Here is a 57,671-nt window from a genome sequence, read left to right as displayed (position 1 = left end):
TATTTAAAAGCCTCGCAGGTCAAGCCGCGTGCTGATGTGGTGAGCAAGCCGCGGCAGCGTCCTGCGGCCAAACGTCCGGCCATGCAAATCCTGTGTGTGGCCTATATTCTCGTGCTGGCGGTACTGACCCTGACCGGTTTATTGCACGGCCTGCTGCTGTTATTGATCAGCCTGATGAATGCACTCAGCTATTGGCTGTATGCACAAGACAAGGAAGCGGCCCAACTCGGTCACCGCCGGATTCCGGAACAGAGCCTGCATCTGGTTTCGGCTCTGGGGGGCTGGCCGGCGGCCTGGCTGGCACAGGAAAAAATGCGACATAAAACACAAAAACAACCTTTTCGTAAAATTTATTTTTGTACAATCGGTTTAAACATTCTTTTGATTTTATGGTTTATTTCTCCTTTTAATCTGTTGACGCTCTGAGCATAGCGGGGCGGGGAGTGCAGGACAACAATATGAATACTTCCATTGACCGTGACCCGAATCGTAGTCTGACTTTTATTCTGTATCTTCTGTATATCGTGGCGATTTTTAGTGCCGGCTTGCTAGCAATCGTCGCGCTAATCATCAATTATGTAAAACGCGGCGCGGTACGCGGTTCGATTTTTGAAAGCCACTTTACTTGGCAAATTCGCAGCTTCTGGTGGTATCTGTTCTGGAATATTGTGGCCTTTGTACCGTTCTTTTTTATTTTCTTTATTGATGAAGATCCGACCCGCTTTGCCCAGGTGATTTTTGGTGCTTCGGCCTTCTGTCTGGCGGTGATTGGCCTGTCCTGGCTGTGGATTGTCTATCGGGCTATTCGCGGTATTATGCGCCTGAATGACAATGAGCCGATGTATTCTTAAATATCTGAATCATCAGACCGATCTTCCCGAAATTTAGTCCGGAAGATCGCTCGCTGATGGGGTGTGCTGCTGTTTCTGACGCAGAAATTTTGGTTTCCATTCACTGATAATCACGCCCAGCACCACCAGAAAACCACCGACCAAAGCCATAAACGGTAAACGCTCGCCGGCCAGACGGCCAAACAGCGACGCCCATACCGGTTCGCCAGCATAAATAATTGCCGCCTGTGCCGGGCTGACTGCACGCTGCGCCCAGTTCATCACCAGCTGAACCAGTGCACTGGCCAGACCTAAACCGCCCGCCAAGAGCAGCAGCATCCAGGAAAATTGTGGCAGTTGCTGCTCACCGACCAGTGGCATGGCAAGAAAGGCAAACAGGGAGGCGAACAGCAGTTGAATCACCGTGACCCGTTGCAGATTGACCCGTCCGGCAAAATGGCTGATCAGGATAATTTCCAGTGCAATCGCAATGGCGCCGAGCAGGGTAATCAGCTGACCAAAACTCAGCTGTAGCTGCCCCAAACCATTGCCGGTCAGTAAAACCAGCCCGATAAAGGCACAGCTAGCGCCCAGCCAGATCATGATATGCAGCCGTTTCCGGAACAGCAGCCACAGTAAGATCGGCACCAGCGGCACATATAATGCGGTTAAAAATGCCGATTCACTACTGCTAATGGTTTGCAGCCCCACGGTTTGCGTACCATAACCAACGGTCAGGCTGGCCCCAATCAATGCACCGGCCCAGAGTTCTTTGGCTTGCACAGCGCGTAAATGCGGCAGTGAAATCAGCGCGACCGCCAGTGCAGCGGCGGCAAAACGGCAGCCGACAAAAAACATCGGGCTGGCATAATTCAGCGCCAGCTTGACTGCCACAAAGGTACCGCCCCACAGCATGGTAATCATGATCAGAGCCAGTTGCGGCGCTTTGCTGTTAAGTGTAGTTTTAAGGTTCACAGGGGCATCAGACATGGCAGATCAGCGAGTATTCAAAAAAAGACATCAACCCGGTGAGGGCATAAAAAAAGAGGCCCGAAGACCTCTTTCTGACAGCAGCACTTAGAGGGCTTGCTCATCCAGCAGCAATTGCGCTTCACGCAAATTCAGGCTGCCTTCATAAATGGCACGACCGGTAATCGCCCCTAAAATGCCCGGTTGGCCTTTTAAGTTACGGACATCATCCAGATTGGTCACGCCGCCTGAAGCAATCACTGGTAAACCTGAATATTGCGCCAGATTGACAGTCTGCTCGACGTTTACGCCTTGCATCATGCCGTCACGGGCAATATCGGTATACACAATGCTGGAGACACCGGCATCGGCAAAACGTTTGGCCAGATCGGTGGCTTTCACTTCAGTCACGTTGGCCCAGCCATCGGTCGCGACCATGCCATTCATGGCATCAATGCCGACAATGATATGCCCGGCGAATTTTTTGCAGGCTTGTTCGACAAATTCTGGCTCTTGAACGGCTTTGGTGCCAATAATCACAAAAGATACGCCTGCATCGAGGTAGTGTTCAATGGTTTCAAATGAGCGAATACCGCCACCAATCTGAATTGGCAGGTCTGGCTGTGCCTTGGCAATGGCCTCGACCACCGGTTTATGGATTGGGGTACCTGCAAAAGCGCCATTTAAGTCGACCAGATGCAAGCGACGCGCACCTTCATTGACCCAATGCTGTGCAGTGGCCACCGGATCATCAGAAAATACGGTATCGTCTTCCATACGACCTTGTTTTAAACGGACACATTTTCCATCTTTCAGGTCAATTGCAGGGATGATCAGCATGCTTTCGCTCCTTGCTTCATCGGTTAAATTTCTTGCCGCCCATCTTAGCAATAAACGAAAATTTTCTAAATGCTATATTTGCATGCAAAAATAAAAACAGCCTGTGCTGTGTCAGGCGGTCAACAAAGGTTCGATGAAGAAAATCCGGCTGTCTGTGCAGCTTGATCTTCAAAGCGGTTTAGGGCGGGGTTTTAGATGGCCGGATTCTGAGTTTGAGCGAGGTATTGGGAATCTGTTTCGGCAACAGGCCCAAACGCAACAATTCTTCAAAAACCAGTACCGGGGCATAAGCATCGGCGGCGGCATATTCTATTTGTGCTGTGCTTAATACCGGATTGGCCCAGTTCGAGGTGCTGAGCCGTTTGCTTTTGGGAAAATAGACCTGAAACAGCAGCGCCATGGCATGTTTTAATCCGACCGGGTTTTTAAAGCCAAAGCTGTGAAAGCATTTGGACAGTTCCAGCACACTGTTCAGTTCTACGCCTTTTTTGCGAAACAGATGGGCATCATTTTTCAGGCCAAAGCCGACTTTAATCTGGTCACGGTTGGCGAAGATTGGCTTAAGAAAGTTCCAGATTTCCTCATTCATCTGAAACAGATAGGCCCGATCTAGTGTGGCCAGCTGAATCAGGTGCGGGCCATCCGACACTTCGCCACTTTTAAAAATCGGTTTGGATTCCGAATCAAAGCCGAGTACCGCTGCAATATTCAGTTCATGCGCATAGTGCTGACATTCGGCCAGCGTTTGAATCAGATGAATTTTAGAGGGTGGCAGACTTTGAAAGCGCGGCAGCTGTTCCAGCTGGCTGGAAGAGGGCATATGGGGTGATGTTGAAGATAAGCTCATGCCATCTTTTCCTTGGGCTGGCGATAAAAATAAGGCCTGAATTGTCAGGCCTTATTTTAAGCAAGCGGGACCTTTTAGGCCAGCACTGCGCCAAAGATGGCAAACGCAAATAGCAACACCAGTAGAATAATATAAATCCAGGCCAGCGCCGCTTCCCAGCCAGCCGTGGCACGTGGCGGGCCATAGCTGTTAACACGTTGATCACCCGGGGCGAAAAACAGATACAGCATCAGCAACAGGTTGGCCACTGGAACCAGCATCAGTAACGATAGCCAGCCGGTATGGTTACGGTCATGCAGACGGCGGATGGTGAAAATAAACATCAGATATAACACCCCCAGATAAATCAGTGCGCCCAGCACCAGTGGGGTGAGCGGAATGCCGCCAGCAGGGTCAATATTCATCAGCCCGGGAAAGAGCAGGGCCAAAACCAGAAAAACCGGAATCATTAACAGTGCAATCAGGCAGTTCCAGGCCAGATAGGAGAAACGTCCAAAACGCCCCGCCGCGCTGAGTGCCGAATCTTGTGTCGTGATGTGTTGGGTATGAGTGGTGCTATGCATTTTTGAATTACCTGTTTTATTTTTATTGAGTTGTATAAAAAGCAGTCAAATATTACTAAAAATTGCTTAAAAAAGAAAGAAATAAAAAATAGGTGAAAACAAAGCCGGGACGAACCCGGCTTTATACATCTTGCGCAACAGAGGAAGGGTGTTAAATCTTCCAGTCGACAAAGTTCTTTAACAGTTGCAGACCAGCAGTATGGCTTTTTTCCGGGTGGAACTGGGTCGCGAACAGGTTGTCTTTGTGCAGGGCGGTACAGAATTGCAGCCCATAGTCACAGGTCGCTGCCACAATTGTGCTGTCTTTCGGCTCGACATAGAAGCTGTGCACGAAATAGAAACGTGCATCCTGTTCAATGTTGTTCCACATTGGATGGCTCGGGTCAACCTGATGCACCTGGTTCCAGCCCATGTGTGGCACTTTTAGACCTTCAACCTCCGGGAAGCGTTTTACCACCCCTTCAAAAATACCCAGTGCATCGGCACCGCCATTTTCTTCGGAATGTTGCATCAGCGCCTGCATACCCACACAAATGGCCAGTACTGGTTTATTAAAAACCGCCTGACGTACCACGTCATCAATCCCGGCTTCATGCATGCCTTGCATACAGTCACGCATGGCACCGACACCCGGAAACACGATTTTATCGGCCTGGGCAATCAGTTTCGGGTCATTGGTGACATCCACCGTAGCACCGACGTGTTCCAAGGCTTTGGCGGCAGAGTGCAAATTCCCCATGCCATAATCAAGAAGGGCAATACGGGTCATTACAGGGTACCTTTGGTCGATGCCACAGTATTGGCAGCACGTGGATCAATTTCACAGGCCATACGCAGTGCGCGCGCAAATGCTTTAAACACACTTTCAATCTGGTGGTGGCTGTTTTTGCCTTTCAGGTTGTCGATGTGTACGGTCATTAGCGAGTGGTTCACAAAGCCCTGGAAGAATTCAGAGAATAAATCGACATCAAAACGGCCAATGGTGGCGCGGGTAAATGGTACATCCATAAATAGGCCCGGACGACCAGATAAATCCACCACGGCACGGCTTAAAGATTCATCGAGTGGGGCATAGAAGTGACCATAACGCTTTAAGCCTTTTTTATCGCCCAGTGCCTGTGCAAAGGCCTGACCCAGGGTAATACCACAGTCTTCTACGGTATGGTGGTCATCAATTTCCAGATCGCCATCACAATGAATATCAATATCAAACAAACCGTGTCGCTTGATTTGATCAATCATATGGTCTAAAAATGGAATACCAGTGTTGAGTGTGCCTTGACCGGTACCGTCGAGGTTTAAACGAACTCGAATTTTGGTTTCGTTAGTGTTTCTTACCACTTCACTGATACGCTCTGTCATGGACACGTTCCTCAAAAAACGTTAAAAATGATGGATGTAAAAATGTTTCGCTGCGACGAAGTCCCAGCATATTAGATTGCTCAGGAGGGTTAATCAATGCCTATTACCGTACATGCTTATACTTCACTGGAAAATGATGAAGTGCGCAGCCAGCTTGAGCGACTGTATGACACCAGTCCAGAGTTTGGTGATGGCCAGGATGCGGTAGAGCAACTCGAGCAACATCTGAACCAGTATACCCTACTTTATACCGCAGAATTTAATACAAAATTAATTGGTGCAATTTGGTGTACCGGGCAGGGCGAAAGCAGGACCCTGGAATATATTGTGGTGCATCCGGCCAATCGTGGTCGCGGTGTGGCCGAGCGTCTGGTCAGTGAAGTCTGCCGCATGGAAGAAGCCAAAGGCGTGAATCAGTTTGAACCGGGCTGTGGCGCAATTCACCGCTGTCTGGCACATCTGGACAAGCTCTAAGCGAGTTAAAATGAAATTCAAGAGAGGCTAATCGCCTCTCTTTTTTTATCTGCTGGCCTGCAAATGACTGGAATCATGGGCGTTTCACTTAAAAAATAAGCAGACAGCGTACAAAATGCTGTAAAAGTAAACAAATACTTGAATTTATGCAAAAGCTGCTTGACGGCACCGGGCGGAGATTGTTTAATACGCGTCATCGGCGTGATAGCTCAGTTGGTAGAGCAACGGATTGAAAATCCGTGTGTCCCCAGTTCGATCCTGGGTCTCGCCACCATATTCAAACGTTTAAACGTTTTCAATCCCTGATCCCATCAGGGATTTTTTTTGGGTAAAAAATACTCGATTAAATAAAAATGTCATGATTTATATTGACTAATTTCCCCAGATGCGGCTTAATACACGGCATCGGCGTGATAGCTCAGTTGGTAGAGCAACGGATTGAAAATCCGTGTGTCCCCAGTTCGATCCTGGGTCTCGCCACCATATTCAAAAAGCCCCTGCATTGCAGGGGCTTTTTTTATGGCATTTAAAAATGGCAGCATGATCTTTCATCTTTCATCTTTCATCTTTCATCTTTCATCTTTCATCTTTCATCTTTCATCTTTCATCTTTCATCTTTCATCTTTCATCTTTCATCTTTCATCTTTCATCTTCAAGATTCACTGGGTCTGATCAGATCGGGAACACAGTTACGCTAATAACAGCTCAATAACACGAATCCTGCTGAATAAGATTGCATTCTGGCGCTTAATAGAGAGACATGTTTCATTACTGTTCAGGAGGCCGTGTATGACGCGCTTTCAGATGTTCTCCTCGACTGTAATGATTATGCTGGGAATCGGCTCAACGTCGGTCTGGGCGCAACCCGAGCGTCTAGCAACGCTTCAGGTCATGGCAGAACCTGAACTACGTCAGGAAGTGGGCTTTATTCCGTATCAGGAAGATCGTGCAAAGCGTAAGGCATTACAGCACCGGATCATGCAAATTCAGCAGGACACTCAAAACCGGGTCATTGACCCGGACCCGCCTGTTCTCATTACCATGCCGGCCAAAGAACCGGTCAATATGGATCACCTTTCTCCCGCGTTGCAGCAGCATATTCTGGCGATTGCCGCCGGTCTGCAGTCGGATAACCCGCTACGTGGCCTGGAAACCCTGCTGGCGCCATTTCGTGGCCCGGATGGGCAGATTCAGCTTGATTTACCCAATGTTTCGTTAGGCGTGGTCGATTATGAGATGAATCTGGGCAATAGCTTGTTCCCCGATATTAGCTCACAGTTACGCAACCCGACCCGATAATAGATGACGTGACAGGGGAAACTGTCCAGCCATAAAAAAACGCTCCAGAGGAGCGTTTTTTTAGATCTGATTCAGGCCGAGATTAAGCCGTTTTTACCGCTGCTTCTTGGGCCAGCATGTGACCATTTTCTTCGAAGTTGCTGTGCCAAGCCAACGCTTCACGTAACAGGTGAGGAGTGTGGCCGCCTTTTGCACATGCGCGGTCGAAGTAGTCGTTTAATGCATCACGGTACATTGGGTGTGCACAGTTGTCGATAATCGCACGAGCGCGCTCACGCGGTGCCAGACCACGAAGATCGGCAAGACCCTGTTCAGTCACCAGAATGTCAACGTCGTGTTCTGCATGGTCAATGTGTGATGCAAATGGAACAACAGATGAAATGTCGCCACCTTTGGCAATAGACTTGGTCACGAAGATGGCCAGGTGTGCGTTACGCGCGAAGTCACCTGAACCACCAATACCGTTCATCATTTTGGTGCCGCATACGTGAGTGGAGTTCACGTTACCGTAGATATCGAATTCAAGCGCAGTGTTGATGCCGATAATACCTAAACGACGTACCAGTTCAGGGTGGTTTGAAATTTCCTGTGGACGCAGAACCAGTTTATCTTTGTACTGTTCTAGGTTGTTAAATACTTTCTCGCCGTATTTCGCAGACAGGGTAATAGATGAACCTGAAGCGAACTTCATTTTACCGGCATCAATCAGTTCGAAAGTACAGTCTTGCAGTACTTCTGAGTACATGATCAGGTCTTCGAAGTTTGATTCTTTCAAGCCGGTCAATACTGCGTTAGCGATTGAACCAATACCTGCTTGTAAAGGACCGAGGTTTTTCGGTAAACGGTCTTCAGCTACTTCTTTTTCAAAGAATGCGATCAAGTGGTTGGCAATTGATTGAGTCTCGTCATCTGGTGCAGTGACAGTTGATGGAGAGTCATGTAATTCGCTGTTAAATACGATACCAACGATTTTTGCAGGATCGATGTTAATTGCTTGAGTACCGATACGCTCGTCAACTTTGGTCAATGGAATTGGTTGACGGGTTGGACGATAGGTCGGGATATAAATGTCGTGTAAGCCTTCAAATGCCGGGCTTAAGTTGGTGTTAATTTCAACAATGACTTTTTCAGCAAAAATTGCAAAGCTTGCAGAGTTACCTACAGAAGTGGTTGGCACGATGCCGCCATCTTCAGTAATTGCAACGGCTTCAATTACCGCTACATCTGGCTTTTTCAGCTGCTGGTTACGCATTTGCTCAACTGTTTCAGACAAGTGCTGATCGATGAACATGACTTCGCCTTTGTTGATGGCTTTACGTAAAGTGTTATCCACTTGGAAAGGCAGACGACGTGCCAGTACACCGGCTTCAGTCAGTTGTTTGTCGAGATCGTTCCCTAAGCTCGCACCAGTAATTAATGTAATTTTTAGAGGATTCGCTTGTGCTTGTTTCACTAAAGCCAAAGGAACAGCTTTCGCTTCACCGGCACGTGTAAAGCCACTCATACCAACAGTCATACCGTCTTGGATGAATTGAGCAGCTTGCTCCGCACTCATAACCTTGTCATGTAGGGAAGCTAAACGGATGCGATCTAGGGACATGGTTTACTCTCGTTTGAAAAATCAGAACTGATGGCGATTGTACCCATCAAAAAAGCCATTTTGCATACCTGTTAGGCTAAGGTCTAATTTTTTCAAAAAATGCAGGTATAAATATATTTGATGCTTTTTATCTTGTTGAAAATTCAATAATAAAAATTAAAAGCCAAATCTTCACCAAGAACTAATTGATCAATGTTTAATCATGATTTAGAAATGTTCTGTAATACTTTGCTTAATTTTTTCTAGGGTGCTGCTGTTGTTTTTTTCATCATCTGGCTGTTCGGGCAGCGGTAAAGAGATGATGACTTCCAGTCCACCGTGCTCGCGATTGCGAATAATCAGCTCGCCTTGGTGAATATCGACAATCCGTTTCACAATGGCCAGACCTAAACCGCTACCTTGGACGGTACGTGCGGCATTCCCACGCACAAAAGGCTGCATTAAAGATTCAATCTGATCTTCAGGAATGCCTTCACCATGATCGGCCACACTAATGCAGATAAACTGTTCCTGCACCTTGGCAGACAGCTCAATCGGTTCAGTGCCATAACGCTTGGCATTGTTAATCAGGTTGCCAATCAAGCGTTTCAGCGACAGGCTGCGTGCCTGCAAAATCGGTAATTCTTCCGGGCTAAAGCGAATGTCCAGCGGTTTAAACTGGATCACCAGTTCCTGTAACAAGGCATTTAAATCGGTATCTTGCAGTTCTTCATCCGAGCCATCACGCATATAGGAAATGAACTGGTCCAAAATGGCGTCCATATCTTCGACATCGTAAATCAGGCCTTCTTTTAAAAAGTCTTCATCCGGCATCATTTCTGCACTCAGGCGAATCCGGGTCAGAGGCGTGCGCAGGTCATGCGAAATTCCGGCCAGCATAATCCGGCGGTCACGCTCGGTCTGTTCCAGGGTAAAAATCATCTGGTTAAAAGCCTGATTCACCTGACGGATTTCCAGTGGGCCGTGGTTGGTTTCTAAATAAGGCGCTTTGCCGGTTTGACTATAGGTGTTGGCCGCTTCCTGCAAACGGCGTAATGGCCGGTTCAGCTGACGCACCAAGGTCAGAATAATAATCGCAGACAGCAGTGGAATGCCGAGCAGCCAGCCAAACACCAGTTCCGGGCTGTAGTTGGCATAGGTTTTTAATGGTTCACGAACCCAGTGGCCGTTCATTTCCGGCGTTTGAATCCAGATGCGTGGGCTGGGCTTGAACTGGAAATACACGGTTACATCATCGGCTTTGAGTTCATTGGCCAGTTTTTTCTCGATTTGTCGGGTAAAGAATTCGGCAATAACCTTGTCACGGACATTCGGATATTCCTTGGGATCGGTAATGTATTCAATCCCGACCCGGTTTTTTAGCCAGGCATCCACATCGACTTCGGCATCATTATGGAAAATCCGTAATTCCGGATTGTTTAGAATTTCCAGTTCAACTGCCAGATAACGGGCATGTTGCTGGATTTCCGGCAGATACAGGGTACGCCAAAAGAACCATAGTGACATAAACAGACTGAAAATCACCACAAACAGCACCAGCACGGTGGTCCGCATGGCAGCCGAGCGCGGTTTGATTTTATCCAGAAAGCGTTCCCACGGTGTGCGTTTGCGTTCTGAATAGGTTTCAAAGTCGGTAAAGTCTTGTGGATCGATGGGGTCGAGTTTCACAATGAGTCCTTTTTAAAAAGGGAAAGTTCTCCCCCAAAATTGGATACGCGTTAGGTCATCCGCAACTGTTTGAGGCAGGACTCAAGTAAATTACTTATGTTTCTGCGAAATATTGGTTGAAATGACGGAATTTGCCGAGTTTTGCGGATGACAATGGTTTTGCTTACTTTTGCCGAAACAAAAGTAAGGCGAACCGCAGGTTGTATCCCATCAGTGGGGAATAGACCGTAAGACTCCGTCATAGATTCGATGAGTGAGCTTTATTCCGCACCATCTGGAACAAAGACATAACCCACACCCCACACCGTTTGAATATAACGCGCACGTGCCGGGTTTTCTTCAATCAGGCGGCGTAAGCGAGACACTTGCACATCAATCGAACGTTCCATTGCGCCCCATTCACGGCCACGCGCCAGATTCATCAGCTTGTCGCGGGTCAGCGGTTCACGAGGATGTTGTACCAGCGCTTTTAACACTGCGAACTCGCCTGTAGTTAAAGTCACGACTTGACCTTCACGGGTCAGGGTACGGGTCGAAAGATCTAGCGCCCACGGTCCAAAGCTGACCACTTCCATCTGCTGGCTTGGTGCGCCTGGGACTTCACGTACCTGACGGCGTAATACGGCACGAATACGCGCTAACAGTTCGTTCGGGTTAAACGGTTTTGGCAGATAGTCATCGGCACCTGCTTCAAGGCCGGCAATACGGTCTGAGTCGCTGCCGCGTGCGGTCAGCATGATAATTGGCGTATCAATACTGGACTGGCGTAAACGGCGGCAAATGCTCAGGCCATCTTCAACCGGCAGCATGAAATCGAGCACGATCAGGGAAAACAGCTCGCGTTGTAACAGGCGATCCATTTGCGTAGCATCATGGGCAGTTTTGACCACGAAACCTTTATCTTCCAGAAAACGCTGTAACAGCGTACGCAAACGCACATCATCATCGACAACGAGAATGCGTTCAACGCGGTCAGTTTCGGTATGTACGGCATCTGTATTTTCAGCAGGTACAACTAAACTCATGATGTGCTCCTTTATTCTTTATTGTGGTCGTATGCAAAGCTTTCACTGACTTTGAGTATACGATTCATCTGTATGCCTTGACTATGCTCTAAAGCAACAAATATTGCAGTTAAAATCAAGACATAGATACCAAATATATACATCTATGATAGAAGATAAATCCCACAATTTGGGGAAGAAAAGGCCCTGAAATGATGAATTTACCGCAAAAATGTGAAATATCTGCGAATTGGCAAGAATCGCCATCTGTAAATTTCATAAAACAATTGTGGATTTTATGGGCCTGGTCTTTATAATCATGCCATTTAGTACTTATCCTTGTGGGATCAAACACGATGACTGACTTAGTTCAGCAGTTGGCAAAAGAACTTGCCGTACGTCCAAATCAGGTAGAAGCTGCCATCAAACTCATTGATGAAGGTGCCAGTGTTCCTTTTATTGCACGTTACCGTAAAGAAGTAACGCAGGGCTTAGACGATACGCAACTTCGCCAGCTCGATACACGTTTAGCGTATTTGCGTGATTTGTTTGAACGCCGTGAAAAAGTGATTGAATCACTAAAAGAACAAAATAAATTATCTGATGATTTATTGGCACGTGTGAATGCGGCTGAAACTAAAAATGCCTTAGAAGAAATTTACGCGCCGTACCGTCCAAAACGTACCAGCAAATCTTTTAAAGCCAAAGAAGCCGGCTTGGGTCCAATCGCAGAGAAAATCTTTGCAGAAGCGATTGATCCAGTAGAAGCGCTTGCCGGCTTTAGCCATGAAGATTATCCAGACCTGGAAAGCCAGCTCGATGCGATTCAGCATATTTTAATTGATGACTGGGCGCAAAATATTGCACTCACCACTGAACTGAAAGCAACCTTTGCCAAAACCGCTGTGCTGAAAAGTCTGGTGGCCAGTGATGAGAAAAAAGAAGTCGGTAAAAAATTCCGTGATTACTTCGATTTCTCTGAAAGCCTAAACAAAGTGCCATCACACCGTTTGCTGGCCATGCTGCGCGGCCGTCAGGAAAACGTGCTGGGCTTAAAAGTTGATGGTGAAGATGAAGCACCACTGGCACGTATTGAAACCGAATACAATTTAGATGCCGTGCAGCCACAAGCGCGTCAGGACTATTTAAAGCAGACCGCAAAACTGTTCTGGCTGGGTAAAGTTCGCCCGACCATTGAGCATTCCTTACTGACTGAAAAACGTCTGGCGGCTGAAGCAGAAGCAATGCAGGTGTTTGCTGAAAATCTCCGTCATCTGCTGCTGTCTGCACCTGCTGGCGCACGTACGACGCTGGGCGTTGACCCGGGCATCCGTACCGGTGTGAAACTGGCGGTAGTGAATGAATCAGGCGATGTATTGGCGCACAGCACTATTTATCCATTTGCACCAAAAGATGATAAGGCAGGTTCATTAACGGAACTGGCGCGTCTTTGCCGTGAATTTAACGTCGATTTAATCGCGATTGGTAACGGTACCGCAAGCCGTGAAACTGAAGCGCTAGTGGCTGAAATGATGGCCGCGAATTCTGACCTGAAACTGACCCGTGTTTCGGTGTCTGAAGCAGGTGCTTCGGTTTATTCAGCTTCTGAACTGGCTTCACAAGAACTTCCAGAACTGGATGTGTCGATTCGTGGTGCAGTATCCATTGCCCGTCGTTTACAAGATCCATTGGCAGAGCTGGTGAAAATTGATCCGAAATCAATTGGTGTGGGTCAGTACCAGCACGATGTGAACCAGACCGGTTTGGCCAAAACCCTGGAAGCAGTGGTGGAAGACTGTGTGAACTCGGTAGGTGTGGATGTGAATACGGCATCTGCAGCAATTCTGGGTTATATCGCCGGTCTGAACAAATCTATTGCTCAGCAAATCGTGGACTTCCGTAAGGAAAATGGCCGTTTTGACAATCGTCAGGCTCTGAAAAAAGTGCCACGTTTAGGTGAGCGTACTTTTGAGCAGGCGGCTGGCTTCTTGCGTATTCAAAATGGTTCTGAGCCACTTGATGCCTCTGCGGTGCACCCGGAATCGTATGCGCTGGTGTCTAAAATTGTGGAAGCCAAAGCGACTACAGTCAAAGATATTATTGGCAATACTGAAATTATCCGTCAGGTCAATGCAGAAGAATTTGTAGATGACCAGTTTGGTTTGCCAACCATTCAGGACGTGCTGAGCGAACTTGAAAAGCCGGGCCGTGACCCGCGTCCGGAATTCCGTACTGCCAAATTCCGTGATGATATTACCGAAGTATCGCAATTGTCTGAAGGCATGCAGCTAGAAGGTGTGGTCACCAATGTCACCAACTTCGGTGCCTTTGTGGATGTCGGTGTGCATCAGGACGGTTTAGTCCATATTTCTGAACTGGCCAATGAATTCGTGTCTGATCCGCATAAAGTGGTGAAACCGGGTCAAATTGTTCAGGTGCGTGTTTTAACGGTAGATGTTGAGCGTAACCGTGTGAACCTGTCGATGCGTCCGGAAGGTGCTGCTGCAGCGAAAGCGCCACGTCAGCCACGCCGTGACCAAAATGAACAGCGTACTGAACGTAAGCCGCAGGGTAAACGTCCGCAACAGGCGCGTCCGCAGGGTGATCGTCCTCAGGGCAAAAAGCCGCAAGCGGCAAAACCACAAGACAATAAGATTGGTGGTTTAGGTGCATTGTTATTGCAAGCCGGGATTAAAGGTTCGAAGTAATCTTTAGCTCTTAAAAAAACCTCCCAATTGGGATAATGCCAGTCAGTTAAGCAAATTTTAGTAAAATGTAGTAAAAATGAGTGTATGTAAATACGCTCATTTTTTTATGTCTTTATCTGAACATTTAGAATCCACTCTTGAACATGCTCTCCCATCACTTAGCCATTTTTGTGAACTTATTGACTTAAATTGGATTGAAACATCTCTGCATCAAACAGGTAAGGCATCGATCAGAAGGAGAAAATTACCTGCTGAGCACGTGGTTTGGCTTGTTCTTGGGCTTGCCTTGTTTCGCAATCAACCCATCAGCTATGTGGTAGAACAATTAAAACTCGTGTTTGGTACAACAGATTATTGTGTTCCTAGTGCAGCTGTCCAAGCTCGACAACGTTTAGGTCGAGAACCCTTAGCTGCCTTATTCTCCTTAATCAGCCAAGCATGGTTTGATGAATCACAACAACAATATTCAACCTTTCAAGGTCTTAGTGTATGTGCTGTTGACGGGGTGGTTTGGTCTATGCCACTGACCAAGGAGAATTTTAATCATTTTGGCTCATCTAAAGGTAAAACTGCTGTAGCACCTTACCCACAAGTTAGAGCCACGTGTCTAGTGAATACCAATACTCATGAAATCATAGATGCCCAAATAGGCAGTATGGATCAAGGTGAACTCACATTAGCAAATCAATTATCTCCTCCAGCACAAAGTATTACTTTGTTTGATCGAGCTTATTTCTCTGCTGATTTTTTAATAGGCTGGCAAACACGTGGAGAATCAAGCCATTGGCTTATGCGAGCTAAAGATAATTTACGTTATGACATAATTAAACGGAATTCCCCACATGATTTTCATATCAGGATGCCAATATCAGCAAGAGCCAAAAAACTTAATCCAGCATTAGGAGATTACTGGGAAGCACGTTTAATTGAAGTTGAGCAGGCAGGAAAAATCCGCCGTTATATCACTTCATTATTAGATTCAAAGATATACCCACTTATAGCCTTGGCAAAGTTATATGCTCAGCGTTGGGAAATTGAAATGTGTTACCGAGAAATTAAAAGCAATTTACAGGAAGGTAAGCACTTAAGGAGCAAACAGCCAGACTTAATTTATCAAGAATTATGGGGTGTCTTGATTGCTTATAATGTTCTAAGAAGACAAATGAAATATATGGCTCAACGTGCCAAAGTAAGCCCGTTGAGGATCAGTTTTCATATTGCATCTATTGCCCTTCTTAATTTACTCAGATTCGACTCTTTGGCTTCTGCAGGTAATTTACCCAAACATCTGGAAAGTTTAATGGAGAAATCTAATCGGTATGTTATACCTGAGAGAAGAGTGAGGAGTTATCCAAGGGTTGTAAAAGGAAAACCTCAAAAATACCCAAGAAAAAGCCAGTCAATCTCTTAACTGACTGGCATTACCCAATTGGGAGGTTTTTTTATTGCCCTATTTAATTGACCATCGGCACAATCCAGCTACATAAAATCAGCATAATACCCAAATGCCCCAGCTTGCGGGTAAAACTCACCAGTGGCGTAGGCGGCTGTTCCAGCTGTTTGGCATATTCCTGCAAACTCAGCTTATTGGCAGCTTTACTGGAAAATAAAAACACACCTAAATCAATACAGATCAGAATCGTGCCCACATCGGCAATCAATTCCATCAGCTCATAATCCTGATGATATAGCGCCATCGCCACCTGATAGCCCAGAAACAGGGCAAAGGCAAAACACCCATATTGCAGAATAAGGGAAAAGGTCCGCATAGTCTTACTTTAACTGTTCAAAATGAGGGGTTTTATAACATAAAAAGACCTGTCATTAGACAGGTCTTTAAAAAGGATTATTTTACCAGTGTTCACCCGGGAACAAACGGGCATACGCTTTTTGTACCCAGTTCAGCTTTTGTGGCTGACCCACCGAAGCCGATGAACTTGGGAACAGGTTATAACCAATCGACATCAGCTTGTTGTTAATATCCGGTGCAATCGCATAAGTAATTGAAGCCAAACGGCCTAAATGTGTGGCAATTTTCTTCGGACGTTTCACAATGGCATAGCAGATTAAATCGGCCGCCTGTTCCGGTGAAAGGGTAGGAACATATTTATACATCTTGGTCGGTGCGATCATTGGAGTGCGCACCAGCGGCATATAAATGGAGGTAATTGCAATATTGTGTGAATGTACTTCGGCCGATAGACAGCGGCTAAAAGCATCCAATGCGGCTTTAGAGGCAACATAAGCCGAGAAACGGGTCGCGTTGGCCAATACGCCAATCGAGCTGATGTTAATAATCTGGCCGCTACGACGTACCATCATTTGTGGCAGGATATTCATCACCAGACGCACGGCACCAAAATAATTCAGCTGCATGGTGCGTTCAAAATCGTGGAAACGGTCTAAAGATTCATGCACGGCACGACGGATTGAACGTCCGGCATTGTTAACCAAAATATCAATATGATCGACAGACGCTAAAATATCTTTTGAAGTCTGGTCAATGGCTTCCCAATCGTTTAAGTCACATGGGAAAATAGATGCTTTGCCGCCTTTGGCTTCAATCTCTGCTTTGACCTGCTCCAGGGTTTCCTGGGTACGTGCCACCAGCAGCACATGCGCTCCCGCCTCTGCCAGACGATAAGCGGTGTTCAGTCCGATACCACTGGATGCACCGGTAATCAGTACGGTTTTTCCATTTACTTTTTTCTTGAAAAGTTTCTCTAGTTTTGCCTTCACACTCGTATCCCTGCTTGATTAAAAGATCAGACTCAATGGTCTTTGTTATTTGAATTTTTGCGCCCAATCTCATTGGTTCGGGCTGTTATGATGGGCATTATAATAACCGAAGTTTAAAAAAAAGCTATAAAATAAGTGCTTGAAATTGAAAGTTATTTTAGAGTAATTGCTCTAATGGGGTGTTTTGGTGGATTGGTAAATTCTGCTTAAAATTTTTCGACAAAGCAAGTCCTTGTTTCTATGTTTAAAAAGCAAAAAGTCTGCCATTGCAGCGCAAAAGCAGACCGTTTGTCGTGAAATTGCAATAATTAGACGCTAGCCAGTGCCTGCTCCAGATCAGCAATCAAATCATCAATATGTTCAATGCCAATCGACAGGCGCACCATATCTTCACTTACCCCCGCCGCTTTCAGCTCTTCATCATTTAATTGTCGATGCGTTGTTGTAGCCGGGTGGCAGGCCAGACTCTTGGCATCGCCAATATTGACTAAACGGGTAAACAGTTGCAGCGCATCAATAAAGCGGGTGCCGCCTTCACGGCCATCTTGCACACCAAAGGATAGAATCGCAGACGGTTTGCCTTTAACATATTTTTGCGCCAGCGCATGTTGTGGATGATCTTTTAAGCCGGCGTAATTGACCCATTTCACTTTAGGGTGCTGCTGCAAATATTCCGCCACTTTTTGGGCATTTTCGGTATGACGTTCCATGCGCAGGCTTAAGGTTTCCAGTCCTTGTAGAATCAGGAAAACATTATGTGGGCTAATCGCTGCACCAGTATTGCGTAGCGGCACCACGCGGGCGCGGGCAATAAAGGCCGCTTCGCCCAAGGCTTCGACATAATTCACCCCGTGATAGCTTGGGTCAGGGGTATTTAGAGATTTAAAACGTTCAGGATATTTGCCCCACGGGAATTTACCGCTATCGACAATAATTCCACCAATCGAAGTGCCATGACCGCCAATATATTTGGTCAGCGAATGCACCACAATATCGGCACCAAAATCAAAGGATTTTTGCAGCACCGGTGTGGCCACCGTGTTATCCACCACCACCGGAATGCCATATTCATGCGCAATTTGGGAGATGGCTTCTAAATCAATAATATTGCCGAGCGGATTACCAATGGATTCCACAAAAACCAGTTTGGTTTTGTCATCAATTAGTTCGCGTAAGGCTTCCGGGTTCTGATAATCAAAGAAACGGACTTCGACGCCCTGTTTGGGCAACGTATGTGCGAACAGGTTGTAGGTACCGCCATACAGGGTTGAAACCGATGCAATATTATCGCCGGCTTCGGCCAGAGTCTGAATGGTATAGGTAATTGCCGCCATCCCCGATGCGAGTGCCAGCGCACCAATCCCGCCTTCGAGCGCTGCCACGCGTTGTTCCAGCACTGCCGTAGTCGGGTTCATGATACGGGTATAAATATTGCCTTGTACTTTTAAATCGAACAGATCGGCACCGTGCTGGGTATTGTCAAAGGCATAAGAGGTGGTCTGGTAAATGGGTACTGCCACAGCTTTGGTGGTCGGTTCAGGGGTGTAGCCAGCATGAATGGCCAAAGTTTCAGCTTTATACGTCATTTTTCGTTCATCTTGCGTGAGTTATATTTTGATCAAGTGTAGCAGGTCTATTTATGAAATAAAGAGGGAAATATCTGCAATAATTATCTTTAAATTTCATAAATACGCCCTCATTTTAAAATTTCAACGGCGGATAAGGCTGCAATGTATGCCTGAATTTTGGGCACTTTAAAGAGTTGTAACAAAGCGTGGAAGATGAGGCCGATCCCTTATCTTTTTCTGGCTTTCAGGTATAATAGCCGATTATTTTTTCGCTCATTTGAGTAGGGGTGGCGGTTTTGCCCCCGAAATTGGTTTTTCTATTGAGGAGTCCTACGTGGCCCAATATATTTATACGATGAACCGAGTGTCGAAGATGGTTCCGCCGAAGCGCGAAATCTTAAAAGACATCTCTTTATCATTTTTCCCAGGCGCAAAAATTGGTGTGCTTGGTCTAAACGGTGCAGGTAAATCGACCTTGCTTCGTATTATGGCGGGCGTAGATAAAGATTTCTCTGGTGAAGCACGTGCACAGCCAGGAATTAAAATCGGCTACCTTGAGCAAGAACCACCGCTCGATCCAACCAAAGACGTTCGTGGTAACGTGGAAGATGGCGTACGTGAAGCGCTTGATGCATTGGCGCGTCTGGACGAAGTATTCGCTGAATATGCAGCTGAAGATGCAGACTTTGATGCGCTTGCAAAAGAGCAGGAAAAGCTGGAAGCCATTATTCAGACTTGGGATGCGCACAACCTGAATAACCAGCTGGAGCAAGCCGCAGCGGCATTAAACCTGCCAGCATGGGATGCAGATGTGACTAAGCTTTCAGGTGGTGAGCGCCGTCGTGTGGCACTGTGCCGTTTGCTATTGTCTAAACCAGACATGCTGCTGCTGGACGAACCGACGAACCATTTAGATGCTTCATCTGTAGCCTGGTTAGAACGTTTCCTGAAAGACTTCCCGGGCACCATCGTGGCGATTACGCACGACCGTTACTTCCTTGATAACGTTGCCGAGTGGATTCTGGAGCTTGACCGCGGACATGGTATTCCATATCAAGGCAACTATTCGTCTTGGTTAGAGCAAAAGAACGCGCGTTTAGAGCAAGAGCAGAAGCAGGAAGAATCTTTTGCGAAGGCATTGAAAAAAGAACTTGAATGGGTTCGTTCAAATGCCAAAGGTCAGCAAAAGAAAAACAAAGCGCGTATGGAGCGTTTTGAAGAGCTGAACTCACGCGAATTCCAGCAGCGTAACGAAACTTCTGAAATCTACATTCCACCTGGTCCACGTTTGGGTAACAAGGTGGTTGAGGTTGAAGGCATCAGCAAGTCATTTGGTGATCGTACCCTGTATAAAGATTTAACCTTCACTGTACCACCTGCAGCAATTGTCGGTATTGTGGGTGAGAACGGTGCAGGTAAAACCACACTGTTTCGTATGATGACTGGTGAAGAGCAGCCAGATACCGGTACGGTAACACTGGGTGAATCGGTTAAAGTCGCTTACGTGGGTCAGATTCGTGACACGCTAGATGACAACAAAACCGTGTGGGAAGAAGTGTCTGGCGGTTTAGACATCTTACGTATTGGTGAATACGAAATTGCGTCACGTGCTTATATTGGTCGCTTTAACTTTAAAGGCCAAGATCAGCAAAAACGTGTTGGTCAATTGTCAGGTGGTGAGCGTAACCGTTTACAACTGGCAAAAATCCTGCAAATGGGCGCTAACGTCATCCTGCTCGATGAACCGTCAAACGACCTGGACATCGAAACTTTACGTGCGCTTGAAGATGCAATTCTGGTCTTCCCGGGTACCGTGATGGTGATCTCGCATGACCGTTGGTTCCTCGACCGTATTGCAACGCACATCCTGTCATTCGAAGGTGAAACTCCTGAATTCTTCACTGGTAACTATGCTGAATTCGAAGAATACCGTCGTAAACGTGATGGTGATGACCTGATTACCAAGCGTCAGAAATATCGCAAAATTGGTGGTTAATCCCATCTAAATAAAAAACCAGCCTTCGGGCTGGTTTTTTGATGTAGTTTGAATAGAGAGCTATAAAGAGATGGGTATTATCCTGGTCGCGCTATATAGATATAGAAGGAAGGCGTGTAGCGATCGCAGGAAGTGTGCAATACTTTTAGCACTTCATTGAAGGAGATGATTTTTTACCTTTTTATAATCATGGGCTGGCGTTGGGAGCTATCCTGATCAACGCCAGATGCAGCTTTGTTTGAATCAATGAGAAAAATCAGATTTCCCACTCATGGTTGCATTCGCGGCATTTCCATTTCTTCTGGTTTTGCATAAAAGCCTGCATTGAAATTTTAAAATCTGGCAAATCACGATAGAACATGAAGCCGGCAATTAAACAGATCACAAAGACAATTACGGTTGCTGTTTGCAGGGTAGTGCCCGCACCATCACCAAAAATCCACATGGCAATACTAATCAGCACCAGCAGCAATAAAATAAAAATGGCTGGAATCAGAAATACCAGGCTTTTTGGCACCACCGGACGTGGAGCTGCTTGGCCTGCTTGCGCAACAGGCATGATTTTCGGGCTTTGACACTTCGGGCAACGGTATTGCATTACAACTCCAAAATTCTAATCTGTGGTTTATTTTAATCGGAATACATCAGAAAGCAAAAAAGCACAGCAAAATAAAACAACAGGCAATAAAAAACCCAAGTCATAATGCTTGGGTTTTTTATCAGATCACTTTAAAAGTGAGCTTAAATATGGCGTCCCTACGGGGATTCGAACCCCGGTTACCGCCGTGAAAGGGCGATGTCCTAGGCCTCTAGACGATAGGGACTTATTGAGGCAACACAATTATGAAACCATGGTGGAGCCAAGCGGGATCGAACCGCTGACCTCTACAATGCCATTGTAGCGCTCTACCAACTGAGCTATGGCCCCAGTCTGTGTGAGCGCTATATTATGAAGATAATGCTCACACGTCAACAAAAAACTGCATTAACTTGCATCAACTGCATCATTTTTCGGCAATTTTAAGCTTTCATTGAGTTTTTCCCAAGCTTTTAGCTCTTTTTTGCTTGGTCCACCCACAATTTCCAGCGCATGGCGCAGGCGGGCAAAAGTTAAATCCGGGCCAATAGTGACCATGGTCTGCATCACTGGCGTAGATGCAGTTGAACCGGCAATGGCAATAAAGAATGCCGGCATAAAGTCGCGCAGTTTAATTTCCATTTGTGCGGCCAGGTCCATTAAGGTCTGGCTCACGGTGTCATTGTTCCAGGTGAACAGACTTTCCAGACGCCAGATGGCAAACTGCAAGCTTTGACGAACCTGTTCTTCAGACAGTTTTTTATTTTCAAACTGTTCTTTTGAAAGTGTCGGGAAATGGTTGAAGTAGTGCGCAGACCAGTTCACGGCTTCAGATAATAAGTTGATACGTGGCTGAATCGCGGCAGCAATTTCTTCCAGTTTGGCACGATCAGCTTTCCAGGCTAACAAGGTATCAAGCAGTTCAGCCGGAGAAAGGGCTTTAATCCACTGACCGTTGAGCCAGTTCAGTTTTTCCACATCAAAGATTGGACCGCCCAAAGACACACGGTTGATGTCAAAGTGTTCAATCATTTCCGCCAGGGTGAATTTTTCACGCTCGTCTGGCATTGACCAGCCCATGCGGCCCAAATAGTTCAGCAAGGCTTCTGGCAGTACACCGATGTCTTTATAGTAGTTGATTGAAGTCGGGTTCTTGCGTTTTGACAGTTTGGATTTGTCCGGGTTACGCAGCAGCGGCATGTGGCACAGTACTGGCATATCCCAGCCAAAGTATTGATACAGCAACTGATGTTTCGGTGCTGATGGGATCCATTCTTCACCACGAATGACATGGGTGATTTGCATTAAATGGTCATCGACCACGTTGGCTAAATGATAGGTTGGCAGGCCATCGGTTTTTAGCAGAATCTGCATGTCGACTTGCGCCCAAGGAATTTCCACTTCACCGCGCAGCATGTCGTTAAATTTGCAGATGCCTTCGGTTGGAATTTTCATGCGGATTACGTGCGGTTCGCCTGCCGCCAGACGACGCTGAACTTCTTCGGCAGAAAGCTGTAAACCGCGACCGTCATAACGTGGAGATTCGCCACGTGCTTGCTGCTCAGCACGCATCTGGTCCAGTTCTTCTGCAGTTGCGAAGCAGTAGAAGGCATGACCTTTTTCAACCAGTTCCAGGGCATACTGTTTATAGATGTCCATACGCTCCGATTGACGGTATGGCGCATGTGGGCCACTCACATCTGGACCTTCTGACCAGTTCAGGCCTAACCAGCGCAAAGAATCAAGAATCATTTGTTCAGATTCAGGGGTCGAGCGCAGCTGGTCGGTATCTTCAATACGCAAAATAAATTCGCCGCCATGCTGTTTGGCAAAGCACAGGTTAAACAAGGCAATATATGCAGTGCCTACATGCGGAAAACCGGTAGGAGAAGGAGCAATACGGGTACGAACAGTCATAATCAGTAATGAGTCAGAATGTAAATTGGAATCTATTATAACGAAAAAGCCTGATCACTTAATGCTTTATTCTGCATTCGATGATCAGGCTGCAACAGCACGCGGCTTGAGGGGGAGTCAGTCGCGCGCAGGTTCAGTTCAATCCGGTCAATTAAGACTGGTTCGAGCTGAAGAAGGATTGTACAAAACGGCTAAAACGCTGGTTTTGTGAAGCAAAGAAATTCTGGGTTGGCGCTGCTTTAATTGACGTCATCATTTTCAGGTCATTATCGGCTTGCAGCTTGTCTGTTTTGGTGGTGCCTAACTGTTCTTTTTGCTGCAACAGGGCTTTTTCAATGAGGGAAGGTTTTGCTGGCGTCATTTTCACCGCAGTATGGGTATTTTTAACCACTGCCGTATGGCTGGTTTGCGCCATCAGGCCCAATCCTAAACTTAAACACAGTACATAGACTGACTGTTTCATCCTGATACTCCCCCAAACTGGTTTTGGATTTAATTTTTTTACGTTGTGGCTACTATATAACCACAGATAAAATGTAAAAAGTAAGAACTGCATCACACTTTTTACAAAAATATAAAAAATGTCAGGCTGCTGGTTACTTCTATTCACATTTCGCTGTTGAGTACATGTTTTAGCAAATAACTGTGAAGAGAAAGTGAAGATCAGCAACAAAACTTATCTTATATCATATTTTTTTATATATAATTATGCAAGTTTCGTATTTTATTGATATGTAACTGGGTATTTAGGTGAATGGATCAAGCGCGGGCTATCTCATCTTAATCTTGCTTTAAATCAGGACATCTCGTTAAGCGTTTGAAAGCCGGGTTTATTCATATTTTTGAATATCTATTCCATAAAAAGCTATAACCTGATTTTGGCCCATCGGTTATGCTGCTTTTTAAAAGAAAAACAAATGATTAAAAGAAAAAATTGCCCCTCTTAAAACGAAAGTAAAAATTTTTCTGAATTGCGATTTATGATTTTATTTCATATAGTTAGCATTAATGTAGATAACCTATTTGTGCTGTCATGAAATCTCAAATTAAAGCTTTATTTTCAGCGGCTTTGCTGGCAACCGGCCTTGCGGCAACAGTCAATTCTGCCCAGGCAGCAGATCGTCAATTTTTAAACGTGTCTTATGATGCGACACGCGAATTCTATGATGAATTTAATGCCTCGTTTGGTGATTACTGGAAAAAGCGCACCGGTTTAAGCGTGAATTTCAAGCAGTCTCATGGCGGTTCAGGCAAACAGGCGCGTTCAGTGGTCGATGGCCTGAAAGGTGATGTGGTGACTTTGGCACTGGCCAACGATATTGAAGAAATCGTCAGATCGGGTCAAATCCAGCCGGGCTGGCAAAAAGAGTTCCCGCATAACTCGGCACCATATACCTCAACCATCGTATTTATGGTGCGTAAGGGCAATCCAAAGCACATCAAAGACTGGACCGATTTAACCAAACCGGGCGTACAGATTATTACCCCAAACCCGAAAACCGGTGGTCTGCCACGTTGGGTATACCTGTCTGCATGGGGCTATGCATTGAAACAGCCGGGTGGCAATGAAGCCAAAGCCAAAGATTTTGTCAGCAAGATGTATCACAACGTTAAAGTGATGGACTCTGCAGCACGTGCCTCAATGACCACTTTCGCAGAACGCGGCATTGGCGATGTACTGCTGACCTGGGAAAACGAAGCGCTGGTGACCCTGAAAACACTGGGTAAAGACAAGTTTGATATTGTTTATCCATCGATGTCGATTTTAACCGAGCCTTCAGTGGCAATTGTTGACCGTACCGTAGAGCGCAATGGCAACAAGTGGCTGGCAACCGGTTATATCAACTATTTATACTCACCGCTGGGACAGGAAATGGCAGCCAAACATTTCTATCGTCCACGCAATGAAAAGGTACTGGCCAAGTATGCGCATCAGTTCCCGAAACTGAAAACCTTCACCATTGATGAAGTATTTGGTGGCTGGGCCAAAGCGCAGCAAACCCACTTTGCGAACGGCGCCATCTTCGACCAGATTTATAGCAGCAAACGTTAATTGTCTGCATACTGGTTAAAAATAAATTCAAACAGCCTCCTTGTGAGGCTTTTTGAATATTTGGCAAAATCACAAAACGGTTTTCTCTATGAAAAGTAATATTTCTGTACAAAAAGTCGTTTGGAGCTTTGTCAAAACAAGGTAATAATGTGCAGTTAAATTTTGGCTGTATTGATTGAATCCTTATGTCGCATATTTCTGTATTACTCCACGAAACTGTTGATGCCTTGCTGGCAGAACGCAATACAGGAATTTATGTCGATGGCACCTTTGGCCGCGGCGGGCATACCCGTTTATTGCTGTCCAAATTAGATAAACATGCGCGTGTATATGCCTTTGATAAAGACCCACAGGCCTTAGCGGTTGCAGCAGAACTGGAACAGCAAGATCCGCGGTTTAAAATTATTCATGCCAGCTTTGCCGATTTAAAGCAGGAACTGGCCGCACGTGGTATTGAACAGGTTGATGGGGTGATGGCCGACCTGGGCGTATCGTCTCCGCAGCTGGATCAGGCTGAACGTGGTTTTAGCTTTATGCAGGATGGCCCGCTGGATATGCGTATGGACAACTCGCAAGGTGAAACCGCGGCAGAGTGGCTGCTGCAGATTGAAGAAGAAGCACTGGCCAATATTATTTTTAAATATGGCGAAGAACGTTATAGCCGCCGTATAGCTAAAGCCATTAAAAACGCCGGTTTGATTGAAACCACCGGCCAGCTGGCCGAAATTGTAAAAACTGCCCATCCAAAATGGGAAAAGCATAAACATCCGGCAACGCGAACATTTCAGGCCATTCGTATTGCTATTAATAAAGAATTAGAAGATATTGATATTTTCTTGCCTCAGGCCGTGGAAGTGCTGAAGCCTGAAGGCCGTCTGGCGGTCATTAGCTTCCACTCTTTAGAGGACCGTTTGATTAAACAGTTTATTCAAAAAGAATCAAGCTTGGCAGAAGATACCGGTTGGGGGCTGCCGCAAGTACAACAAGATACCCGCCGTTTAAAAAAGATTGCTCGTATCCGTGCGAGTGAAGAGGAAGTCAAAGCCAATCCGCGTTCACGCAGTGCGTGGCTGCGTGTGGCTGAAAAGTTAGCTTGAACAGGCGAAGAATGAAAACCAAAGCAGTTGAAAACAATACAGAACAGTCACGACTGAAAAAAATGGTCGTCTATTTGATTTTGTTGGCCCTGGTGTTTATCAGTGCGCTCATGGTGGTCTTTCAGGTGTTTGAATATCGACATGATTATCGTCAGCTCAGTTCTTTTATGCGTGAGCGCGATGATCTCAATGCCGAGTGGGGCCGTCTGCTGATTGAACAGCAGACCTTTGGTGCCACCGCCCAGATCGGGACACGTGCCGTAACCCAGTTACGCATGTATTCACCACCCACCGCACAAACTGTGGTGATTTCATTACCGACGACTTCAGAACAGAAACAATAGGGCTGGCTGTACATGGTAAATTCGCGTAAGAAGCAAACAGGTAAAAAACAGCAGTCTGTTACCCAAAAAAGCAGTTTAAATGTCGATATGTGGCGCTTCTACCTGATGTGGGGAACGGTGCTGCTGGTCTTTGTGGCGCTGGTCTGCCGGGCCTTTTATGTGCAGATTATCAATCATGATTTTCTGCAGAATAAGGCCAATGCCAATATTCTAAGAACTGAAAAACTCAAAGCCATGCGCGGCGTGATTTACGACCGGCATGGCGTGCCTTTGGCGATTAGTACCCCCATCATGAAAGTGGTGATTGATCCGCGTGATTATTTTGAGGCCAAAGAGCTGTATGACGACACCATGGCCGAGCTGGCCAAAGACCCGAATAACCGCAAACTCAAGCGTCAACTGCCCAATAAAAACCTGAATCTGGATGAACTGGCCGATGCGGTGGGCATGGACCGTCAGGAATTGCATCAGAAAATGCATGAGCGTCCGCGTTCGCGTTATCTGGTGCTGCAAAAAGAAGTACCGCCACAGCAGGCGGAGCTGATCCTGAAGCGCAACTTCCAGGGTGTCTATACCGAGAAAAACTATAAGCGTTATTATCCGCAGCCACAGCCGAATGCCCAGATTATTGGCCTGACCAATAGTGAAGGCACCGGGATTGAAGGTCTGGAAATGCAGCTGAACAGCCGTCTGGCTGGGGTCGATGGCGAACAGCAAATTATCCGTGATAAACGTGGTAACCGGGTTAAAGATCCGGAAGTGATTAAAGAAGTCGAGCACGGTGAAAATATCACTTTAAGTATCGACTCGCGCCTGCAATACATCATGTATCGTGAACTGACCGCTGCCGGCGTGGCCAATAATGCCCGTTCTGCCACAGCCATTGCAGTCGATGTGAAAACCGGTGAAATTCTAGCCATGACCAGCTGGCCATCGTATAACCCGAATGACAAAAAGGGCCTGGAGAACAAAGATGCCATGCGTAACCGCGGGGCAGTCGATTCCTTTGAGCCGGGCTCGACCATGAAGCCATTTACCGTGGCCATGGCGCTGGAAAGTGGTAAATATTCGGCCAATACTGTGGTCAATTTAGGGGGTGGTTCGATGCGTGTTGGTAACCATACCATCCGTGATACCCGCAATTATGGCAATTTGACCCTGGCTGGCATTATCCAGAAATCGTCTAACGTCGGCGTGGCGAAAATTGCCCTGTCTTTGCCCTATCCAACCTTGCCCACCTTCTATAAACGCTTGGGCTTTGGCCAGCGTTCGGCTGTGAAATTCCCGGGTGAAAGTGCCGGTCTGATTCTGCCGCCGAGTAAGTGGAATGTCTCTGAAGTCGCAACCATGTCCTATGGTTATGGCCTGAATGCAACCGTGCTGCAGCTAGCCGATGCCTACGCCATGCTGGCCAATAAAGGCGTCAAGATGCCGCTCAGCCTGTTCAAGCTGGAAGAGCAGCCACAAGGCGAACAGATGATTGATCCAAAAATTGCCGATCAGGTACTGCTGATGATGGAAGCAGCCACCTTGCCGGGTGGAACCGCGACCCGTGCTGCTGTACAGGGATATCGCGTGGCCGGTAAAACCGGTACCGCGCATAAGCTGCGCGCCGACCGTAAAGGTTATTCGCAAAGTGAATACCGTGCCTTGTTCGCCGGGGTGGCACCTGTGAGCGATCCGCGTATTGCGATGATTGTCGTGGTTGAAAATCCGCAAGGTACCTACTACGGCGGTACAGTCTCTGCACCGGTGTTTGCCCGTGTGATGCAGGAATCTTTACGCCTGCTCAATGTCCCGTTGGACAAACCTCTAGAATCTCCCAAAGTCCAGTAAACAGGTGATCAATGTCGATAACATTTGAAGATCTTTACGCCGTTCAAGATAGCGCTGAATGGATGCGACAATCCTTTCAGGGTTTCGAACTGGACAGCCGCAAAGTTACAGCAGGGCAAATTTTTATTGCCCTGACCAGTTTTTCGCAGCCTGAAAAAACCGTCCAGTTTGCCGAAGCAGCGTTGGCACGTGGCGCGTTGGCCATTATTGCAGAAACCGATTTGGGTCTGCCGAATCAGCTGATCGTACCGGAGGTACGTCACTTAATGGGGCAGTGGCAAAAACAGTATCTGCATGCCACGCAGCCGCTGCAGGCTGCACGTATTCTGGCGGTTACCGGTACCAATGGCAAAACCACGATTTCCCGTCTGATGGCAGAACTGCTGATGTTACAGCGCAAACCGTGTGCGGTGATGGGCACCACCGGCAATGGCATTTTGCCGAATCTGGAAGCCTCTTCGCATACCACGCTAGATGCCTTACAGCTCCAGCAGGCCCTGCACAGCTATGCCCAGCAAGGCGCTGAATTTGCGGCAATTGAAGCCAGTTCACACGGACTGGAACAGGGTCGTTTAAATGGCTGTAGCATTGAAATTGCCGTGTACAGCAACTTAAGCCGTGACCATCTGGATTATCATGGTACGCTGGAGGCCTATGCTGAAGCCAAAGCCGCGCTGTTCCGTTTTGCCAGCTTAAAAGTGGCGGTCATTAACCTGGATGATGCCTTTGCTGAAGTTATGCTGGCCGCCGCGCGTCAGAATCCGGCACAACCAAAAATCCTGACTTATTCCACCACGCAAGCGGCGGATTATCAGGTGCAGAATATCGAATACAGTCTGGCTGGTGCGCAGTTTGAACTGATCAGCGCCCAGCAGCGTTATCGTGTACACAGTCCGTTACTGGGCCATTTTAATGTGGAAAATCTGGTGGCCAGTCTGATTGCCGTTGAGCAGGCCGGATTTGACTTGTCGGATTTAATTGCCAGCGCGCCACAGCTGCAAGGTGCACCGGGACGGATGCAGGTGATTCGTGATGGCGAACGTCTGTTTGTGGTCGATTATGCGCATACACCAGATGCCTTGAAACAGGTGTTAATTACCCTGAAACGGCATGTATCACAGCAGCTCTGGGCTGTCTTTGGCTGTGGCGGCGATCGTGACCGCGGCAAACGTCCGTTAATGACCCAAGCCGCGCTAGAGCAGGCCGATATCGCCTTGCTCACTTCGGACAATCCACGGACTGAATCGCCTGACCAGATTTTTGCTGACATGCAGCAGGGCATTGATTTTAGCGGCCACAGCTATCATGAAATCCGTGATCGTCGTGAAGCGATCAAGTTTGCGGTGAAGCAGGCCCAGCCGGGCGATATCGTGGTGATTGCCGGTAAAGGTCACGAAAATTATCAGGAAATTGATGGGGTGCGACACTGGTTTGATGATGTCGTTGAAGTTCAGGCTGCAATTGATGCCCAGCATCATGCTACCAGCTCTGCCTATCCCGCCTAATCAGGAATTTTTATGCATACTTCAACCACCAGTACTGCGGTCCTAACGCCGTGGAGCGCAGCGCAGTTACAACAGGCTACCCAGGGTTATTGGCTGAATGGTCGTACGCCAAGCACTGAAATTAAACGTATTTTAACCGACTCCCGTCATGCCGAAGCCGGCGATGCTTTTCTAGCACTGAAAGGTGAGCGTTTTGATGCCCACGATTTTGTGGCACAGGTGGCAGCCAGCGGCTGTCAGGTGGCGCTTGTCAGCCAGCCGGTCGATGCCGATATTTTTCAGTTGGTGGTGCCGGATACCCGCTTGGCACTGGGTCATTTGGGTGCTTATCGTCGTGCTCAATATCCCGATCTGAAAGTAATTGCCTTGACCGGTAGCAGCGGTAAGACCACCACCAAGGAAATGCTGGGCAGTATTTTATCGCGTCTGGCGCCGACCTTAATTACCCGCGGTAACCTGAATAATGATTTAGGCGTACCGATGATGTTGCTGGAGCTGCGTCCGGAACATCAATATGCGGTGATGGAGCTTGGGGCCAGCCATCAGGGTGAAATTGATTACACTTCGCAGCTGGTACAGCCACAGGTAGCGGGGATCATTAATATCGGGACTGCACATCTGGGCGAGTTCGGTGGCCGTGACGGCATCTGCCGGGCCAAATCTGAAATTTATGCGCATATTGTGGCAGATGGATGTTCGATTGTACCGGCCGCAGATGATTTTGCTGACTCGATCCGTCAGGCGGTTCGCACTGAACAGTGCCTCAGCTTTGGTAATGGCGGTGATGTGTTTGCCACCGATATCGAGCTCCAACCCCAATCGGCCCGTTTCCAGTTGCATACCCCGCAAGGCGTGCGTGCAGTCGATTTACCATTTGCTGGTGAACATAATATCCAGAATGCCACAGCCGCAGCGGCATTTGCGCTGGCGATTGGCATTGGTCTGGATGATATTGTTGCCGGACTGGAACAGGCCCAAGGTGCCAAGGGTCGTCTGAATTTTATTCAGCACGGTGCGCATCTGTTGATTGATGATACCTATAATGCCAACCCGACCTCAATGCGGGCGGCCGGTGAAGTGCTGGCGCAGCAGGAGGGGATTCGGGTCATGGTCATCGGTGATATTGGCGAGCTGGGTGCATCGGCGGCAATTGAGCATTATAAGCTCGGCCGAGATTTGGTGTCGCTCAAAGGCCTGAACTTTGTGGTGGCGGTGGGCGAATTTGCCCCGGCCAGCCAGGAAGGGGCACGCAGTACCCAATACGGCAAAAAACTCCAGGCCTTTTTGAATCAGGAACAGGCCTTGCCATTTTTAATTAGTCTAGTCGAAACACATCAACCTCAGTCCATGAGTTTCCTGTTCAAAGGTTCTCGTTATACCCATATGGAAACGTTGATGACTGCATTGATGGAGAAACTTTAAATGCTGTTATGGTTGTTTGAACAGCTTGCGGGCTATCACAGCTCGTTTCAGGTGGTTCGTTATTTAACATTACGTTCATTGCTGAGTGTCCTGACAGCGCTCGGGATTGGTCTTTTGCTTGGACCAGTGATGATTCGTAAGTTACAGGCATTAAAATACGGTCAGGCAGTCAGCTCGTTTGCGCCAGAAGGGCATGCGAAAAAAATGGGTACCCCGACCATGGGCGGTGTGCTGATTTTACTGTCGATTGGGATTTCGACCCTGCTCTGGGCCGATCTTTCCAACCCCTATGTCTGGATTGTGCTGGCGGTTATGGTGATCTTCGGTGCGGTTGGCTGGGCCGATGACTGGATTAAAATCCGCTATAAAGACAATGCCGGACTACCGGCACGCAAGAAGTTCTTCTGGACTTCGGTGGCCTCTTTGGGCGCAGGTATTGCGCTGTACTATATTGCCACACAGCAGCCGAACCCGGCGCAAACCGCCGATATGCTGGATGTCTTAATTCCGTTCTTTAAAGATTTCAGCATTCCGTTATCCATGATTCCACTGGGTATTGGCTTTATTATTTTCACCTATCTGGTGATTAATGGTGCTTCCAATGCGGTGAACCTGACTGATGGTCTGGATGGTCTGGCGATCATGCCAATTGTACTGGTTGCGGCCGGTTTAGGTGTATTTGCCTATCTGGCCGGTGATGTGCGCTTTGCCGATTATCTGCATATTCCTTATGTCAAATACGCCTCTGAACTGGTGGTGATCTGTGCCGCCATGATTGGTGCCGGTCTGGCCTTCCTCTGGTACAACGCGCATCCGGCGCAAGTCTTTATGGGTGATGTCGGCGCTTTATCGTTAGGCGCGATGCTCGGCACAATTGCGGTGATGGTGCGTCAGGAAATCGTTTTTGCGATTATGGGTGGCGTGTTTGTGGTTGAGGCGATTTCGGTCTTCCTGCAAATTGGCTCACTGCGGATGCGCAATAAACGCGTGTTCTTAATGGCACCGCTGCATCATCACTATGAAAAGAAAGGCTGGCGTGAAACCCAGGTGGTGATTCGTTTCTGGATTATTACAATTATGCTGGTGGTTTTAGGCTTAATGACCTTAAAATTGCGCTAAGCAAATTGAACTGAAAAGTCGGCGCTTGCCGGCTTTTTTTATGGCAGCAAGCTTGGGAGAAAAACATGAACCTGCTGATGTGTCCTGTCTGTCGTCAGCCCTTAAGCCTGACCGACCGAACATGGCGCTGTGACAACAAGCACAGTTATGATGTGGCCAAACAGGGCTATGTCAATTTGCATGTAGTGCAACATAAGCACAGTAAAAATCCGGGTGATACCCCGGAGTCTGTACAGGCGCGCCGGGCATTTTTAAGTGCAGGACACTATGCGCCGCTGCAGCAGGCTGTGGTAGAGAAAATTCGCAGCCTGCGTATTGAAAACCTGCTTGATATTGGCTGTGGGGAAGGCTATTACACCAACGCCATGCAGGCTGAAGTGCTGCAATGCGTGGGCGTCGATATTGCCAAAAATGCAGTGCAAGTGGCCGCCAAGCTGAATAAAGACGTGACCTGGGTGGTTGGAACCGGTGCAACTTTACCGGTTTTGGATAAATCAATTGATCTGTGTACCAGTCTATTTAGCCCGATTCCAAAAGCGGAAATTCTGCGGGTGCTGAAACCGGAAGCTTATCTGATGGTGGTAACCCCGGGACCGCAGCATCTGTTTGCGATGCGCGAAGCCTTGTTTGAAGAAGTTAAAGTGCATGAACCACAGAAGTTTGTGGAACAGCTAAAAGATGTGTTTGAGTTGGTCAGTGAAGATGTTGTTGATGCAGCAATGTGCTTAAATCAGAGCGATTTAAAACATCTGATTGCGATGACGCCATATGCCTATAAGGCCAAACCGGAACGCCGTCAGGCGCTGGAGCAGCAGGATCAGTTCCCGCTGAATGCGCAATACCAGATATATCTGTTTCAGAAAAAGTAAGTCCTAAAAAAGCCCTTAACTGAGGGCTTTTTGTTGTGCGTTTATAAGACTTCATCAATCAGGTTTTCAATCGCATCAGGGCGAGAATTCTGCTGCTGATTTTGCGCTGGTTGTTGCGGCTGTGCCGGTTGCTGTGGCTGAGGCTGCATTGGTGGTGGAGTCGCCTCATCCGGAATCAGGATTTCCTCACCCGGCAAATCATCAAAATCATGCTGCGGTGCAGGCGCGACCGGTGCCGGCGCAGGACGATACAGCGGACGGGCCAATGGCGGTGATGAACGATAGCGCTGCTGCAACTCCTGGTCCATGCTGTCATTGCTGGCACTATCGCGGCTTAGCTGGTTGCCTTTACGGTCCAGACTGACCCAGGCTTCCGGTGTACCTTGCAGGGCTTTACCCATAAACTCGGTCCAGATCGGCAGGGCTGCGACACCGCCATATTCACGACGACCCAAAGTCGTTGGCTGGTCAAAACCGACCCAGGAAATGGTCACCAGTTTACCATTAAAGCCGGCGAACCAGGCATCTTTGGCATCGTTGGTGGTTCCGGTTTTTCCACCAATATCATTACGGCCAATACGCAGGGCAGCGCGTCCGGTACCGTACTGAATCACATCACGTAGAATATTGGCCATATCATAGGCCGAGCTGGATTTTAAAATACGCTGTGCCTGACGATACTGGCTGCGTTCAATCTTGTTGGCTGGCGCTGCATCTGCAGTTTGGATTGACTGATTGGTGAGTTCAATCACTTCATCATCTGGCGTTTTTACTTCAGCTGTTTCAGGATTTTTTTCATCTTCACTGATACAGGCAATGCAGGCATATTCAGGATTGGCCTGATAGATGGTTTTGCCATACGCATCTTCAATACGCTGAATAAAATGCGGTTGTACCCGATAACCGCCATTGGCAAAGGTGGCATAGCCGGTGGCCATTTGCACCGGCAGCACCTGTGGCGTACCTAAGGCGATGGTGTAGTTACGCGGAATCTGGTCTTCCTGCAAGCCAAAATCCATAAATAGTTGGCGGGTACGGTCCAGACCGACGGTTTGAAGTAAGCGGACTGAAACGGTATTTCGAGATAAATACAGCGCACGGCGTAAAGGAATCATGCCCAGATAACGGCCATCCGAGTTACGTGGTGACCATTTGCCAATGGTAATTGGCGCATCATTCACCATGGTATGCGGTGTCATGCCGCGTTCCAGCGCCATCGCATAAACAAAGGGTTTGATAATTGAGCCTGGCTGGCGCCAGCCTTGCAAGGCACGGTTAAAGGTCGATTGATAAAAGTTATAACCGCCGACAATGGCTTCAATCGCGCCATTGTTTGGGTTAATTGCAATCAGCTGCCCCTGAACTTTGGGAACTTGCACCAGTGACCAGGAACTTTTGTTCTGGTTGGGGCGTAAACGGACAATATCGTTAACTTTGACAATTTGAGCTGCCCGGTTTGGTGCTGCGCCAACACTATTGGCATTGCGATAGGGACGCGCCCAGGACATGCCAGACCACGGGACAGTGACGGTAGAACCATCCTGCATCAGAGCTTCAAAAGAATTGTTCAGGACTTTGGTGACTTGTGCGGGATAGGTGTTGGCAAAGGCACGAAAGTCACTCAGTGGCTGGTCATGCGCTTCGGCACCGCGCCAGCCATGACGGCGGTCATATGCTTCTAGACCATTTTGCACCGCCTGTTCGGCATAAGCCTGACGTTTACTGTCAATGGTGGTGTAAACCTTATAACCAGAATCAACCGCCTGCTTGCCGAATTTCTTGACCAGTTCAGCTCGGACCATTTCCCCAACATAGGGGTGAATATTACTGATACTGCGATCCGGCATATCCAGGTTAATTGGCTCGGCAATCCCAGCCTGATATTCATTCTGGTTGATATAACCGAGTTGCAGCATCCGGCCCAGAATCCAGTTGCGACGTTCTAAGGCACGTTCCGGATTGACCACTGGATTGTAACGTGATGGCGCTTTTGGCAGACCAGCAATCATCGCCATTTGCGCAATACTCAGTTCTTCCAAGCTTTTGTTATAGTAAATTTTGGCTGCTGCCGCGATCCCGTAAGCATTTTTACCGAGAAAGATTTTATTGACATACAGGGTCAGAATTTCTTCTTTGGACAGGTTCTGTTCAATTTTTCGGGCTAGAAAAATTTCAGTCAGTTTGCGTCTTAAAGTGCGTTCCGGGCTTAAATAATAGTTCTTGGCCACCTGCATGGTAATGGTCGAGCCACCGGTTTGCACATTAGAACCGGTCACCGCTTCACTCACCGCACGGCCTAGGCCTTTAAAGCTGATGCCGCTATGTTCGAAAAAGGCCGAATCTTCAGCCGCTAAAAAGGCATAGATAAACTTTTCGGGAATCTGGTTGTACTCGACAGGTACAGAAAGTTTGCCACCATACTCTGCAATTAACTGATTATCCGTGCTATAAACTTGTAAAGGCTTCAAAAGAGGCGCTTTTTTTAGAGTGGTCATTTCCGGCAAAGATGGGGCAATATAGAGATACATGCCATAAAAACCCATCGGAATGGAAACTAACACAATAATTATGAGCAAAAAAAATGGATGAACACGGCCCGAACAAGATAGCTTTTTCATAACAAGTAAGTTTTAATAAGAGCTAATGGCAAACTAATTGCTGGTCAGTATAGCCTTTACCCATACGGATTGTTAGATGAGTTATTGTATCCGTACAAAAATATAGACCACAAAGCAACTTAGTGAATGGCATTTTTTTTGGGGATAAAAAAATAATAGGAAAAACTTATTGTGCGCAGGTTATATCGTAAACCGAGTAAGGGGTTAATAGGTGTAGATATTAGTTCTACTTCTGTTAAGTTATTGGAGCTCTCTGTAAAGAATGATCGTTACTGGGTGGAAAGTTACGCCTTGGTACCGCTCCCAGAGGGCAGTGTGGTTGAGAAAAATATTCTGAATCCTGAAGCTGTAGGGGATGCGCTCGAGCGTGCCTTTAATTTGGCCAATACACCGACAACAGCTGCCGCTTTAGCGATTCCAACCTCAATGGTAATTAGCAAGACCATTGAGATGGATGCCGATATGACGGATGACGAACGTGAAGTTCAAATCCGGATGGATGCAGAGCAATATATTCCTTTCCCATTAGATGAAGTTAGCCTGGACTTTGAGGTGCTGCCTGATCGTCTGGCCAATCCAAACCGGGTCAATGTTTTGCTGGTGGCGACACGACTGGAAAATGTCGAGAGTCGCTGTGAAGCGATTGAACTGGCCGGTTTAACCCCAAAAGTGGCAGATGTCGAAAGCTTTGCCATTGAAAATGCCTTTAAAGTCTTCGCCGATACCTTGCCGATGGGGGTAAATACCATTGGTGTGTTAGACATTGGTCATACTATGACCACGCTGTCGGTACTCAAAGACAATAAAATTATCTATACCCGCGAGCAGGTCTTTGGTGGCAAGCAGCTGACCCAGGAAATCCAGAACCGTTATGGTCTGTCCTTTGAAGAAGCCGGCCGCGCCAAGAAAAGCCGTACCTTGCCAGATGATTATGATGTTGAAGTGTTGGAGCCATTCCTTGAGGCGGTGGTGCAGCAGGCGGCACGTTCGCTGCAGTTCTTCTTCTCCTCATCGCAGTTTAATGAAATTGACCATATTCTGCTGGCCGGTGGGAATGCCAATATTCCAGGCCTGGCCAAGCTACTACAGCAAAAACTGGGTTACCGCGTCACCATTGCCAATCCGTTTTTACAGATGGGTTTCTCCTCCAAAATTGATATTAAAAGAATTGAAAGCGATGCCTCTTCATTGATGGTGGCATGTGGCTTGGCATTGAGGAGTTTTGATTAATGGCAAAAATTAACTTACTCCCTTGGCGTGATGAGCTAAGAGAAAAACGAAAAAAAGAATTTATTGCGGTTTGTATTGGGGCTGCATTAATTGGGGTGCTGGCCGTCACGCTGGCATGGTTCTATTACAACCATAAACTGCAGGATCAGGAACAGGCCAATCAGCTGGTGATCAGTACCAATCAGAATCTGGATGTACAGTTAAAGTCGCTGGAAGGTCTGCAAGAGCAGCGTAATGCCATTGTCGAGCGCATGAAGCTGATTCAGGGTCTGCAAAGTCAGCGTCCGGTCGCGGTACGTTTGGTCGATGAGCTGGTCCGCGTTACCCCAAGTAGCATGTATTTGACCAAAGTGGCCCGTATTGGCAATAAATTTACCTTTGAAGGCAAGGCCGAAAGTCCAAACACGGTAGCAGAGTTCCTGCGTAATCTGGAAGCATCGCCATGGTATCGTAACGCCTTCATGAATTCTTTCTTGGCCGTTGAAGAAAATAAAAACAAGGCACCAAGTTCGGTTGTTCCACGGGTAGAAGAAAGCTATGGCAGCTTCGTGGTAACGGCAGATTTGGATGAAATTGCACTTCCAGGCACAGCACCTGCGTCTGGTACTCAAGCAACAGCGGGGGCAGTACAATGAGTCTCGATCAATATGAAGAAATGAATCAGGATCCTGTTGCTGCGCCAAAGAAAAAAATGACGCTGGATAAATTCCTGCAGCAATGGAATACCTTAGATCCGAATAACTATGGCAGCTGGCCGTTTTCCGTCAAGCTGACCATCTGGATCTTTATCATTATTTTAATTGCCTTCCTGGGCTATTTCCTGGCCATCAAGCCGAAGCTGGATGCAATTTCCAATGCGCGTGCACAAGAGCAGAACCTGCTGAATGAGTTTCGTGAAAAAGATTCCAAACTGCGTAACTTGCAGCAATATCAGGCGCAGTTACAGGAAATGGAAGCCAACTTTAACCAGCAGCTACAACAGTTGCCAAAAGAAACCGAAATTCCAGGTCTGGTTGAAGATGTCAACGTTACGGGCGTGAATTCAGGCTTAAGATTTAAAAATATCCGTCTGGAAAATGAAATCAAGCAAGAGTTCTTTATCGAGCAGCCAATTTCGATTGAAGCCACCGGTGATTATCATGCTTTTGGTTCTTTTGTGAGCGGTACAGCCGCTTTACCGCGAATTGTGACCATGCATGATTTCACTATTACTGCCGGTGAAAACAAGGAAAAGAAAACCGATATTCCACAAATTACCTATGTCGCGAAAGCCAAGACCTATCGCTATGTCGGGAATACCGATGCACAGGCAGGGAATAGTACGACTCCAGCCACAGGAGCAGCACAATGATGAAATTTGAAAAACTTTCGTTGGTTCTGGTGTTGGGCCTACTGGCTGCAGGCTGTGATTCACGTATTGATGCCGTGAATGCACAAATGGCAGAAATCCGTAATCAGCCGCCGTTGCCGATTGAGCCGGCACCGACTTTTGAGCCGGCACCTGTATTTAACTATGCAGCGCATCAGCTGAAAAGCCCGTTTATGCCAAGTTCTCTGGCGGCCGAGCTGAAAATTATGGCGGGTAAACGGGTTTATCCAAACCTGTCGCGCCAGTTGCAGCCTTTAGAAAGCTATGCACTGGAAACTTTAAGTATGAAAGGTAGCATGCGCGGGCAACGCGGCGAGATTCTGGCCCTGATTCAAACTCCAGATGGGGAAATTGAACGGATTCAGCGCGGCAGCTATATGGGCTTGAATCATGGTCGGGTCATCAATATTACGCCGACACAAATTGACTTAATTGAGATTATTCCAGATGGTCGCGAAGGGTATGTTGAACGTCCAAGAAGTCTAGTACTGATTGGGCCGGCGCCATAAATTAAAGGAATAAAAATGAATAATACTGTGAAAGATTTTATTTTTGGGGATGGCATTACAATGAACAATTTGTTCCGTCAGTTTTCAATGGGCGCTGTTGCGATGGCCGTCATGCAAGTGGCCAATGCGCAGGTCAGCATTACCAATATTGTACCAATGCAAATTCCAGGACAAGGTACTGAAATTCGTGTCATGTTCAATGGCTTGCCACCTCAGCCTGCAGCCTATCAGCTTGAGCAGCCATCACGTTTGGTGCTGGATTTTGATAAAGCCCAGCAGAGCTTAAAACAGGCCAGCATTCCGGTTGCGACCCGGGAAGCCAGCTCGGTTGATGTCAGTTCCGATGCCCAGCGTGCACGTTTAACGGTTAATCTGGCTGAAGCGGGTGCTTTTACTACCCGTGTCGAAGGTAATACTTTTATTCTTAAAATTAACAGCACTCAGGCAGCCGCAACACCAGTAGCTGTACAGCAGACGGCTCAAGGCATATCGAATATCGGCTTTCAGCGTGGTGCAGAAGGGGAAGGTCAGGTGGTAATTGACCTGGCAGGCAGCAATACCCCGGTCGATGTACAACAGCAAGGCAGTAAAATTATTGTCCGTACCTTGGGTAATAAAATTCCTGCACATCTGGCACGCCGTTTAAACGTCAATGATTTTGCTACGCCGGTATCTACCATTGATGCACAAAATGATGGCGGTAATGGGGTAATTACCATTCAGTCTGCGGGAAGCTATGAATATATGGCGTACCAGGCAGAAAATAAACTGACCATCAGTCTGAAACGTCCGGTAGATAAGAACCCGTTCAAACCGCGTGCAGCACAAAGCTATACCGGCAAAAAGATTTCTTTAGATTTTCAGGATATTGAAGTGCGTCGTGTGCTGCAGTTACTGGCTGATTTTACCGGAATTAACATGGTTGCCGCCGATACGGTACAAGGCAATATCACCTTACGTCTCAAAGATGTGCCGTGGGATCAGGCACTAGATATTATTTTAAAAACCAAAAATCTGGATAAACGCCGCAATGGTAATGTGATCTGGATTGCACCCGTCGCAGAGCTGATCAAGGCCGAAGAAGAAGAAGCCAAAGCGATTGCACAAAGTATTAAACTGGCACCGCTGCAAACCGAATATATCCAATTGAATTATGCCAAGGCTGCTGATATCGAGAAACTGATTACTGATGGTAAAAACGCATCCAATTCTCGAGGCGGCACAAATTCGGGTTCTGGGGCAGATCCACTTGGTGATAGCGTCGGTAGTCTGCTCAGCCCACGTGGTACGGTGTCGGTTGATCCACGAACCAACACCCTGATTATTAATGATACTGCACAAAAAATTGACCAGATTCGCGGCATGATTGACTTGCTGGATGTATCGGTGAAACAGGTGATGATTGAAGCGCGTATTGTGCGTGCCACCACTGACTTCACCAAAGAGATGGGGGTCAAGTGGGGCATCCTGTCACAAGGGATCATGAATAATAACCATCTTCTGGTCGGTGGTAGTGATACCACACTGTGGAATTTACGTGAGCCGGAATTTGACGATGAGCGTGGTGGTTATACCTATGAAATTGAACGTCCACAAAACTTGAATGTCGATTTGGGGGTCACCAGCCCAGGTGCGAGCCGGATTGCTTTTGGTCTTATCAGCCTATCTGACTTTATGCTGGATTTAGAACTGTCTGCCCTACAAGCTGATGGTTATGGTGAAGTGATTTCGACACCGAAAGTACTGACTGCTGATAAGCAACAGGCCAAAGTGGCTTCAGGTACGCAGATTCCGTATCAGTCTGCTGAAGGAGGCGGTGTCAATGCGGTATCCACTACAGAGTTTATTGATGCAACTTTAAGTCTGGATGTTACGCCAAGCATTACCCCGGATGGTAAAGTGCAGATGAACCTGAATATCACCAGTGATAGTCCGGGAGCACCAACGCCGACCGGTCAGCTGACGATTAACAAAAACTCGATCAATACCAATGTACTGGTCGATAATGGTGAAACCGTCGTACTCGGTGGTATTTTTGAGCAGCAGACAGCCAATCAGCAAACCAAAGTGCCATTCCTGGGGGATATTCCGTATTTAGGCCGTTTATTCCGTAAAGATATTAAATCGGACAATAAACGTGAGTTGCTGATTTTTGTGACACCACGAATTGTTAATGACAGTGTTTCAAGAAATCATTAATATATTTTCAATTTAACAAAATAAATAGGTGACTCCTTGCCAAGCAAAGAGTTTAACGCCCTGCCAAATATCTATTTGGTGGGGCCGATGGGGGCCGGAAAAACCACGGTAGGGCGACATTTGGCAGAGCTGCTCGGACGCGAGTTCCTGGACAGCGATCATGAAATCGAGCGTCGTACCGGGGCCACCATTCCCTGGATTTTTGAAAAAGAAGGGGAAAGCGGTTTCCGTAGCCGTGAAACCACCGTCATTGACGAGCTGACCTCTCGTACTCAACTGGTTCTTGCCACCGGCGGTGGTGCAGTCACCCAGGCCCCAAACCGTGAATTCCTCAAACAGCGTGGTATTGTGGTGTATCTGTATACTCCGGTGGAAATCCAGTTGCAACGTACCTACCGCGATAAAAACCGTCCTCTCCTTCAAGTTGAAAATCCTGAACAGAAACTGAAAGATTTGCTTGCAGTACGCGATCCATTATATCGTGAGGTGGCGCATCATATTATTGAAACCAATCAGGGGGCAGCCCGTGATCTGGCGCAAAAAATCCTGAATGTGATCGTGGCGAAGAAATCAATTTAATTGAGTATAGTGTTTTAAAACCATGCAAACCTTATATGTTGAACTCGGCGATCGCCGTTACCCGATTTTTATTGGCAGTGATTTAAATCCGCAGACGTTACTGGAACCTTATATTCAAGGCAAGCAGGTCATGATTGTGAGCAACAGTACCGTAGCGCCTTTGTATTTAAAGCACTATCAAACTGCCATAGAAGCACTGGGTAAACAGGTGGCAACATGTATTTTGCCCGATGGTGAAAAATACAAGGATATTCAGCATCTCAATCTGATTTTTGATGCCCTGCTAGAGGCCGGGTTTAACCGCGATTGTACCGTGCTGGCACTCGGCGGCGGTGTGATTGGTGATATGGCCGGTTTTGCCTCAGCCTGTTTCCAGCGCGGCGTGTATTTTATTCAGGTACCGACCACCTTGCTGTCTCAGGTCGACTCCAGTGTGGGTGGGAAAACCGGGATTAACCATCCGCTAGGTAAAAACATGATTGGTGCCTTCCAGCAACCGCAAGTGGTGCTGGCCGATATGTCACAGCTAAAAACCTTGCCCGATCGTGAACTGTCTGCCGGTCTGGCCGAAGTGATTAAATATGCACTGCTGGGTGATATTGAGTTTCTGGACTGGCTAGAACAGCATATGGATGCCTTGGTGGCGCGTGATCCGGTTTTACTGGCAGAAGCGGTGTACCGTTCTTGCGCGCACAAAGCCCGTATTGTCGCCAATGATGAAAAAGAGCAGGGCGAACGCGCATTGCTGAATTTGGGTCATACCTTTGGTCATGCCATCGAGTCTTATCTCGGTTATGGCGAATGGCTGCATGGTGAAGCGGTTGCGACCGGCATGGTGATGGCTGCCGATTTATCGCATCGGATGGGCTGGATTTCTGCAGACGATGTTGAGCGTACAAAAAGAATCATTTCTCGTGCCCAATTGCCGATAGTATGTCCTAAAATTCCGTTGGATGATTTTCTCGGTTTTATGGCCCATGACAAAAAAGTGTTGAATGGCCAGTTGCGACTGGTATTAATGCAGCGTTTGGGACAGGCCATCATTACCCGGGAATTTGATCCGGAATTGATGAAACAGTCTATTCTTGCGCATCAGGCAGCATAAATAAGGGATCCCATGGCAGCAGCATCACAAAGCGTCAAACAACGTGTTCAGAATTCCATCTGGTTGGTGTGTGGTGCGCTGTGTCTGCTGCTGGCGATTATCTTCTGGGCCATTACCGATCGTGATGAGCTGGTTGAAGTCGAAAAAGCCCCGGAATCAGAAGTTGAATTACAGATTCAGCCGGCAAAAGTCGCGGCAACCGCGCATTTGGGTGCCCTGATCGACGAAGTCAAACCGCTGGAACAAACCAAGCGTTTAACCGCTTCCGGTTTGCATGAGCCTGAATTTCGCGGCACCAAATTTATCTCCGAGCAGCGTAAAAACCAGACCATTGAGCTGTTTCGCGTGAGTGAAGAAGATATTATCAAGGGCTTTCTGAAAAAACAGGCTGATCGCCAGAATTTTCTTTATATTCGCTTGAGTGGTGAAAACCGCGCCGAGCAATATGTGTTGCTGTATGGCAATTATAAAAATACCAGTCAGGCGCGAAGCGCTTTAGAACAGCTGGCGCTGCAATTGCCTGCATCGGTCAAACCGGTGGTAACCAGCTTTATGGACTATCTACCGTTTGTGAATGACCTGGGTGCAGAGGAAGTGGGCCTGAACAATAAACTTTATGAAGTGGCTTTAAAGCCGGCTGCGCTGCCGAAAATTGATGAAAGTCTGCTGGCTGCACCAAAACAGAGCGCAACCAGTCCGCAACGCTCCACCACAACCACCACCGTAACCCGCCGTGATCAGGACGGAAACGTAGTGGATGTGCAAAAATCACAAAGTGGTGTCGCTCCACCTGCACCAGCATCGAATAACACCACCACAGAACAAGAAATTAGCGATCCTTTCAATTAAACTGCCGTTCTAAAATAGCGCAGGCTGGTGTATAAAAATAAAGATATGCACAAAAACAGTGCGTATAAAATAAGCGAAACTTCCCTGAAAGCGCACCGCTCTCACTGAAACTTGCCCAAATTAAGTCATTTAAAAATAGCACAATAAAGTTGGCATCATTTTTGCATTATTGGTGCATCAATTGAGTTAATGTCCCTATTTTGGAGCAAGAAAGATTCAATGATTGTGCGAAATCGTCAAATGTTTATGCTTGATTTAAGTGCGTAAAGGCAGTCACGGTTTTCCTCAGCTTGTCATCTTGATCACTCAAGATCAGAGCCAGGAGAAATGAACTTGCTCAACATGGATCTTAAGCTAAGTCAGTCGGACCAGGTCGCAAAAGAAAGTAGATTGTTAATGCCCAGCAAGGGCGCGTTGAAAGAAGGGTACGCTATGCACATGCCATCGCCTAATACTGTAGCTCCCGCTCAAGGTTTATACCAACCGGATGAGTTTAAAGATAACTGTGGTTTCGGTTTAATCGCCCATATGCAGGGTGATGCAAGCCATGATCTCGTCAAGACCGCCATTCATAGTTTGAGTTGTATGACCCACCGTGGTGGTATTGCCGCAGATGGCAAGACGGGCGATGGTTGCGGTCTATTGCTTGCCATGCCAAAGCAGTTCTTCCGTGAAGAAGCCAAACGCTTAAGTGACATTACCTTAAGTGAAGTGTTTGCTGTGGGCACCATTTTCCTGAGCCTCGATCCGGCCTTAGCTGCGCATGCCAAACAGACATTGACCAAAGAAATTGAAGCAGAAGGCTGTAAAGTCATTGCCTGGCGTGTAGTGCCAACCAATAACGATGCCTTAGGCTCAATTGCCATGCAGTCTTTGCCTGCCTTTGAACAGGTCATCGTGAACTGCCCGATTGGCGTGACTGAAGTTGAATTTAACCGTAAATTATTTTTGGCGCGTCGCCGTGCCGAGCAGCAACTCAGCAATGATCCGTATTTCTATGTGACCACTTTATGTTCAACTGTGATCAGCTATAAAGGTCTGATGATGCCAGCTGCGATTGCTGACTTCTATACCGACCTGGCTGATGAGCGTTTAGCGTCTCATATCGTGGTGTTCCACCAGCGTTTCTCGACCAATACCTTGCCACGCTGGCCGCTGGCGCAGCCGTTCCGTTATCTGGCGCACAATGGTGAAATCAACACCATTACGGCAAACCGTAACTGGGCGCTGGCGCGTACCCCTAAATTTGAAAACCCGTTATTGCCGGGCTTAACCGAGCTGAATCCAATTGTGAACCGTACCGGTTCAGATTCATCCAGCCTGGACAATATGCTGGAAATTCTGGTGGGTGGCGGTATGGATCTGTTCCGTGCGCTGCGTATGCTGGTACCACCAGCCTGGCAAAACGTGGAAACCCTGGATGCAGACCTGCGTGCCTTCTATGAATTTAACTCGAAACACATGGAAGCCTGGGATGGTCCGGCAGGTCTGGTGATTCAAGATGGTCGTCATGCCATCTGTATGTTAGACCGTAACGGTCTACGTCCGGCACGCTGGGTCATCACCAAAAATGGTTACATTACGCTGGCTTCTGAAATTGGGGTTTGGGGTTATGAACCGGAAGATGTGGTGTCGAAAGGCCGTGTCGGTCCGGGCCAGATTCTGGTGGTTGATACCATGACCGGTAAAGTGCTGGACACCAGTGATGTGAACCAGCATCTGAAAAAAATGCGTCCTTACCGTGAATGGTTACGTGAAAATTCAATTCGCGTTCAAGGCAGCCCGGAATTAGAAGAATATTTATGTGATCAGGGCTTAAAAGGCGATGGCCTGAAAGCGGCACAGAAAATGTTTATGGTCACTTTTGAAGAGCGTGACCAGTTGCTGCGTCCAATTGCAGAAAGCGGTCAGGAAGCGGTCGGCTCGATGGGCGATGATACCCCAATGGCCGTCTTGTCACGTCAGGTGCGCCATGTATCGGATTATTTCCGTCAGCAGTTTGCGCAGGTCACCAACCCACCAATCGACCCGTTACGTGAATCGATTGTGATGTCACTGGAAACCTGTCTGGGCCGTGAGCAAAACGTATTTGAACAGGGGCCGGAACATGCTGATCGTCTGATCATTTCCAGCCCGGTGCTGTCAAACTCGAAAATGCACCAGATTCGTACTTTAGGACGTAAAGGCTATGAAATTGCCGATATCGACCTGAACTATGCTGAAACAGAAGGTCTGGAGGCAGCAATCACGCGTATTTGCGAGCAGTCTGCGCAAGCGATTCGTGATGGCAAAACCTTGCTGGTACTTTCCGACAAGAAAATCCGTGAAGGCTATCTGCCGGCCAATGCGGTGATGGTGACTGGTGCGGTGCATCACCACCTGATTAATACTGGTTTACGTACTGATGCGAACCTGATTGTTGAAACCGGTTTCGCCCGTGATCCACATCAATTTGCCGTTCTGCTTGGCTTTGGTGCGACAGCAATTTATCCATACCTGGCATATGACGTGATCAATGATCTGGTGGCTAAAGGTGAATTGCTGGGTGATCCGGTCTATGCACAAAATAATTTCCGTAAGGGGATTGAAAAAGGCCTGCTGAAAGTCCTGTCTAAGATGGGTATTTCAACTGTGGCTTCTTACCGTGGCGGTCAGCTGTTTGAAGCAGTCGGTTTATCCAATGAAGTTGTGAATAAATGCTTCGTAGGTGTTCCGAGCCGTATTCAGGGTGCAACTTTTGCTGATCTTGAAAATGACCAGAAACAACTGGCAGATTTGGCATGGAAAAACCGTAAGCCAATCGATCAGGGCGGTATGCTGAAATTCGTCTTCGGCAAGGAATACCATGCGTTTAACCCGGACGTGATTAACTCACTGCATAAAGCAGTACGTTCTGGTAATTATGCTGACTTTAAAGAATATGCAGAACTGGTAAATAACCGTCCGATTGCAACCATCCGTGATTTATTCAAGCTGAAAACTGACAACTCAATTCCAGTGGATCAGGTTGAGTCTGTAGAAGATATCCTGCCTCGTTTTGACTCCGCGGGTATGTCTTTGGGTGCACTATCTCCTGAAGCACATGAAGCGATTGCGATTGCCATGAACACTATCGGTGGTCGTTCTAACTCTGGTGAGGGCGGTGAAGATCCAGCGCGTTATGGCACCATTCGCAACTCGAAAATTAAACAGATTGCATCCGGACGTTTTGGTGTAACCCCAGCGTACTTAACTTCAGCAGAAGTGTTACAGATTAAAGTGGCTCAAGGCGCGAAACCGGGTGAAGGTGGTCAGTTACCTGGTGGTAAAGTGAATGGCTTGATTGCGCGTTTACGTTATTCAGTTCCGGGTGTTACTCTGATTTCACCACCACCACACCATGATATCTATTCAATCGAAGATTTATCTCAGTTGATCTTTGACTTGAAACAAGTTAATCCACAGGCAATGGTATCGGTGAAACTTGTTTCTGAGCCAGGTGTCGGTACGATTGCGGCCGGTGTTGCGAAAGCTTATGCCGATTTCATTACCATTTCTGGTTATGATGGCGGTACAGCGGCTTCGCCACTTTCTTCTATTCACCATGCCGGTTCTCCGTGGGAGCTCGGTCTGTCTGAAGCACATCAGGCACTGCGTGTGAATGACCTGCGTGGTAAAGTTCGCGTACAAACCGATGGTGGTTTAAAAACCGGTCTGGACGTGGTGAAAGCGGCCATCCTCGGTGCTGAAAGCTTCGGTTTTGGTTCTACCCCAATGATTGCTTTAGGTTGTAAATACCTGCGCATCTGTCACCTGAACAACTGTGCGACCGGTGTAGCGACGCAGCAGGATCACTTGCGTCAGGAACACTATATTGGTGAGCCGCAAATGCTGATCAACTTCTTCACTTTCATTGCTGAAGAAACACGTGAATGGTTGGCGGCACTTGGCGTATCTAGCCTGAAAGACCTGATTGGTCGTACAGATTTGCTGGAAATCCTGCCAGGTGAAACTGACAAACATGCTCACCTTGACCTGAGCAAACTGCTAGAGTCACATCCAGCAGCAGAAGGTAAAGCACAGTACTGTGAAGTACAGGGTAATGAACCATTCGATAAAGGTATTTTGGCTGAGAAAATGGTAGAGGAAATTCTGCCAGCAATCGAAGCAGGTACAGGCGGTGAATACAGCTTTACCGTAGGTAACTGTGACCGTTCAATTGGTGCACGTCTGTCAGGTGAAATTGCCAAACGTTATGGCAACCTGAGTATGGAAGCACATCCGGTTAAAGTAAATCTAACTGGTACAGCGGGTCAGTCACTCGGTGTCTGGAATGCCGGTGGTCTGCATCTGAAACTGGAAGGTGATGCGAACGACTACGTGGGTAAAGGTATGGCAGGTGGCCGTATCTCGATTTTCCCACCGAAAGGTTCGCCATTCCAGACTCAAAATACTGCGATCATTGGTAATACCTGTCTGTATGGTGCGACTGGTGGTAAATTGTTTGCTGCGGGTACTGCAGGTGAGCGTTTTGCAGTTCGTAACTCAGGTGCCTTCGCCGTGATTGAAGGTGCAGGCGATCACTGCTGTGAATATATGACTGGCGGTATTGTGACCGTCCTAGGTAAAGTAGGCCATAACTTCGGTGCAGGTATGACCGGCGGTTTCGCTTATGTATTGGACCTGGACAATGATTTCGTAGATCATTACAACCATGAGTTGATTGAACTGAACCGTATCTCAACTGAAGCGATGGAAGAACATCAGACCTTCTTGCTTCGCATTTTAGATGAACATATTGCAGAAACAGGTAGTGCTTGGGCGTACAAGATCCGCCATGAGTTTGATTTCTATAGTCGTAAGTTCTGGCTGGTAAAACCAAAAGCAGCTAACTTATTGACCTTGTTGAAAACAACTCAAGCTGATCCACAATAATTCCACTACTGCAGATATAGGCAGACCTAAGGTAATGCGAATAAAGCCTTGGGTCTACCCACGGAGAGAGAGATGGCAGAGCGCCTAAATAATGACTTTCAATTCCTGGATGTCGCACGCCAAGATCCAGAGAAAAAAGAGATTGACGTCCGCAAAGCAGAATTTGTGGAAATTTATAAACCTTTCACAACAGAAGTGGCTGCAAATCAGTCACATCGTTGTCTAGGTTGTGGTAACCCGTACTGTGAATGGAAATGTCCGGTTCATAACTACATCCCAAACTGGTTGAAGTTACTTGCAGAAGGCCGTATTTTCCAGGCGGCAGAACTTTGTCACCAAACCAATACTTTGCCAGAAGTCTGTGGTCGTGTTTGTCCTCAAGACCGTCTGTGTGAAGGTGCTTGTACCTTAAATGATGGCTTTGGTGCAGTCACCATTGGTAATGCTGAAAAATATATCAATGACACCGCTTTCGCTTTAGGCTGGCGTCCAGATATGTCTTATGTGAAATGGACTGACAAGAAAGTTGCCATCATTGGTGCGGGTCCTGCCGGTCTAGGTTGTGCTGATATTCTGGTACGTAATGGTGTTAAGCCAGTTGTATTTGATAAACGTCCTGAAATTGGTGGTCTGCTGACTTTCGGTATCCCAGAATTCAAGATGGAAAAAGACGTCATGAAACGCCGTCGTGAAATCTTCACCGGTATGGGTGTTGAATTCCGTCTGAATACTGAAATTGGTACCGATGTCACCATCGACCAGTTACTCGCTGACTACGATGCTGTCTTTATGGGTATGGGAACATACACTTATATGAAAGGTGGCTTTGCTGGTGAAGATCTGGATGGTGTGTATGATGCACTGGATTTCCTGATTGCTAACGTGAACCGTTGCCAGGGCTGGGAAAAAGATCCATCCGAATACATCAGCGTTGAAGGCAAAAAAGTGATTGTCTTGGGTGGGGGTGATACCGCGATGGACTGTAACCGTACTTCGATTCGCCAAGGCGCTGAGTCAGTGGTTTGTGCTTACCGTCGTGATGAAGCGAATATGCCGGGTTCACGTCGTGAAGTAAAAAATGCACGTGAAGAAGGTGTGGAATTCCAGTTTAACCGTCAGCCTATCGAAATCGTGGGTGAAAATGGTAAAGTGACTGGCGTAAAAGTGGTAACCACTCAACTGGGTGAACCAGACAGCCGTGGCCGCCGTAGCCCGGAACCAATTCCAGGTTCAGAAGAAATTCTACCTGCAGATGCAGTATTACTGGCATTTGGTTTCCGTACCAGCCCAGCAGACTGGTTTACTGATGTAGAAATTAACTTGGATGGTTCAGGTCGCGTACTTGCAGCCGAGCAGCAGCAATATAAATTCCAGACTTCAAATCCAAAAATCTTTGCCGGTGGTGACATGGTCCGTGGTTCTGACCTGGTCGTGACTGCGATCTGGGAAGGTCGTCAGGCTGCAGAAGGCATTCTGGATTATCTGGATGTCTGATTCACGCTGAATTCATTCAAGAAGCCCGCTTTTAGAGCGGGTTTTTTAATCACTTTGGTTTTAGAATCGGTAGGTGAAGATGAAAAAGAGACAGGGGCTGCTAGCAAATTCGCTGTAAACACACTTTATGCAACAGGTCATTTTGAAGTTTTTTGCAAATTGAATCGGTCTTTTTGCCATAGGGGAAAAGTGATTTTGTTCACATACTGAGCTTCTCCAAAATAAAAAAGGTCAGTAACCATGACGCAAGTGACGGCAGAAAAATCCTATCTTCATCGTCCGAAAGCCATTGGGATCACGGTTCGCCGGCTCAAATTTAATCCTCATGCTATCCGCCGGCATTATTTTGCCAATTCGCCGGTGATGTCGCATCTGCTTACCGCCTTATCTTCCACTTTTCCCATCGGTGAGCAGTTTTTTGTACATAGCGTGCGTAATGTGCGCGATCAGGTTCAGGATCCGCAGTTACAGGCACAAATTGCTGCGTTTATTGGGCAAGAGGCAATGCATTCCAAAGCGCATCGTGAATTTAACAACGCCTGGCGCCGTGATGATTATCAGCTGGATCGTTTTCAGGCCTAGCTGGCGCGTAAAGATCATCATGTCAAAAGTCTGCCACCCAAAGTACAGTTGGCAATTACCTGTGCCTTTGAACATTTTACTGCGCTACTGAGCGGTTATATCCTGCGTCATCCGGAAGTGTTGAGTACGCTGGATGATGATGCAGCCAAGCTGTGGATCTGGCATGCGATTGAAGAAATTGAACATCGGGCGGTGGCATTTGAGGTATATCAGCATGTGTATGCCGATCATCGTCTGCGCCGTATGATTATGCGCAGTGTTACTGCCGGTTTTGCCAGTCTGACCTTTTATAGCACCTCACAGCTGTTTTTGCAGGACAAGAAAAACAGTATGCCGAAAATCGGCGGTAATCTGTTTGGTTTGTATTTGCTGGCGAAAATGCTGCTGCAGTTATTGCCGGAATATCTGTCTTATTACCGGAAAGATTTTCATCCGGCCAAAATCAATTACAGTCGCAGTCTTAGATACTGGAAGCAGCGCATGGCAACGCAGTATCAGGTTGAAAGTTTCCAGCAGCAACAGCCACAATTATTCAGTTAATTCAAACAGATGTTAAACCGCTAATTAAAACCGGGCCGATTACGCGTCCGGTTTTTTCATGCGTGTATGTTTTCCAAGTGATAAATAAAATTAACAAAACTGGGCTAAAATACCGTTAGAATCAAATTATTGAACAAATACAAATAAATAATTAGAGGATAAGGCATGAACTTGATGAAAAAAACACTGCTGATGCTGGCACTCAGCAGCAGCTTGACCCTGAGTGGCTGTGGCTATAACACCTTACAGGTCAAAGATGAAGCTGTGACGGCTGCCTGGTCGGAAGTACAAAACCAGTATCAGCGCCGTGCCGATCTGGTGCCGAACCTGGTCAATGTGGTGAAAGGCTATGCCGCACATGAAGAGCAGGTACTGACTGAAGTGACCCAGGCACGTGCCAATGTGGCCGGCTTAAAAGTCGATCAGGCGGTGCTGGAAGACCCAGCCCTGTTCCAGCGTTATCAGGAAGCGCAAGCGCAAATGACCGGCGCGTTATCGCGTTTAATTGCGGTATCAGAAAATTATCCGGATTTAAAAGCCAATCAGCAGTTCCGGGATTTGCAGGTACAGCTTGAAGGTACCGAAAACCGTATTGCGGTAGCGCGTAACCGTTATATCACTACGGTACAGGACTTTAATGCCTATTCACGCCAGTTCCCGCAGGTCATGACTGCAAAAGTGATTGGTATGGACACCAAGCCAAACTTTAGTGCCGATCAAAACGCACAAACTGCACCAACCGTGTCGTTTGAATAATCCCACGCCCCAAGGAGCCGCGGATCATGCCTGATTCAATTACTGCTCTCATCCGGTGGATACTACACAGCCTGCTGTTGTGCTGTGCGCTATTGCTCAGTTCACTCAGCCTGGCAGACACCGCTGCTAGTGGTTCAGCAGATGATCTGGCGGCGGCACGCATCATTCAGGAACAGCAACGTGAGGCCAATGCTCGTCATCAGAGTCAGGCAGCCGCTGCATCCGAGGCAAGTGTTGAACAACCGGTGATTGCCAATGATATGGCAGAAGGCGAGTCCATCCGTGGCTTGCCGACTTTAAATGAACCGGTAGTTGATCAGGCCAATTTGCTGAGTGCAGCGCAGAAACAGGCGATTAGCCAGCGGATTTTAGCGCTGCATCAGCAGGGTAAAGCGCAAATTGGGGTGGTAATTGTGCCGACCACCGGTCAGGAAGATATTTTTGATTTCGCCATGCGCGTTGCAGAACGCTGGCAATTGGGCTCTGCCAAATATGACAATGGCTTGCTAATGGCAATTGCGGTGAATGACCGCCGTATTCAGATTCTGACCGGTTATGGTCTGGAAGGGGTATTACCCGATATTGTGCTGGGCCGGATTATCAACAACCAGATCACCCCGTATTTTAAACAGGCGCAATATGCCAGCGGTATTGAAGCCGGTCTGGCTGAAATTGAACGTATTTTGAATATGGACCCGGAAGTAGCGGCTAATGCTGCCAAAGAGCTGCAAGAACGCCAGCAACAGGCCTTACGTGAGCAGCAGGCACGGGAAAAAACTTTTAATACAGTAATTTTTATTTTAATTGCCGGGGTGATTGGCTCTTATATTGTCGGTAAACGTCTCAGCGCTTCAACCGCTGCGGTGGCGGCTACGGTGGCGGGGTTGGTCAATGGTGTGGGTATATTCACCAGTTTATTAATGGGACTTGGGATTTTCTTTTTACTCATTACCGCACTGGCACAAGCGATTTTTCATATTTTCCTGGCCTCGGCCGGTCGTGGCGGTGGAGGTGGCGGCTTTGGTGGTGGCGGTGGATATAGCGGCGGAGGCGGCGGCTTCGGCGGGGGAGGAGCATCAGGATCATGGTAACCACAACAGATACAACTGAAATTATTACCCAGCCGAAAACTCAGGAGCTGAGTCAACCCAGTTTAAAACGCTGGTTTAAGCACTTTTTCTATATGCCAGCCACCAAACGCTTTTTTAACCAGCAGGATCAGTATGCAATTGCGCAAGCGGTCACAGAAGCCGAGCATGGTCATATTGGTGAAATTCAGGTGGTGATTGAAGGCTGTCTGCCTTCGCGTTTGGCTTATTATCAGGATACACGTACCCGCGCACGGCAGCTGTTTGCTGAATTAGGTGTTTGGGATACGGAATACAATAGTGGCGTGCTGTTGTACTTAAACCTGTGTGAACGTAAAGTCGAGATTGTGATTGACCGTGGTATTAAGCATGCCACCGAGCAGCAAGTCTGGGATGAGATTTGCCAGAAAATGGTGTATGGCCTAGCGCAAAGAGAGTATCAGCAGGCAGTGATCTTGGGTGTTAAAGAAATTGGCATAATTCTGGATAGTTTTTATGACCGGAAAATTCAGGATGAAGCCAATGAGTTGGGGAACAAGCCAATTATTCTTGGTTAATGTTGTAAATATGTGACATTAAGTGTCACTTTTTTACATAAAAATACACTAAAAAAATAAAGTGAAAATTTTTTATACTTAAATAGCTGTTTTTTCTTTAAATATATTTATAATAAAAGTTGGCACATATAGTGCTATATACAAAATAGCTTATAAAGCTTATAAAAAATTAACAAAACATTTGTGGAGAATGTTATGAAAACTGTTCAAAAGGGTTTCACCCTAATCGATACTCCATAAGTGTCCATACAAAATGAACAATCCATAAGTAAGTCAATATGGACATAAAAATAATAAATTTGATATGAAGAATACATCTTATCTTTTTCTACTTTTTTCACTCTCTGTTTTTACTCATGCTCAAGAACTAGACTTCATTCAATATTCAGATATTTCATCAATTCCTCAAATTGTTTTGAATCCAAAAATCCAAACAGGACTTCAAACATTGTTAAAGCATGATTATCTAAAATTTCAATCTAATTTTGACAATTACTCAGCGCCATATTTACTGAAAACAGATGAGGCGCTGTATTATGAAGGTCGTTCTGTAAGCAGTTTAGATGCTTCATCCGCGATTGTGTTTAAAGATGGGCGATTGTTTGCTGCAATATATTTTTCCAATACCAAGACTTTAAAATACTTTAGCAACGATGCCAGTTGCTCAGAACAGTTACATCCTGCGATTCAAGTTTTTGCTCAGCAGCGTGAAATTCAAGGTATTGAATATGCAACAGCTAGAGCCAATACTGCTTTAAAATATAATTTTGGCCCCGCTTCAAAATGTGAAACCTATTTTAAAAAAATAGGAAGATAGCTGTGTTAGCGGCAGTGTAAAAATGCCCCCCTAACAGCATTTAAAAACTGCCCACCTTGGTTAATATAGTGGTCGATTTATTGTTCGTGTTCCATCATTGTTCATCAAAAACTTGCCTTGGAAGCAGCATGGCGTGGTGTAAGTATGAATCATCAGGTGTCGGCAAAATTAGCTTATGTGACTATTTCTGGTCGTCTAACAAGTAAGAATAACCGGTATGCTACGAACAGGAATAGGTGATCGTTTTATCTAGAAATTTGTATGATATTGTTAGATTTAAGGCTTGATCAGTAAAATTAGAGCTTGAGGTGATGCTATGACGTTATTGGAACAGCAGGTAGTACCAGCAGCTGTATTGGGAAAGTCAGTACTTAGGGCTGCTAAACTACTTTCCCTTAGTCAGTCTCAGCTCGCAATAGTGCTAGATATGGATGTTGAGGCAATCACTCAATTGCAAAACCAACCTGAATTAGATCCAAATTCTAAACAGGGGAAATTAGCACTGTTGCTGATTCGTCTATACCAGGCTTTACATGCTTTGACAGGTGGTGATCAGGCTGCGATGAAGATTTTTTTAACGTCCGAAAATAGAGTCACTAGCGGTATCCCAATTCATCAAATAGAAACGATGAGTGGCTTGATTTCTGTTCTTAATTTTGTTGAAGCCCTTGAGTGACAATATACTCCTATGGACTAACTTACAATCAACTTTCACAAATTATGTTGTGTAACGCATGTAACAAGTTGGAATTATTTAAAAAAGGATAACTAAAAATGCAACCGACTGAATTAAAACAATTACCAGACTGGCTGTTAGAACAGTTACCCCAAATAACTGAACCAGCAATTTTATCACTGCGAGATACGAAACTTGTCGTCACTTACCCTGATCGTATGGAAGCAATTCATGAAAGCTTAAAAGACGTACAACACCAGATCCATCATGTCAAACCTACAGATTTACAGATTTTACCAGAGGTTTATCAATATTTTGGTAAGGATAAAGAGAGTGGAGGCTTATTTTTTAAAACCTCTGAGCATCTTTCTAGTAGTTTGTTTTCCTACACCGATAAAAATAAATTTGAGCATTTACAATCTGCTTTACAGACTGCCTTTGAAAATGAGCAAGCATATCTCGCAAATCCAACAGACTTTTTAACTGCCTATCATTTTATTGATACACACCCAGCTTTCTGGACGGTTATTGGTGATGTACCATCATGGCACTGGAATACATGGGGGCACTGCCAAAATGTTTATCACGGTGCATATAATGATGAAGATAATGGGCAATTAGTGATTTATTTAGAAACTGGCTCACATCTCAATAAAGTAGAAGATGGTGGTAAATTATACCAAGAGCATTATCATGATTATCGTTTAGATGTTTGGGCAAATACGTTTGAACAGGCGTTTATCAAGTTGGCGGCAAAGGTGTATAAGTTTTTTGACCATCAAGGTGTTGAGCGCCTAAATGTGCCACATATAAAACCAGCATGGGTTCTGGAGCTTGAAGAACGAATTGCAGAATTTAAAAAATGGAAAGATGAGGAGCTGTGAGTATTCACTATTAGGTGGCGTTCACGAGTTGTTAAAGTATGTCGCTTAAAACATCTGCCAGCTTTTGCCCACTCTTACGATCAATTAAACGTGCTGACATACCAAATTCAGTTGGACCACTGTAATCAGCTAAAAGAGTATCTCCAATAAACAAAATGTCTTTGGCATGACATTGTAATTTATCAATTAAATATTGATAAATTTGTGACTCTGGTTTAATTGCTCCAACCTCATAACTCCAAGCATAAGCATCAAGAGAAGGTAAAAATGAAGAAACAACTTTTCCATATGGCATCGCTAAATTTGAGCATACTGCCAATCTGAATCCCAGTTTTTTTAATTCTTCCAAAGTTGATAAGGTATCTTCATACAGTCTAATAGAGCGTAACTCTTCATCTAAATCATGCTCAAGTTCTTGCAGAAATTGGTCTGGAATATTTACTGCTAATCGCTTTGTAAGCTCTGCCAAATTCAAATTGTGGGACATAATAAATTTGGCATCATCAGGTTTTGGTTGTCGCCCATTTTCTTTTAGCTATTTCATTAATTTTCTATATGGGGAACGTCTTTCCTCTATTTTTACAAGTGTACCAAACACGTCAAAAATAATGACTGAAGGCTCAATATGGCCTGCTTTTATAAATAATTCCATATTTTTACAACCAATTAAATTGAATTTCACTTTTTGTTGAGATTACCATAAGAGCATTGCTATAAAAATTAAGGGAGATATTTGATATCTCCCTTTGATTATTTTATTCACTGAAATTTGCAAACATAATTTTAGGAAAATTTTTCATAAAGTGGCGTCTAACATGATTGAAGTCACTGAGATCATGTTGGTTTTTTTCAAAATAATTCACCCAGGCTAAAGTCGCATCTTGGTCATTTAAGTTAGGGTTAACATTCAGAAACAAAGCTAAATCAAATGTACGGTCAATATTAAACTCTTTGATTAGTGCAACAGCAGTTGAACGAACTTCCTCTGAAACAGAGAATTTTGGAGAAAAATAGTTATTCATAGCTGAACTTCCTTAAAAAACTATATAATGAAATTTAGAACGGCTAATTTGTTTTTTAATAAAACAATATAACCTGCTGCAAGTTAAATTATCACGGTAAAAGTTATTTATCAAGTTGAATTGACCTGCTGTAGGTTATTTTTTTTAATTTGAAGGTTGTTATGATTAGATGTAGGTTGTCAAATTTGATGGGTGAGCGAAAAATTTTAAAGTTAAGTGAGGTAGCTCAAGCGACTGGTATTAATCGTAATACGCTCACAAGTCTTTACTATGATCGTGCAGTACGAATTGAACTTTCAGTCGCTGATACCTTATGTGAATATTTTAATTGTAATATGCAAGATTTATTTGAATACAGTGAAGACTCGTAAAGCAGGGAACCAAGTGGTTCATAATTTATTGATAAATTTAAAAATAATATAGAGTCAGTAAAGTTTTATGTTAGTGATAGCTTAAATTTTGATTGATATATTTTTTTGCTAAAAATATAGCATAAACTCTACCTAGACAAAAAACTACAAGACATAAAATTAATGTTGACATTAATGGGATCAAAGGCTCCATTAAATTATGTTTCTGAAACATAATACCCGCAAAATTTGGTAAACGTCCCATAATGAAATAAAATCCACCAATTACTAAGGCAAAGATTACCCAACAAATCGCGATAGCATGTT

Annotated in this window: 50 protein-coding genes, 4 tRNA genes and 2 pseudogenes (2 of these 56 only partly in view); 35 read left to right on the top strand and 21 right to left on the bottom strand. The window is 46.4% G+C overall.

The features are described from left to right. Both ACVLR6_RS13310 and ACVLR6_RS13305 read left to right on the top strand, forming a co-directional pair. Nucleotides 1-426, top strand: partial view of a DUF1294 domain-containing protein gene (locus tag ACVLR6_RS13310; RefSeq protein ID WP_005180601.1) — the 3' portion only. 201 nt of this gene lie to the left of the window's left edge; the window shows 426 of its 627 coding nt (coding positions 202-627); its start codon lies beyond the left edge, outside the window; it ends in the stop codon at nt 424-426. Nucleotides 427-458: 32 nt separating this feature from the next. Continuing rightward, complete coding sequence (locus ACVLR6_RS13305) at nt 459-851, top strand: DUF4870 family protein (protein WP_045795233.1); 393 nt, start codon at nt 459-461, stop codon at nt 849-851. A gap of 33 nt (nt 852-884) precedes the next feature. Here the strand turns inward: ACVLR6_RS13305 and ACVLR6_RS13300 are convergent, their stop codons facing one another. The 6 genes from ACVLR6_RS13300 to hisB form a co-directional block, all read right to left on the bottom strand. Beyond that, nucleotides 885-1,820: a DMT family transporter gene (locus tag ACVLR6_RS13300; RefSeq protein WP_005180595.1), complete on the bottom strand. Its 936-nt coding sequence runs from the start codon at nt 1,818-1,820 to the stop codon at nt 885-887. 87 nt (nt 1,821-1,907) lie between these two features. Continuing rightward, the gene (gene hisA, locus ACVLR6_RS13295) at nt 1,908-2,639 is read right to left on the bottom strand and encodes a 1-(5-phosphoribosyl)-5-[(5-phosphoribosylamino)methylideneamino]imidazole-4-carboxamide isomerase (RefSeq protein ID WP_005180591.1); all 732 of its coding nucleotides are present in this window, start codon (nt 2,637-2,639) and stop codon (nt 1,908-1,910) included. 178 nt (nt 2,640-2,817) lie between these two features. Then, nucleotides 2,818-3,486, bottom strand: a complete 669-nt coding sequence (locus ACVLR6_RS13290; RefSeq protein WP_160242738.1) for a 3'-5' exonuclease — start codon at nt 3,484-3,486, stop codon at nt 2,818-2,820. Nucleotides 3,487-3,560: 74 nt separating this feature from the next. After that, nucleotides 3,561-4,049, bottom strand: coding sequence for a DUF805 domain-containing protein (locus ACVLR6_RS13285; protein WP_104513225.1), 489 nt, complete (start codon nt 4,047-4,049; stop codon nt 3,561-3,563). 151 nt (nt 4,050-4,200) lie between these two features. After that, entirely contained in the window at nt 4,201-4,818 is a 618-nt protein-coding gene (gene hisH / locus ACVLR6_RS13280; RefSeq protein WP_104491710.1) for an imidazole glycerol phosphate synthase subunit HisH, read from the bottom strand. Continuing rightward, nucleotides 4,818-5,411 carry an imidazoleglycerol-phosphate dehydratase HisB gene (gene hisB / locus ACVLR6_RS13275; protein ID WP_005180581.1) on the bottom strand — a complete coding sequence of 198 codons (594 nt, stop codon included), beginning with the start codon at nt 5,409-5,411 and terminating at the stop codon, nt 4,818-4,820. Before hisB ends, hisH begins: the two co-directional genes overlap by 1 nt. A 96-nt stretch (nt 5,412-5,507) precedes the next feature. Here hisB and ACVLR6_RS13270 point away from each other — a divergent pair, with 96 nt between their 5' ends. The 4 genes from ACVLR6_RS13270 to ACVLR6_RS13255 all read left to right on the top strand — a co-directional run bounded on the left by ACVLR6_RS13270 (nt 5,508) and on the right by ACVLR6_RS13255 (nt 7,184). Beyond that, complete coding sequence (locus ACVLR6_RS13270; RefSeq protein WP_016658426.1) at nt 5,508-5,885, top strand: GNAT family N-acetyltransferase; 378 nt, start codon at nt 5,508-5,510, stop codon at nt 5,883-5,885. A 198-nt stretch (nt 5,886-6,083) separates the two neighbouring features. Continuing rightward, a tRNA-Phe gene (locus tag ACVLR6_RS13265) sits at nt 6,084-6,159 on the top strand. A 133-nt stretch (nt 6,160-6,292) separates the two neighbouring features. Next, a tRNA-Phe gene (locus tag ACVLR6_RS13260) sits at nt 6,293-6,368 on the top strand. Between the two features lie 306 nt (nt 6,369-6,674). Next, nucleotides 6,675-7,184 (top strand): hypothetical protein, encoded by a 510-nt coding sequence (locus ACVLR6_RS13255; protein WP_005180572.1) that lies wholly within the window; start codon nt 6,675-6,677, stop codon nt 7,182-7,184. 82 nt (nt 7,185-7,266) lie between these two features. On the opposite strand, the gene ACVLR6_RS13250 is transcribed toward ACVLR6_RS13255, so the two are convergent. The 3 genes from ACVLR6_RS13250 to ompR all read right to left on the bottom strand — a co-directional run bounded on the left by ACVLR6_RS13250 (nt 7,267) and on the right by ompR (nt 11,477). Further along, nucleotides 7,267-8,784 (bottom strand): acetyl-CoA hydrolase/transferase family protein, encoded by a 1,518-nt coding sequence (locus ACVLR6_RS13250; RefSeq protein ID WP_005180567.1) that lies wholly within the window; start codon nt 8,782-8,784, stop codon nt 7,267-7,269. Between the two features lie 207 nt (nt 8,785-8,991). Beyond that, the gene (locus tag ACVLR6_RS13245; protein WP_005180564.1) at nt 8,992-10,452 is read right to left on the bottom strand and encodes an ATP-binding protein; all 1,461 of its coding nucleotides are present in this window, start codon (nt 10,450-10,452) and stop codon (nt 8,992-8,994) included. Between the two features lie 260 nt (nt 10,453-10,712). Then, nucleotides 10,713-11,477, bottom strand: a complete 765-nt coding sequence (gene ompR, locus ACVLR6_RS13240; protein WP_005180561.1) for an osmolarity response regulator transcription factor OmpR — start codon at nt 11,475-11,477, stop codon at nt 10,713-10,715. Between the two features lie 335 nt (nt 11,478-11,812). Here ompR and ACVLR6_RS13235 point away from each other — a divergent pair, with 335 nt between their 5' ends. Both ACVLR6_RS13235 and ACVLR6_RS13230 read left to right on the top strand, forming a co-directional pair. Then, nucleotides 11,813-14,164: a Tex family protein gene (locus ACVLR6_RS13235; protein ID WP_005180559.1), complete on the top strand. Its 2,352-nt coding sequence runs from the start codon at nt 11,813-11,815 to the stop codon at nt 14,162-14,164. Nucleotides 14,165-14,270: 106 nt separating this feature from the next. Further along, nucleotides 14,271-15,575 carry an IS4 family transposase gene (locus tag ACVLR6_RS13230; RefSeq protein ID WP_455995082.1) on the top strand — a complete coding sequence of 435 codons (1,305 nt, stop codon included), beginning with the start codon at nt 14,271-14,273 and terminating at the stop codon, nt 15,573-15,575. A 43-nt stretch (nt 15,576-15,618) separates the two neighbouring features. On the opposite strand, the gene ACVLR6_RS13225 is transcribed toward ACVLR6_RS13230, so the two are convergent. The 3 genes from ACVLR6_RS13225 to ACVLR6_RS13215 form a co-directional block, all read right to left on the bottom strand. Beyond that, nucleotides 15,619-15,933 carry a hypothetical protein gene (locus tag ACVLR6_RS13225; protein ID WP_005180556.1) on the bottom strand — a complete coding sequence of 105 codons (315 nt, stop codon included), beginning with the start codon at nt 15,931-15,933 and terminating at the stop codon, nt 15,619-15,621. Between the two features lie 82 nt (nt 15,934-16,015). Next, complete coding sequence (locus ACVLR6_RS13220) at nt 16,016-16,903, bottom strand: SDR family NAD(P)-dependent oxidoreductase (protein ID WP_160240891.1); 888 nt, start codon at nt 16,901-16,903, stop codon at nt 16,016-16,018. Between the two features lie 308 nt (nt 16,904-17,211). Continuing rightward, complete coding sequence (locus ACVLR6_RS13215) at nt 17,212-18,489, bottom strand: O-acetylhomoserine aminocarboxypropyltransferase/cysteine synthase family protein (protein WP_005180552.1); 1,278 nt, start codon at nt 18,487-18,489, stop codon at nt 17,212-17,214. A gap of 316 nt (nt 18,490-18,805) precedes the next feature. Here ACVLR6_RS13215 and ettA point away from each other — a divergent pair, with 316 nt between their 5' ends. Continuing rightward, nucleotides 18,806-20,467, top strand: a complete 1,662-nt coding sequence (ettA, locus tag ACVLR6_RS13210; protein WP_005180550.1) for an energy-dependent translational throttle protein EttA — start codon at nt 18,806-18,808, stop codon at nt 20,465-20,467. A gap of 256 nt (nt 20,468-20,723) precedes the next feature. On the opposite strand, the gene ACVLR6_RS13205 is transcribed toward ettA, so the two are convergent. From ACVLR6_RS13205 to ACVLR6_RS13185, 5 genes are all read right to left on the bottom strand, one after another. Continuing rightward, on the bottom strand, nt 20,724-21,065 hold the full coding sequence (locus tag ACVLR6_RS13205) for a hypothetical protein (RefSeq protein ID WP_005180548.1): 342 nt from the start codon (nt 21,063-21,065) through the stop codon (nt 20,724-20,726). Nucleotides 21,066-21,215: 150 nt separating this feature from the next. After that, a tRNA-Glu gene (locus ACVLR6_RS13200) sits at nt 21,216-21,291 on the bottom strand. A gap of 28 nt (nt 21,292-21,319) precedes the next feature. Continuing rightward, nucleotides 21,320-21,395, bottom strand: a tRNA-Ala gene (locus ACVLR6_RS13195). Between the two features lie 57 nt (nt 21,396-21,452). Further along, entirely contained in the window at nt 21,453-22,961 is a 1,509-nt protein-coding gene (gene gltX, locus ACVLR6_RS13190; RefSeq protein WP_455995413.1) for a glutamate--tRNA ligase, read from the bottom strand. 151 nt (nt 22,962-23,112) lie between these two features. Beyond that, nucleotides 23,113-23,424, bottom strand: a complete 312-nt coding sequence (locus ACVLR6_RS13185) for a hypothetical protein (protein WP_005180544.1) — start codon at nt 23,422-23,424, stop codon at nt 23,113-23,115. A gap of 570 nt (nt 23,425-23,994) precedes the next feature. On the opposite strand from ACVLR6_RS13185, the gene ACVLR6_RS13180 reads away from it, so the two are divergent. The 8 genes from ACVLR6_RS13180 to ACVLR6_RS13145 all read left to right on the top strand — a co-directional run bounded on the left by ACVLR6_RS13180 (nt 23,995) and on the right by ACVLR6_RS13145 (nt 33,206). Then, nucleotides 23,995-25,014, top strand: coding sequence for a sulfate ABC transporter substrate-binding protein (locus ACVLR6_RS13180; protein ID WP_005180543.1), 1,020 nt, complete (start codon nt 23,995-23,997; stop codon nt 25,012-25,014). 185 nt (nt 25,015-25,199) lie between these two features. Then, on the top strand, nt 25,200-26,111 hold the full coding sequence (gene rsmH / locus ACVLR6_RS13175) for a 16S rRNA (cytosine(1402)-N(4))-methyltransferase RsmH (protein ID WP_455995411.1): 912 nt from the start codon (nt 25,200-25,202) through the stop codon (nt 26,109-26,111). Between the two features lie 11 nt (nt 26,112-26,122). Further along, nucleotides 26,123-26,455, top strand: coding sequence for a cell division protein FtsL (gene ftsL, locus ACVLR6_RS13170; RefSeq protein ID WP_005180539.1), 333 nt, complete (start codon nt 26,123-26,125; stop codon nt 26,453-26,455). Nucleotides 26,456-26,467: 12 nt separating this feature from the next. Then, on the top strand, nt 26,468-28,291 hold the full coding sequence (ftsI, locus tag ACVLR6_RS13165; RefSeq protein WP_168370776.1) for a penicillin-binding protein PBP3: 1,824 nt from the start codon (nt 26,468-26,470) through the stop codon (nt 28,289-28,291). Between the two features lie 11 nt (nt 28,292-28,302). Then, entirely contained in the window at nt 28,303-29,796 is a 1,494-nt protein-coding gene (locus tag ACVLR6_RS13160) for a UDP-N-acetylmuramoyl-L-alanyl-D-glutamate--2,6-diaminopimelate ligase (protein ID WP_455995409.1), read from the top strand. Nucleotides 29,797-29,808: 12 nt separating this feature from the next. Next, nucleotides 29,809-31,218 carry a UDP-N-acetylmuramoyl-tripeptide--D-alanyl-D-alanine ligase gene (locus ACVLR6_RS13155; protein ID WP_455995407.1) on the top strand — a complete coding sequence of 470 codons (1,410 nt, stop codon included), beginning with the start codon at nt 29,809-29,811 and terminating at the stop codon, nt 31,216-31,218. After that, on the top strand, nt 31,219-32,337 hold the full coding sequence (mraY, locus tag ACVLR6_RS13150; protein WP_005180530.1) for a phospho-N-acetylmuramoyl-pentapeptide-transferase: 1,119 nt from the start codon (nt 31,219-31,221) through the stop codon (nt 32,335-32,337). Nucleotides 32,338-32,402: 65 nt separating this feature from the next. After that, nucleotides 32,403-33,206 carry a putative RNA methyltransferase gene (locus ACVLR6_RS13145; RefSeq protein ID WP_016658442.1) on the top strand — a complete coding sequence of 268 codons (804 nt, stop codon included), beginning with the start codon at nt 32,403-32,405 and terminating at the stop codon, nt 33,204-33,206. 41 nt (nt 33,207-33,247) lie between these two features. On the opposite strand, the gene ponA is transcribed toward ACVLR6_RS13145, so the two are convergent. Next, entirely contained in the window at nt 33,248-35,824 is a 2,577-nt protein-coding gene (gene ponA, locus ACVLR6_RS13140; protein WP_455995406.1) for a penicillin-binding protein PBP1a, read from the bottom strand. Between the two features lie 171 nt (nt 35,825-35,995). Here ponA and ACVLR6_RS13135 point away from each other — a divergent pair, with 171 nt between their 5' ends. From ACVLR6_RS13135 to ACVLR6_RS13055, 17 genes and pseudogenes are all read left to right on the top strand, one after another. Then, nucleotides 35,996-37,054 (top strand): pilus assembly protein PilM, encoded by a 1,059-nt coding sequence (locus ACVLR6_RS13135; protein WP_005180518.1) that lies wholly within the window; start codon nt 35,996-35,998, stop codon nt 37,052-37,054. Further along, nucleotides 37,054-37,689, top strand: coding sequence for a PilN domain-containing protein (locus tag ACVLR6_RS13130; protein ID WP_005180516.1), 636 nt, complete (start codon nt 37,054-37,056; stop codon nt 37,687-37,689). The genes ACVLR6_RS13135 and ACVLR6_RS13130 overlap by 1 nt, the downstream gene beginning before the upstream one ends. After that, nucleotides 37,686-38,405: a type IV pilus inner membrane component PilO gene (locus ACVLR6_RS13125; RefSeq protein WP_005180513.1), complete on the top strand. Its 720-nt coding sequence runs from the start codon at nt 37,686-37,688 to the stop codon at nt 38,403-38,405. Before ACVLR6_RS13130 ends, ACVLR6_RS13125 begins: the two co-directional genes overlap by 4 nt. Next, nucleotides 38,405-38,932, top strand: a complete 528-nt coding sequence (locus ACVLR6_RS13120; RefSeq protein WP_045795346.1) for a pilus assembly protein PilP — start codon at nt 38,405-38,407, stop codon at nt 38,930-38,932. The genes ACVLR6_RS13125 and ACVLR6_RS13120 overlap by 1 nt, the downstream gene beginning before the upstream one ends. Before the next feature lie 60 nt (nt 38,933-38,992). Next, entirely contained in the window at nt 38,993-41,131 is a 2,139-nt protein-coding gene (locus ACVLR6_RS13115; RefSeq protein ID WP_286409158.1) for a type IV pilus secretin PilQ, read from the top strand. 36 nt (nt 41,132-41,167) lie between these two features. Continuing rightward, nucleotides 41,168-41,710: a shikimate kinase AroK gene (gene aroK, locus ACVLR6_RS13110; RefSeq protein ID WP_104487954.1), complete on the top strand. Its 543-nt coding sequence runs from the start codon at nt 41,168-41,170 to the stop codon at nt 41,708-41,710. Nucleotides 41,711-41,732: 22 nt separating this feature from the next. Then, nucleotides 41,733-42,815 carry a 3-dehydroquinate synthase gene (aroB, locus tag ACVLR6_RS13105; protein WP_075167859.1) on the top strand — a complete coding sequence of 361 codons (1,083 nt, stop codon included), beginning with the start codon at nt 41,733-41,735 and terminating at the stop codon, nt 42,813-42,815. 12 nt (nt 42,816-42,827) lie between these two features. Continuing rightward, entirely contained in the window at nt 42,828-43,664 is an 837-nt protein-coding gene (locus tag ACVLR6_RS13100) for a hypothetical protein (RefSeq protein ID WP_104492383.1), read from the top strand. A 438-nt stretch (nt 43,665-44,102) separates the two neighbouring features. Then, complete coding sequence (gltB, locus tag ACVLR6_RS13095; RefSeq protein ID WP_455995403.1) at nt 44,103-48,578, top strand: glutamate synthase large subunit; 4,476 nt, start codon at nt 44,103-44,105, stop codon at nt 48,576-48,578. Nucleotides 48,579-48,650: 72 nt separating this feature from the next. After that, nucleotides 48,651-50,072, top strand: coding sequence for an FAD-dependent oxidoreductase (locus tag ACVLR6_RS13090; RefSeq protein ID WP_419364046.1), 1,422 nt, complete (start codon nt 48,651-48,653; stop codon nt 50,070-50,072). A gap of 240 nt (nt 50,073-50,312) precedes the next feature. Next, nucleotides 50,313-51,194 (top strand): annotated as a pseudogene (locus tag ACVLR6_RS13085) (metal-dependent hydrolase). A gap of 165 nt (nt 51,195-51,359) precedes the next feature. Then, nucleotides 51,360-51,950, top strand: coding sequence for a LemA family protein (locus ACVLR6_RS13080; RefSeq protein WP_005180484.1), 591 nt, complete (start codon nt 51,360-51,362; stop codon nt 51,948-51,950). A gap of 26 nt (nt 51,951-51,976) precedes the next feature. After that, the gene (locus tag ACVLR6_RS13075; RefSeq protein WP_455995401.1) at nt 51,977-53,041 is read left to right on the top strand and encodes a TPM domain-containing protein; all 1,065 of its coding nucleotides are present in this window, start codon (nt 51,977-51,979) and stop codon (nt 53,039-53,041) included. After that, a complete protein-coding gene (locus ACVLR6_RS13070) occupies nt 53,035-53,595 on the top strand; it encodes a TPM domain-containing protein (RefSeq protein ID WP_168407518.1) in 561 nt (186 codons plus the stop codon). Before ACVLR6_RS13075 ends, ACVLR6_RS13070 begins: the two co-directional genes overlap by 7 nt. A gap of 304 nt (nt 53,596-53,899) precedes the next feature. Continuing rightward, nucleotides 53,900-54,412, top strand: coding sequence for a hypothetical protein (locus ACVLR6_RS13065; RefSeq protein WP_455995399.1), 513 nt, complete (start codon nt 53,900-53,902; stop codon nt 54,410-54,412). A 316-nt stretch (nt 54,413-54,728) separates the two neighbouring features. After that, nucleotides 54,729-55,088, top strand: coding sequence for an antitoxin Xre/MbcA/ParS toxin-binding domain-containing protein (locus ACVLR6_RS13060; protein ID WP_005018086.1), 360 nt, complete (start codon nt 54,729-54,731; stop codon nt 55,086-55,088). Nucleotides 55,089-55,186: 98 nt separating this feature from the next. Next, complete coding sequence (locus ACVLR6_RS13055) at nt 55,187-55,972, top strand: hypothetical protein (protein WP_061519882.1); 786 nt, start codon at nt 55,187-55,189, stop codon at nt 55,970-55,972. A gap of 31 nt (nt 55,973-56,003) precedes the next feature. Here ACVLR6_RS13055 and ACVLR6_RS13050 read toward each other — a convergent pair. Beyond that, nucleotides 56,004-56,624, bottom strand: a pseudogene (locus tag ACVLR6_RS13050) (HAD family hydrolase). 103 nt (nt 56,625-56,727) lie between these two features. Next, nucleotides 56,728-56,994: a hypothetical protein gene (locus ACVLR6_RS13045; RefSeq protein ID WP_004281168.1), complete on the bottom strand. Its 267-nt coding sequence runs from the start codon at nt 56,992-56,994 to the stop codon at nt 56,728-56,730. 161 nt (nt 56,995-57,155) lie between these two features. On the opposite strand from ACVLR6_RS13045, the gene ACVLR6_RS13040 reads away from it, so the two are divergent. Then, entirely contained in the window at nt 57,156-57,365 is a 210-nt protein-coding gene (locus tag ACVLR6_RS13040) for a helix-turn-helix domain-containing protein (protein WP_455996193.1), read from the top strand. A 70-nt stretch (nt 57,366-57,435) separates the two neighbouring features. On the opposite strand, the gene ACVLR6_RS13035 is transcribed toward ACVLR6_RS13040, so the two are convergent. Beyond that, nucleotides 57,436-57,671 carry the 3' portion of a hypothetical protein gene (locus tag ACVLR6_RS13035; protein WP_455995397.1) on the bottom strand. The gene runs 88 nt beyond the window's last position, so the window shows 236 of its 324 coding nt (coding positions 89-324); the start codon falls outside the window, past its right edge; the stop codon is at nt 57,436-57,438.

The organism is Acinetobacter sp. T63 (assembly GCF_053852345.1).
Note: the sequence above shows the minus strand (reverse complement) of the source record. Positions and strands in the feature narration are given on the sequence as shown.

Bases quoted from the DNA above. Each gene is read 5' to 3' on its own strand.
- ACVLR6_RS13225 (WP_005180556.1), bottom strand. From the start codon at position 15,933: ATGCGGACCTTTTCCCTTATTCTGCAATATGGGTGTTTTGCCTTTGCC.
- ACVLR6_RS13250 (WP_005180567.1), bottom strand. From the start codon at position 8,784: ATGTCCCTAGATCGCATCCGTTTAGCTTCCCTACATGACAAGGTTATG.
- ftsL (WP_005180539.1), top strand. From the start codon at position 26,123: ATGAAAACCAAAGCAGTTGAAAACAATACAGAACAGTCACGACTGAAA.
- ACVLR6_RS13290 (WP_160242738.1), bottom strand. From the start codon at position 3,486: ATGAGCTTATCTTCAACATCACCCCATATGCCCTCTTCCAGCCAGCTG.
- ACVLR6_RS13155 (WP_455995407.1), top strand. From the start codon at position 29,809: ATGCATACTTCAACCACCAGTACTGCGGTCCTAACGCCGTGGAGCGCA.
- ACVLR6_RS13100 (WP_104492383.1), top strand. From the start codon at position 42,828: ATGGCAGCAGCATCACAAAGCGTCAAACAACGTGTTCAGAATTCCATC.
- ponA (WP_455995406.1), bottom strand. From the start codon at position 35,824: ATGAAAAAGCTATCTTGTTCGGGCCGTGTTCATCCATTTTTTTTGCTC.
- rsmH (WP_455995411.1), top strand. From the start codon at position 25,200: ATGTCGCATATTTCTGTATTACTCCACGAAACTGTTGATGCCTTGCTG.
- ACVLR6_RS13185 (WP_005180544.1), bottom strand. From the start codon at position 23,424: ATGAAACAGTCAGTCTATGTACTGTGTTTAAGTTTAGGATTGGGCCTG.
- ACVLR6_RS13305 (WP_045795233.1), top strand. From the start codon at position 459: ATGAATACTTCCATTGACCGTGACCCGAATCGTAGTCTGACTTTTATT.
- ACVLR6_RS13235 (WP_005180559.1), top strand. From the start codon at position 11,813: ATGACTGACTTAGTTCAGCAGTTGGCAAAAGAACTTGCCGTACGTCCA.
- ompR (WP_005180561.1), bottom strand. From the start codon at position 11,477: ATGAGTTTAGTTGTACCTGCTGAAAATACAGATGCCGTACATACCGAA.
- ACVLR6_RS13065 (WP_455995399.1), top strand. From the start codon at position 53,900: ATGAAGAATACATCTTATCTTTTTCTACTTTTTTCACTCTCTGTTTTT.
- ACVLR6_RS13300 (WP_005180595.1), bottom strand. From the start codon at position 1,820: ATGTCTGATGCCCCTGTGAACCTTAAAACTACACTTAACAGCAAAGCG.
- ACVLR6_RS13285 (WP_104513225.1), bottom strand. From the start codon at position 4,049: ATGCATAGCACCACTCATACCCAACACATCACGACACAAGATTCGGCA.
- ACVLR6_RS13060 (WP_005018086.1), top strand. From the start codon at position 54,729: ATGACGTTATTGGAACAGCAGGTAGTACCAGCAGCTGTATTGGGAAAG.
- ACVLR6_RS13040 (WP_455996193.1), top strand. From the start codon at position 57,156: ATGATTAGATGTAGGTTGTCAAATTTGATGGGTGAGCGAAAAATTTTA.
- aroB (WP_075167859.1), top strand. From the start codon at position 41,733: ATGCAAACCTTATATGTTGAACTCGGCGATCGCCGTTACCCGATTTTT.
- ACVLR6_RS13080 (WP_005180484.1), top strand. From the start codon at position 51,360: ATGAACTTGATGAAAAAAACACTGCTGATGCTGGCACTCAGCAGCAGC.
- mraY (WP_005180530.1), top strand. From the start codon at position 31,219: ATGCTGTTATGGTTGTTTGAACAGCTTGCGGGCTATCACAGCTCGTTT.
- ACVLR6_RS13070 (WP_168407518.1), top strand. From the start codon at position 53,035: ATGGTAACCACAACAGATACAACTGAAATTATTACCCAGCCGAAAACT.
- ftsI (WP_168370776.1), top strand. From the start codon at position 26,468: ATGGTAAATTCGCGTAAGAAGCAAACAGGTAAAAAACAGCAGTCTGTT.
- gltB (WP_455995403.1), top strand. From the start codon at position 44,103: ATGCCATCGCCTAATACTGTAGCTCCCGCTCAAGGTTTATACCAACCG.
- ACVLR6_RS13075 (WP_455995401.1), top strand. From the start codon at position 51,977: ATGCCTGATTCAATTACTGCTCTCATCCGGTGGATACTACACAGCCTG.
- ACVLR6_RS13270 (WP_016658426.1), top strand. From the start codon at position 5,508: ATGCCTATTACCGTACATGCTTATACTTCACTGGAAAATGATGAAGTG.
- ACVLR6_RS13120 (WP_045795346.1), top strand. From the start codon at position 38,405: ATGAAATTTGAAAAACTTTCGTTGGTTCTGGTGTTGGGCCTACTGGCT.
- ACVLR6_RS13255 (WP_005180572.1), top strand. From the start codon at position 6,675: ATGACGCGCTTTCAGATGTTCTCCTCGACTGTAATGATTATGCTGGGA.
- hisB (WP_005180581.1), bottom strand. From the start codon at position 5,411: ATGACAGAGCGTATCAGTGAAGTGGTAAGAAACACTAACGAAACCAAA.
- ACVLR6_RS13125 (WP_005180513.1), top strand. From the start codon at position 37,686: ATGAGTCTCGATCAATATGAAGAAATGAATCAGGATCCTGTTGCTGCG.
- ACVLR6_RS13205 (WP_005180548.1), bottom strand. From the start codon at position 21,065: ATGCAATACCGTTGCCCGAAGTGTCAAAGCCCGAAAATCATGCCTGTT.
- gltX (WP_455995413.1), bottom strand. From the start codon at position 22,961: ATGACTGTTCGTACCCGTATTGCTCCTTCTCCTACCGGTTTTCCGCAT.
- ACVLR6_RS13160 (WP_455995409.1), top strand. From the start codon at position 28,303: ATGTCGATAACATTTGAAGATCTTTACGCCGTTCAAGATAGCGCTGAA.
- ACVLR6_RS13055 (WP_061519882.1), top strand. From the start codon at position 55,187: ATGCAACCGACTGAATTAAAACAATTACCAGACTGGCTGTTAGAACAG.
- ACVLR6_RS13230 (WP_455995082.1), top strand. From the start codon at position 14,271: ATGTCTTTATCTGAACATTTAGAATCCACTCTTGAACATGCTCTCCCA.
- ACVLR6_RS13180 (WP_005180543.1), top strand. From the start codon at position 23,995: ATGAAATCTCAAATTAAAGCTTTATTTTCAGCGGCTTTGCTGGCAACC.
- ACVLR6_RS13215 (WP_005180552.1), bottom strand. From the start codon at position 18,489: ATGACGTATAAAGCTGAAACTTTGGCCATTCATGCTGGCTACACCCCT.
- ACVLR6_RS13045 (WP_004281168.1), bottom strand. From the start codon at position 56,994: ATGAATAACTATTTTTCTCCAAAATTCTCTGTTTCAGAGGAAGTTCGT.
- hisA (WP_005180591.1), bottom strand. From the start codon at position 2,639: ATGCTGATCATCCCTGCAATTGACCTGAAAGATGGAAAATGTGTCCGT.
- ACVLR6_RS13145 (WP_016658442.1), top strand. From the start codon at position 32,403: ATGAACCTGCTGATGTGTCCTGTCTGTCGTCAGCCCTTAAGCCTGACC.
- ACVLR6_RS13090 (WP_419364046.1), top strand. From the start codon at position 48,651: ATGGCAGAGCGCCTAAATAATGACTTTCAATTCCTGGATGTCGCACGC.
- ACVLR6_RS13130 (WP_005180516.1), top strand. From the start codon at position 37,054: ATGGCAAAAATTAACTTACTCCCTTGGCGTGATGAGCTAAGAGAAAAA.
- hisH (WP_104491710.1), bottom strand. From the start codon at position 4,818: ATGACCCGTATTGCCCTTCTTGATTATGGCATGGGGAATTTGCACTCT.
- ACVLR6_RS13115 (WP_286409158.1), top strand. From the start codon at position 38,993: ATGAACAATTTGTTCCGTCAGTTTTCAATGGGCGCTGTTGCGATGGCC.